Source organism: Methanoculleus oceani (genome assembly GCF_023702065.1).
Taxonomy (GTDB): Archaea; Halobacteriota; Methanomicrobia; order Methanomicrobiales; family Methanoculleaceae; genus Methanoculleus; species Methanoculleus oceani.
The window spans coordinates 56,242-110,635 of the sequence record NZ_QFDM01000003.1 but is presented as its reverse complement, the minus strand read 5'-3'; the positions used below and the strand labels follow the sequence as shown (position 1 = coordinate 110,635).

At 61.4% G+C, this 54,394-nt stretch carries 61 protein-coding genes and 2 tRNA genes (1 of these 63 cut by a window edge); 37 read left to right on the top strand and 26 right to left on the bottom strand.

The window, feature by feature from the left end:
- Window positions 1-236: the 3' portion of a type II toxin-antitoxin system HicB family antitoxin gene (locus tag DIC75_RS10255; RefSeq protein ID WP_250987948.1), read on the top strand. It extends 31 nt beyond the left edge of the window; the window shows 236 of its 267 coding nt (coding positions 32-267); the start codon falls outside the window, past its left edge; the stop codon is at window positions 234-236.
- Window positions 223-453 (top strand): type II toxin-antitoxin system HicA family toxin, encoded by a 231-nt coding sequence (locus tag DIC75_RS10250; RefSeq protein WP_250987947.1) that lies wholly within the window; start codon window positions 223-225, stop codon window positions 451-453. Before DIC75_RS10255 ends, DIC75_RS10250 begins: the two co-directional genes overlap by 14 nt.
- Before the next feature lie 62 nt (window positions 454-515).
- On the opposite strand, the gene DIC75_RS10245 is transcribed toward DIC75_RS10250, so the two are convergent.
- The 5 genes from DIC75_RS10245 to DIC75_RS10225 form a co-directional block, all read right to left on the bottom strand.
- On the bottom strand, window positions 516-740 hold the full coding sequence (locus DIC75_RS10245) for a type II toxin-antitoxin system HicA family toxin (RefSeq protein WP_250987946.1): 225 nt from the start codon (window positions 738-740) through the stop codon (window positions 516-518).
- Window positions 733-996, bottom strand: coding sequence for a type II toxin-antitoxin system HicB family antitoxin (locus DIC75_RS10240; RefSeq protein WP_250987945.1), 264 nt, complete (start codon window positions 994-996; stop codon window positions 733-735). Before DIC75_RS10240 ends, DIC75_RS10245 begins: the two co-directional genes overlap by 8 nt.
- A gap of 103 nt (window positions 997-1,099) precedes the next feature.
- Entirely contained in the window at window positions 1,100-3,016 is a 1,917-nt protein-coding gene (locus tag DIC75_RS10235) for an AAA family ATPase (protein ID WP_250987944.1), read from the bottom strand.
- Window positions 3,017-3,287: 271 nt separating this feature from the next.
- On the bottom strand, window positions 3,288-3,755 hold the full coding sequence (locus DIC75_RS10230; RefSeq protein WP_250987943.1) for a hypothetical protein: 468 nt from the start codon (window positions 3,753-3,755) through the stop codon (window positions 3,288-3,290).
- A complete protein-coding gene (locus tag DIC75_RS10225; RefSeq protein ID WP_250987942.1) occupies window positions 3,752-4,015 on the bottom strand; it encodes a hypothetical protein in 264 nt (87 codons plus the stop codon). The genes DIC75_RS10230 and DIC75_RS10225 overlap by 4 nt, the downstream gene beginning before the upstream one ends.
- A 376-nt stretch (window positions 4,016-4,391) precedes the next feature.
- Here DIC75_RS10225 and DIC75_RS12300 point away from each other — a divergent pair, with 376 nt between their 5' ends.
- The 15 genes from DIC75_RS12300 to DIC75_RS10155 all read left to right on the top strand — a co-directional run bounded on the left by DIC75_RS12300 (window position 4,392) and on the right by DIC75_RS10155 (window position 14,473).
- A complete protein-coding gene (locus DIC75_RS12300; RefSeq protein WP_352151828.1) occupies window positions 4,392-4,619 on the top strand; it encodes a type II toxin-antitoxin system HicA family toxin in 228 nt (75 codons plus the stop codon).
- Window positions 4,619-4,837, top strand: a complete 219-nt coding sequence (locus tag DIC75_RS10220) for a type II toxin-antitoxin system HicB family antitoxin (protein ID WP_250987941.1) — start codon at window positions 4,619-4,621, stop codon at window positions 4,835-4,837. Before DIC75_RS12300 ends, DIC75_RS10220 begins: the two co-directional genes overlap by 1 nt.
- 248 nt (window positions 4,838-5,085) lie before the next feature.
- A complete protein-coding gene (locus DIC75_RS10215) occupies window positions 5,086-5,289 on the top strand; it encodes a hypothetical protein (protein ID WP_250987940.1) in 204 nt (67 codons plus the stop codon).
- A 55-nt stretch (window positions 5,290-5,344) separates the two neighbouring features.
- Window positions 5,345-5,557, top strand: coding sequence for a type II toxin-antitoxin system RelE/ParE family toxin (locus DIC75_RS10210; protein WP_250987939.1), 213 nt, complete (start codon window positions 5,345-5,347; stop codon window positions 5,555-5,557).
- A 249-nt stretch (window positions 5,558-5,806) separates the two neighbouring features.
- Entirely contained in the window at window positions 5,807-6,034 is a 228-nt protein-coding gene (locus DIC75_RS10205; RefSeq protein WP_250987938.1) for a hypothetical protein, read from the top strand.
- Between the two features lie 21 nt (window positions 6,035-6,055).
- On the top strand, window positions 6,056-6,337 hold the full coding sequence (locus DIC75_RS10200) for a type II toxin-antitoxin system RelE family toxin (protein WP_250987937.1): 282 nt from the start codon (window positions 6,056-6,058) through the stop codon (window positions 6,335-6,337).
- 12 nt (window positions 6,338-6,349) lie between these two features.
- On the top strand, window positions 6,350-7,024 hold the full coding sequence (locus DIC75_RS10195; protein ID WP_250987936.1) for a B3/B4 domain-containing protein: 675 nt from the start codon (window positions 6,350-6,352) through the stop codon (window positions 7,022-7,024).
- 73 nt (window positions 7,025-7,097) lie between these two features.
- Window positions 7,098-7,490: a VOC family protein gene (locus DIC75_RS10190; RefSeq protein WP_250987935.1), complete on the top strand. Its 393-nt coding sequence runs from the start codon at window positions 7,098-7,100 to the stop codon at window positions 7,488-7,490.
- 169 nt (window positions 7,491-7,659) lie between these two features.
- The gene (locus DIC75_RS10185; RefSeq protein ID WP_250987934.1) at window positions 7,660-8,847 is read left to right on the top strand and encodes an ATP-binding protein; all 1,188 of its coding nucleotides are present in this window, start codon (window positions 7,660-7,662) and stop codon (window positions 8,845-8,847) included.
- Complete coding sequence (locus DIC75_RS10180) at window positions 8,831-10,489, top strand: AAA family ATPase (RefSeq protein ID WP_250987933.1); 1,659 nt, start codon at window positions 8,831-8,833, stop codon at window positions 10,487-10,489. The genes DIC75_RS10185 and DIC75_RS10180 overlap by 17 nt, the downstream gene beginning before the upstream one ends.
- A gap of 226 nt (window positions 10,490-10,715) precedes the next feature.
- The gene (locus DIC75_RS10175; protein ID WP_250987932.1) at window positions 10,716-12,005 is read left to right on the top strand and encodes an ATP-binding protein; all 1,290 of its coding nucleotides are present in this window, start codon (window positions 10,716-10,718) and stop codon (window positions 12,003-12,005) included.
- A gap of 465 nt (window positions 12,006-12,470) precedes the next feature.
- The gene (locus DIC75_RS10170; protein WP_250987931.1) at window positions 12,471-13,226 is read left to right on the top strand and encodes a 4Fe-4S binding protein; all 756 of its coding nucleotides are present in this window, start codon (window positions 12,471-12,473) and stop codon (window positions 13,224-13,226) included.
- 114 nt (window positions 13,227-13,340) lie between these two features.
- The gene (locus tag DIC75_RS10165) at window positions 13,341-13,928 is read left to right on the top strand and encodes a class I SAM-dependent methyltransferase (protein WP_250987930.1); all 588 of its coding nucleotides are present in this window, start codon (window positions 13,341-13,343) and stop codon (window positions 13,926-13,928) included.
- 60 nt (window positions 13,929-13,988) lie between these two features.
- Complete coding sequence (locus DIC75_RS10160) at window positions 13,989-14,285, top strand: GNAT family N-acetyltransferase (RefSeq protein WP_250987929.1); 297 nt, start codon at window positions 13,989-13,991, stop codon at window positions 14,283-14,285.
- A complete protein-coding gene (locus DIC75_RS10155) occupies window positions 14,285-14,473 on the top strand; it encodes a GNAT family N-acetyltransferase (protein ID WP_250987928.1) in 189 nt (62 codons plus the stop codon). Before DIC75_RS10160 ends, DIC75_RS10155 begins: the two co-directional genes overlap by 1 nt.
- A 26-nt stretch (window positions 14,474-14,499) precedes the next feature.
- Here the strand turns inward: DIC75_RS10155 and DIC75_RS10150 are convergent, their stop codons facing one another.
- Entirely contained in the window at window positions 14,500-14,802 is a 303-nt protein-coding gene (locus DIC75_RS10150) for a DUF4405 domain-containing protein (RefSeq protein WP_250987927.1), read from the bottom strand.
- Between the two features lie 404 nt (window positions 14,803-15,206).
- Between DIC75_RS10150 and DIC75_RS10145 the strand changes: the two genes are divergently transcribed.
- The 4 genes from DIC75_RS10145 (at window position 15,207) to DIC75_RS10130 (ending at window position 19,806) form a co-directional block, all read left to right on the top strand.
- Window positions 15,207-17,390: a BMP family ABC transporter substrate-binding protein gene (locus DIC75_RS10145; RefSeq protein WP_250987926.1), complete on the top strand. Its 2,184-nt coding sequence runs from the start codon at window positions 15,207-15,209 to the stop codon at window positions 17,388-17,390.
- A 119-nt stretch (window positions 17,391-17,509) separates the two neighbouring features.
- On the top strand, window positions 17,510-17,896 hold the full coding sequence (locus tag DIC75_RS10140; RefSeq protein WP_250987925.1) for a hypothetical protein: 387 nt from the start codon (window positions 17,510-17,512) through the stop codon (window positions 17,894-17,896).
- 179 nt (window positions 17,897-18,075) lie between these two features.
- Window positions 18,076-18,318, top strand: a complete 243-nt coding sequence (locus DIC75_RS10135; RefSeq protein WP_250987924.1) for a hypothetical protein — start codon at window positions 18,076-18,078, stop codon at window positions 18,316-18,318.
- 213 nt (window positions 18,319-18,531) lie between these two features.
- Window positions 18,532-19,806 (top strand): PQQ-dependent sugar dehydrogenase, encoded by a 1,275-nt coding sequence (locus DIC75_RS10130; RefSeq protein ID WP_250987923.1) that lies wholly within the window; start codon window positions 18,532-18,534, stop codon window positions 19,804-19,806.
- Window positions 19,807-19,838: 32 nt separating this feature from the next.
- Here DIC75_RS10130 and DIC75_RS10125 read toward each other — a convergent pair whose 3' ends face one another.
- The 9 genes from DIC75_RS10125 to DIC75_RS10090 form a co-directional block, all read right to left on the bottom strand.
- On the bottom strand, window positions 19,839-20,312 hold the full coding sequence (locus tag DIC75_RS10125) for a VOC family protein (protein WP_250987922.1): 474 nt from the start codon (window positions 20,310-20,312) through the stop codon (window positions 19,839-19,841).
- Window positions 20,313-20,369: 57 nt separating this feature from the next.
- A complete protein-coding gene (locus tag DIC75_RS10120; RefSeq protein ID WP_250987921.1) occupies window positions 20,370-21,125 on the bottom strand; it encodes a GNAT family N-acetyltransferase in 756 nt (251 codons plus the stop codon).
- Complete coding sequence (locus DIC75_RS10115) at window positions 21,107-21,523, bottom strand: hypothetical protein (RefSeq protein ID WP_250987920.1); 417 nt, start codon at window positions 21,521-21,523, stop codon at window positions 21,107-21,109. Before DIC75_RS10115 ends, DIC75_RS10120 begins: the two co-directional genes overlap by 19 nt.
- Before the next feature lie 206 nt (window positions 21,524-21,729).
- Window positions 21,730-22,134 carry an excalibur calcium-binding domain-containing protein gene (locus tag DIC75_RS12360; RefSeq protein WP_352151762.1) on the bottom strand — a complete coding sequence of 135 codons (405 nt, stop codon included), beginning with the start codon at window positions 22,132-22,134 and terminating at the stop codon, window positions 21,730-21,732.
- Window positions 22,135-22,421: 287 nt separating this feature from the next.
- Window positions 22,422-23,249 (bottom strand): alpha/beta fold hydrolase, encoded by an 828-nt coding sequence (locus tag DIC75_RS10110; protein WP_250987919.1) that lies wholly within the window; start codon window positions 23,247-23,249, stop codon window positions 22,422-22,424.
- A gap of 2 nt (window positions 23,250-23,251) precedes the next feature.
- Window positions 23,252-24,244 carry an alpha/beta fold hydrolase gene (locus tag DIC75_RS10105; protein ID WP_250987918.1) on the bottom strand — a complete coding sequence of 331 codons (993 nt, stop codon included), beginning with the start codon at window positions 24,242-24,244 and terminating at the stop codon, window positions 23,252-23,254.
- A gap of 81 nt (window positions 24,245-24,325) precedes the next feature.
- Window positions 24,326-25,294 carry an SRPBCC domain-containing protein gene (locus DIC75_RS10100; RefSeq protein WP_250987917.1) on the bottom strand — a complete coding sequence of 323 codons (969 nt, stop codon included), beginning with the start codon at window positions 25,292-25,294 and terminating at the stop codon, window positions 24,326-24,328.
- 171 nt (window positions 25,295-25,465) lie between these two features.
- On the bottom strand, window positions 25,466-25,957 hold the full coding sequence (locus DIC75_RS10095; RefSeq protein WP_250987916.1) for an SRPBCC family protein: 492 nt from the start codon (window positions 25,955-25,957) through the stop codon (window positions 25,466-25,468).
- 227 nt (window positions 25,958-26,184) lie between these two features.
- Complete coding sequence (locus tag DIC75_RS10090; protein ID WP_250987915.1) at window positions 26,185-27,144, bottom strand: nucleoside recognition protein; 960 nt, start codon at window positions 27,142-27,144, stop codon at window positions 26,185-26,187.
- A 383-nt stretch (window positions 27,145-27,527) separates the two neighbouring features.
- Between DIC75_RS10090 and DIC75_RS12355 the strand changes: the two genes are divergently transcribed.
- Window positions 27,528-27,656, top strand: a complete 129-nt coding sequence (locus tag DIC75_RS12355; RefSeq protein ID WP_352151760.1) for a symporter small accessory protein — start codon at window positions 27,528-27,530, stop codon at window positions 27,654-27,656.
- Window positions 27,646-29,223: a sodium:solute symporter family protein gene (locus DIC75_RS10085; RefSeq protein WP_250987914.1), complete on the top strand. Its 1,578-nt coding sequence runs from the start codon at window positions 27,646-27,648 to the stop codon at window positions 29,221-29,223. The genes DIC75_RS12355 and DIC75_RS10085 overlap by 11 nt, the downstream gene beginning before the upstream one ends.
- An 85-nt stretch (window positions 29,224-29,308) precedes the next feature.
- Here DIC75_RS10085 and DIC75_RS10080 read toward each other — a convergent pair whose 3' ends face one another.
- Together DIC75_RS10080 and DIC75_RS10075 are read right to left on the bottom strand one after the other, a co-directional pair.
- Window positions 29,309-29,761: a hypothetical protein gene (locus tag DIC75_RS10080; protein WP_250987913.1), complete on the bottom strand. Its 453-nt coding sequence runs from the start codon at window positions 29,759-29,761 to the stop codon at window positions 29,309-29,311.
- Window positions 29,762-29,913: 152 nt separating this feature from the next.
- Entirely contained in the window at window positions 29,914-30,654 is a 741-nt protein-coding gene (locus DIC75_RS10075) for a helix-turn-helix domain-containing protein (RefSeq protein WP_250987912.1), read from the bottom strand.
- A 269-nt stretch (window positions 30,655-30,923) separates the two neighbouring features.
- Here DIC75_RS10075 and DIC75_RS10070 point away from each other — a divergent pair, with 269 nt between their 5' ends.
- On the top strand, window positions 30,924-31,163 hold the full coding sequence (locus DIC75_RS10070) for an MTH865 family protein (protein ID WP_250987911.1): 240 nt from the start codon (window positions 30,924-30,926) through the stop codon (window positions 31,161-31,163).
- Between the two features lie 76 nt (window positions 31,164-31,239).
- Here DIC75_RS10070 and DIC75_RS10065 read toward each other — a convergent pair whose 3' ends face one another.
- Complete coding sequence (locus tag DIC75_RS10065) at window positions 31,240-32,157, bottom strand: PhzF family phenazine biosynthesis protein (RefSeq protein WP_250987910.1); 918 nt, start codon at window positions 32,155-32,157, stop codon at window positions 31,240-31,242.
- A gap of 377 nt (window positions 32,158-32,534) precedes the next feature.
- Here DIC75_RS10065 and DIC75_RS10060 point away from each other — a divergent pair, with 377 nt between their 5' ends.
- Window positions 32,535-32,750, top strand: coding sequence for a hypothetical protein (locus DIC75_RS10060; RefSeq protein ID WP_250987909.1), 216 nt, complete (start codon window positions 32,535-32,537; stop codon window positions 32,748-32,750).
- A gap of 198 nt (window positions 32,751-32,948) precedes the next feature.
- On the opposite strand, the gene DIC75_RS10055 is transcribed toward DIC75_RS10060, so the two are convergent.
- Window positions 32,949-33,515, bottom strand: a complete 567-nt coding sequence (locus DIC75_RS10055) for a hypothetical protein (RefSeq protein ID WP_250987908.1) — start codon at window positions 33,513-33,515, stop codon at window positions 32,949-32,951.
- Between the two features lie 479 nt (window positions 33,516-33,994).
- Between DIC75_RS10055 and DIC75_RS10050 the strand changes: the two genes are divergently transcribed.
- The 4 genes from DIC75_RS10050 to DIC75_RS10035 all read left to right on the top strand — a co-directional run bounded on the left by DIC75_RS10050 (window position 33,995) and on the right by DIC75_RS10035 (window position 40,091).
- Window positions 33,995-35,779: a PAS domain S-box protein gene (locus tag DIC75_RS10050; protein WP_250987907.1), complete on the top strand. Its 1,785-nt coding sequence runs from the start codon at window positions 33,995-33,997 to the stop codon at window positions 35,777-35,779.
- Window positions 35,780-35,987: 208 nt separating this feature from the next.
- Window positions 35,988-37,502, top strand: a complete 1,515-nt coding sequence (locus DIC75_RS10045) for a transglutaminase-like domain-containing protein (protein WP_250987906.1) — start codon at window positions 35,988-35,990, stop codon at window positions 37,500-37,502.
- A gap of 332 nt (window positions 37,503-37,834) precedes the next feature.
- The gene (ercA, locus tag DIC75_RS10040) at window positions 37,835-38,983 is read left to right on the top strand and encodes an alcohol dehydrogenase-like regulatory protein ErcA (protein WP_250987905.1); all 1,149 of its coding nucleotides are present in this window, start codon (window positions 37,835-37,837) and stop codon (window positions 38,981-38,983) included.
- Window positions 38,973-40,091 (top strand): PAS domain S-box protein, encoded by a 1,119-nt coding sequence (locus tag DIC75_RS10035; RefSeq protein WP_250987904.1) that lies wholly within the window; start codon window positions 38,973-38,975, stop codon window positions 40,089-40,091. Before ercA ends, DIC75_RS10035 begins: the two co-directional genes overlap by 11 nt.
- A 36-nt stretch (window positions 40,092-40,127) precedes the next feature.
- Here the strand turns inward: DIC75_RS10035 and DIC75_RS10030 are convergent.
- Window positions 40,128-40,199: transfer RNA gene (locus tag DIC75_RS10030), tRNA-Arg, on the bottom strand.
- A gap of 52 nt (window positions 40,200-40,251) precedes the next feature.
- The gene (hypD, locus tag DIC75_RS10025) at window positions 40,252-41,283 is read right to left on the bottom strand and encodes a hydrogenase formation protein HypD (protein ID WP_250987903.1); all 1,032 of its coding nucleotides are present in this window, start codon (window positions 41,281-41,283) and stop codon (window positions 40,252-40,254) included.
- Between the two features lie 46 nt (window positions 41,284-41,329).
- Here hypD and DIC75_RS10020 point away from each other — a divergent pair, with 46 nt between their 5' ends.
- Window positions 41,330-42,367, top strand: a complete 1,038-nt coding sequence (locus DIC75_RS10020; RefSeq protein ID WP_250987902.1) for a mechanosensitive ion channel family protein — start codon at window positions 41,330-41,332, stop codon at window positions 42,365-42,367.
- Here DIC75_RS10020 and DIC75_RS10015 read toward each other — a convergent pair whose 3' ends face one another.
- Entirely contained in the window at window positions 42,368-43,300 is a 933-nt protein-coding gene (locus DIC75_RS10015; protein ID WP_250987901.1) for a radical SAM protein, read from the bottom strand.
- Window positions 43,301-43,493: 193 nt separating this feature from the next.
- On the opposite strand from DIC75_RS10015, the gene DIC75_RS10010 reads away from it, so the two are divergent.
- The 5 genes from DIC75_RS10010 to DIC75_RS09990 all read left to right on the top strand — a co-directional run bounded on the left by DIC75_RS10010 (window position 43,494) and on the right by DIC75_RS09990 (window position 47,528).
- Entirely contained in the window at window positions 43,494-44,225 is a 732-nt protein-coding gene (locus DIC75_RS10010) for a sugar phosphate isomerase/epimerase family protein (RefSeq protein WP_250987900.1), read from the top strand.
- An 80-nt stretch (window positions 44,226-44,305) separates the two neighbouring features.
- A tRNA-Thr gene (locus DIC75_RS10005) sits at window positions 44,306-44,378 on the top strand.
- A gap of 452 nt (window positions 44,379-44,830) precedes the next feature.
- Window positions 44,831-45,268, top strand: a complete 438-nt coding sequence (locus DIC75_RS10000) for an FKBP-type peptidyl-prolyl cis-trans isomerase (RefSeq protein WP_250987899.1) — start codon at window positions 44,831-44,833, stop codon at window positions 45,266-45,268.
- A gap of 182 nt (window positions 45,269-45,450) precedes the next feature.
- Window positions 45,451-47,142: a bifunctional metallophosphatase/5'-nucleotidase gene (locus DIC75_RS09995; protein ID WP_250987898.1), complete on the top strand. Its 1,692-nt coding sequence runs from the start codon at window positions 45,451-45,453 to the stop codon at window positions 47,140-47,142.
- A 74-nt stretch (window positions 47,143-47,216) separates the two neighbouring features.
- Window positions 47,217-47,528: a ferritin family protein gene (locus DIC75_RS09990; RefSeq protein ID WP_250987897.1), complete on the top strand. Its 312-nt coding sequence runs from the start codon at window positions 47,217-47,219 to the stop codon at window positions 47,526-47,528.
- Window positions 47,529-47,537: 9 nt separating this feature from the next.
- On the opposite strand, the gene DIC75_RS09985 is transcribed toward DIC75_RS09990, so the two are convergent.
- Together DIC75_RS09985 and DIC75_RS09980 are read right to left on the bottom strand one after the other, a co-directional pair.
- Window positions 47,538-47,714, bottom strand: a complete 177-nt coding sequence (locus tag DIC75_RS09985) for a hypothetical protein (protein ID WP_250987896.1) — start codon at window positions 47,712-47,714, stop codon at window positions 47,538-47,540.
- Window positions 47,715-47,744: 30 nt separating this feature from the next.
- The gene (locus DIC75_RS09980; protein WP_250987895.1) at window positions 47,745-48,587 is read right to left on the bottom strand and encodes an SDR family oxidoreductase; all 843 of its coding nucleotides are present in this window, start codon (window positions 48,585-48,587) and stop codon (window positions 47,745-47,747) included.
- 206 nt (window positions 48,588-48,793) lie between these two features.
- On the opposite strand from DIC75_RS09980, the gene DIC75_RS09975 reads away from it, so the two are divergent.
- Window positions 48,794-50,632, top strand: coding sequence for an AMP-binding protein (locus tag DIC75_RS09975; RefSeq protein ID WP_250987894.1), 1,839 nt, complete (start codon window positions 48,794-48,796; stop codon window positions 50,630-50,632).
- 710 nt (window positions 50,633-51,342) lie between these two features.
- On the opposite strand, the gene hisH is transcribed toward DIC75_RS09975, so the two are convergent.
- Both hisH and DIC75_RS09965 read right to left on the bottom strand, forming a co-directional pair.
- Window positions 51,343-51,951, bottom strand: coding sequence for an imidazole glycerol phosphate synthase subunit HisH (gene hisH, locus DIC75_RS09970; protein WP_250987893.1), 609 nt, complete (start codon window positions 51,949-51,951; stop codon window positions 51,343-51,345).
- Window positions 51,926-53,335 carry a phosphoadenosine phosphosulfate reductase domain-containing protein gene (locus DIC75_RS09965; protein WP_250987892.1) on the bottom strand — a complete coding sequence of 470 codons (1,410 nt, stop codon included), beginning with the start codon at window positions 53,333-53,335 and terminating at the stop codon, window positions 51,926-51,928. The genes hisH and DIC75_RS09965 overlap by 26 nt, the downstream gene beginning before the upstream one ends.
- Window positions 53,336-53,904: 569 nt before the next feature.
- Here DIC75_RS09965 and DIC75_RS09960 point away from each other — a divergent pair.
- Window positions 53,905-54,201: a Na(+)/H(+) antiporter subunit B gene (locus tag DIC75_RS09960; RefSeq protein WP_250987891.1), complete on the top strand. Its 297-nt coding sequence runs from the start codon at window positions 53,905-53,907 to the stop codon at window positions 54,199-54,201.
- The last annotated feature ends 193 nt before the right edge of the window (window positions 54,202-54,394 follow it).

Genomic DNA, 54,394 nt, shown 5'->3' with positions numbered 1-54,394 from the left:
GATGCTATTCTATCGGTGAGATTATGAGGACGTTCACGGCCGTGCTTTACAGGGAAGAGGATATGTATGTCGCGGAGTGCCCGGAGGTCGGCACCGTCAGCCAGGGCAGGACGGTTGAAGAGGCGGTGGCCAACCTCAAAGAGGCTACGGAGCTGTACTTAGAGGAATTCCCGCTGGAAGACGGGAGAAAGCCGATCATCACAACGTTCGAGGTGGCCGAGGGTGCCCGGGCTTAAACCCACCTCGGGCGAGACGGTGATCAAGATACTCTCGAAACAGTACGGATTCGTCGTAAGCGGGCAATCCGGGAGCCATGTTCGCCTTTCGAAGGCGACGCCCGATGGAAAGGTAGGTACGGTCGTTCCGTTGCACAACGAGTTGAAGCTCGGTACACTTCGCAGTGTCCTGAAGCTGGCGAAGATCGATCCTGAGGATTTTGCCCGGTATCTTTGAGAGGGGCCTTCTCGGCTGGCCGCAGGCTGCGCTGAACCTGTCCCGTATACCCGGTTAACGTTTTACAAAAGATCCTCAATCTCCTCCCGCTCAATCCCGGCCTGCTTGAGGATCTCCAGGAGCGTGCCGGTCGGGAGGTCCCGCCCGTGCACCGGGACGACGACCTGGCGCTTCGTCTCCGGGTGATAGAAGAGGTGATGACTTCCCTTCACCCGGTCCAGCACAAATCCCTTCTTTCCTAGAATCTTGATGATCTTCTGGGCCGTGAGTACCGGAAGTTTAGGCATGGGCTTCGACGGTGAGGGTGTATTCCAGCAGTCCTTCCTCGGTGGGGATTTCCTCACCTCTCGCTAGCATGCCCTCAATGTAGAGTTCAATGGCCTCCCGTGCCATCGCAATAGCTTCATCGACGGTCTCTCCGAAGGTGACACAGCCGGGAAGGGTCGGCACAATAACGGTATACCCGCCTTCCGGCTCCTTCCGGAGGAGGATACGGTAATTCAGGCTTCTCATCAGATTGCACCCCTGCTCGTGATAATACATTACCCGATGACGTATAAAGGGTATTCGTGCAGGTGTCACTCTGCTGGCTGAGATATATCGAGAAGCATATCTCTTCTCAAAATACCCCTACGAAAGTTGAGATTCACCTTTCAAGATGCTCAAATTGCCTATACTTCGCTATCTGTGACTTTACTAGCGAAGGTTTGATCTCCTCAACCTTCCACAGGAGTATTTCCATGTCAATCTCATCGCGGTCGAGATCGACAGCAGCCCGAGCAGCCTCTTCGGCAATGAGGGCGATATCTGAACTGGCATAGTTTTCCGTTAGCCGTGCTAATTCATCCAGATCAATATCTGATGCGCACGGTCGGTCAGTTAAACCATTCCTGAAGAGGGCTTTTCTTGCGTCATGGTCAGGCGGAGGGATGTATACGCGTTTATCCATTCGGCCAGAACGCATGATTGCGGAGTCAATCAGATCGGGTTGATTTGTAGCACCAATAACCAGCACGCTATGCTTACTCGCGTTATTCAGCTGTGTTAAGAATTCGTTGATCTCTTCCTGTCGGTGACTGTCCGAAGAAGAAAGGTTCTCCCGTTTTGGAACCATCCCTTCAATTTCATCGAAGAAGAGAATGGTCGGCGCATGATCAATTGCTTCCTGAAACTTGGTTGCGATATTCTGCGCTGTTCCATGCATGTATGAGGAGCCAATGCTTGAGTGGTGTACTTCGATGAAAGTGAAGCCGAGCTCTTCAGCCAGTTTCCGGACGATAAAGGTCTTGCCACAACCAGGAGGGCCGTAGAATAGAATCCCATTTGGAATGGAAACTTTGAATTTCTTGTATTTTTCGGGATTCTTGAGAGGCTGAATGACATCCCGTATTAATCTCTCCTTCAGTTCTTCCATTCCGGCGACACACGCAAAACCTTTGGGAGCTTCACCCATGTTCTCGCCGGAACCTTTCCTGTAGGGGATAGGTTTCTTTGGTTTAGGTGAAATTTTAGATTCTTCAACAGTTAAGTCACTGGTATTTGTTGGTACGGCGGCATCTGAAGACGGATTTATTGATGTGGGAGTTCTTTCTGTATTGCTACTTGATACAGTGGCGTCAGAGAACCCATAACCAGTATCTGTTTGAGGACTGTCCTCACTATTCTCTTCGATCGTATTGATGGCATTATTTAATTCTTCAATAAATGGATCGCTAACAACATTTGGATCGATCTTTAAAGCTTTATTCTGTGCAATAAGCGAACTCTGCTCCTCTCCGAGTAGATCTAAAATAATGTACTTTGTATACCACGCTACAGCGTTATCTTCATTGAATTTTAAGATCTCATTGAGAGATTTCAGTGCATCTTCGTATCTTTCAAGTGCGATCAGACATACAAGTTGCTTAAAATATAGTTCGGCCTCTGTGTCGTTCAGTTCCAATGCCGTGCTATACGCTTCAATCGCTTCATCTGCTCTTTCAAGCGCTAAGAGAGCGTCGCCCTTTCCGGCCCATGCATCGGCAGAATGCCAGTCTGTTCTTAATGCGGCTTCAAATGCGCCAAGTGCCGCTTGGGAGTTCTCCAAAGCGAGTAATGCTTGGCCTTTCCAGACCCAAGCGGTACTGTTACCATCATCAAGTTCAAGAGCATTATCGAACGCTTTTATCGCCACCCGATGCTTCCCCATATCGATTAATAATAAGCCCTTGAGGATCTCGAGATATGCGAATATCAATTGCTTATATTCACGTAAATCGATGGAAAAGTATTCCGCAAGATCATAATAAGTACTGTATGTATCCTGAATATTTACCAGAGAGTCTAATGCGATTTGTAACTCTCCGTCTTCTATTTGATAGTTTATAAGATCGGTGATTAACTCATAGCTTTCACTAAATTTTTCTCCGGCTTTCTTAAATGCAGAAATGGCTGCGGAGGTATTCCCTCTATTGATATAGTATTGTGTATCCTCAATTGCCTGAATTAATTTTGAGTAAGGATCGTTAAACTCGTCAAACGGATTATTACTCTTCTTCCGCCCACCTATGAATCTCTCGAACATTGTACAACCTAAAAATCAGATATCTATGAGAAGGGATAAGATTTACGAATTTTTTCCTATGCGAGAGTCACGGGATTTTAAAAATGGGAGGAGTGATCCATTTACACGCTGTGTCCAGAAATATTTGAAGCAATTCAGTAGAGCAAGCAGTACGAAACGTCTTCCCGTGACACTATCACGGCAATATATTCCGCGAATTTATTAATTAGAGACTGTAAAGGGGGTAGCACCTTGGCATAGTAGAGGCCGCGGGTTCGATTCCTGTGCAGTCTTAGGGAGTTGAATCCCTCAGATAGGTGCTCAAACTCTCACTCAATAATCGGTCACTCTCCGAAACAAGCCCCAAAACCGGCGCCCTCACCTCCTCCCCACACGCCACCCGCTGGAACGAGGCGAGCGGGACGATCCAGGCCCCCGCCCGGGTCCGGATCACCACCGCTCTCCCGGCGGGGTGCACCGCCGCATGCCCCTCGATCGTCAACCCGGTCACACCCTCGCACCGCTCCCGCATGACCGGCGCCGGCCGGCCGGAAAAGATCAGTCCCTTTACATCCCCGGCCTCGATCCGGTAGCGTTCTCCCTCCACATCGACGATGAGCCCGCCGGCCGCCGTACAGGCGAGGGTCCCCTGCGCGATGGTTCTATCGGACCGGAGCGGGAGAAAACCGAAGGTTTTCGGGTTGCGATGCTCCATCAGGAGCGGAGCGGAAGAAGCCGAAGGCTTCGACTCCCGGGTCATCCCCGCCCCCGCTCGACGCTGATCGCGTACTGGTGGTTCCGGGTCCGGCGGACGTTGATCTCCCGCACCGCCCGGCCGTGCCGCCGGATCTCGTCCGCCACCGCTCGCGGGACGAGGAAAAGCGGCACCGGGGGCACGCTTATCTCTTCCGGTGAAGATGTACCAGTGGCGGCCTGGCCGACGGTGCGGTCACACTTCTGGTCCGGGCTGCCGCCGCTGGTTTTCTGTTCGGTCTCTCTATCGTCTGTTCTCTGCTGCATGGTTCTGTACCTCACTCACCGGGATGGTTCCCGGCGCATGCATCATCCTCGGGAACCGGAGGTTAAAAGGGTGAGCCAATGGCCCTGAACGGAACGACAGGCTCCATATATGCGTTGCTTTATCGCGAGGATGTGAAACCGGGGGACTGCCACGGGATTTCCAATCGGGGGCCGGAGCCGGGGTGATCATTAATCCGGAATTGTTCGGCCACCCGCAGGCGACCACAGTGCAAGCCCTGGTACGATAACAACATCTCTCTTCGCGGATCGTTTCACGCCTTTTCTCTCCAGAAAGCCGGTTCTTCCTGCTCGCGGGCTCACCGGCAAGGACGATACCGGGAGCAGCCCTCCGACGTTGAGCCTTGAGGAACCGGATGTGGGTTTCTTCGGCTTTCAGGGGTGGGAGGTCGGAACAGAACGCAAGAAACATGAGCATCCTCATACAGTATTTTTACACGGGGCAACCAGGGGCAGCCACCGGCAGTATAAGCATCCGTCAAAGTCTGGTAGGATTACCCTCGCCGGGCATCCGGCAGACGATCTTGCTCCTGGAACGCTGAACAGCGCTCTCAAACAGGCAGGGCTGAAAGGGAGGAATGAATAATGTATCGATTTCTTGTCATCGTCGAGCAGACCGACGGCAACTACTCGGCGTACTCCCCGGACCTTCCGGGGTGCGTGGCGACCGGAGCGACCCGTGAGGAAGTGGAAGAGCGGATGCACGAGGCGATCGAACTCCACATCGAGGGTCTCAAGGAGGATGGATTCCCTATTCCGCCGTCACGGTCTTCAGCTATCTACGTAGCGGTCGGTAGAGGGTGAGCCCCCTCGATCACCGGCACCTTCTTTTCCAGAATCCAGATGACGTTCTGCGCCGTGAGCGCCGGAAGTTCAGGTCCACCGTGCCCATATCCGCAATGGTAACGCCCCAATCTGCATAACAGGCATACCTGAGGCTCTTCGCTCCTGATAGCGGGCAGACGTCTCCCGAACCGTCAGAACTCACTCATTTTTCCATCGGCTCACTCGCGTGCGACATTGTAAATATGGTAAGCACTTACAATACTATCATGACTGCAACCAAGAGGATTCCCGTCTCGGAAGGGGTATGGGCGGAGATCTCCGAGCTGAAGCACCCCGGCCAGACCTTCGATGACCTCCTCTCCTCCATGGTGGAGCAGGAGAAGAAGCGCCGGTTCATCGAGGATATGGACCGCATCGAGGCCGAAGGGGATTTCGTGGAGCTGGAGTTTGACGTTCCGGATACTGATTAATCGCAAGGCCCTTGAGAGCATCCGGAGCCTCAGCGAAAAGAGTCGGCGGATAGTCATGGAGAACCTGAAAACCCTGCAGGAAGACCCGTATCCCGGCAGCGGAAGCGATAAGGAGCGCCTGCACGTGCACGGGCGCGAAGACACCTATAGACTTCATATCAGCCGGACCTTCACGGCATTCTATCGCATCCATGAACCCGAAAAGGAAGTCCATGTTCTTGCCGTGATGTCGATCGAGCAGGCGCACAAACGGTATGGATGGTTCTGACGTATCTCCACTCTTATTACTGTCACCCAATGCTGCCCCGCTAACGCTGTGCTCCGTCCCTGTCACGATCGGCGGCAACGGGACATTATGCCGCAGGATCAACCCGGAGCTCGACCGGGAACCGAACCGTTATCTGCTCTCCGGTCTCGAAATAGCGGCGCTTTCCGTGGACGGCACCCGGATGATCATATGGCACATTGTGGCAAATGTGCACAATTATAAATATCACGCGGACCCAAACTCAGATACATGTCTTCCAGCACGAGTGGAGCCGGCAATATCAAGCGTATTCCCGTGAAAGAGCCCACCTGGAGGGACCTGCACAACCTCAAGGAAGCCGGGCAGAGTTACGATGAACTGCTTGCCGGGATGATCCGGCGCGAGCAGGATTACCGGGACTGGCAGATGATCGCCGAGATTGATGAGACCGGCGAGTTCGTAGCCTTTGACCCGGACGATATCCTGCAGGACGACTGACGCACCGGGGAGCAGGAGAGCGTGTTTGCTATTGTCATCGAGCGAAGGGCACGAGAGTTCGTAAAAAGGCTCCCTCTAAAAACCCGGCGCATCATCGTCGAAAAGATCCTGGAACTCAAGGAAGACCCGTTTCCGGGAGGAAACAAGGAAAAACTCGAGTACCCTAACCCTCCTGCAGTCTATCGCCTGCATATCGGCAGGTCTTTCACGGTATTTTATATCATCGAGCATGAGGAGAGCATCGTCAAGATCGAGAAGATCATGACGATCGAGAAGGCCCATAAAGAGTACTCCCGCAGGTGAGGAGGGCGGGTCATGGAGATTCATAAGGAGATTCTTGCCACCTTCCCCGGTCTGTCGGTTGCAGAAGGTGATGTCGGACCGCTGTCAATTCAAGAGAAGAGCCCGCCCCTAAAAGCCCTGAAAGACGAGATCGTCCGCTCGGTAAGAGAACAGTATACGCTTGAGCAGGTCAGAGATGAACCTATTTTCAGGGCGTACAGGGACTTCTTCTGGAGGGTGGGCGTCGATCCAACCAAAACACGGCCCGCCTCGGAAGCGCTGGTGAGAAGGATCCTGGCCGGGAAGATGCTCCCGACGATCAACACCGCGGTAGATGCCTATAATCTGGCCTCGGTCCGGACAGGCATACCCATTGCCGCTTTCGATGCCGATACTCTGGGCGGGAGTCTCTCCATGAGGTTTGCAGAAGAGGATGAAGAGTTCCTCGGCATCGGGATGGCAACACCCGTCATTCTCCATAAGAACCAGGTTATCCTGACAGATGAAGACGCGATCGTCGCCATCTATCCGTACCGTGACTCGGATGCAACAAAGATTACCCTCGCCACAAAGATGGTGCACATTGTGGCATGCGGCGTGCCGAAGGTTGAGAGAGAAGGTATATTCGGCATACGAACTGGCTGTCGCATACCTGCAGGAACACGCTTCAGACAGTCGGTGATATGTGCGGGGGATAAGCTGGAGTAGCGGCTCGTTCCGGGGATAATTCGGACTGATTAGTTGCCGAAACAGACATATAGTTCTCCGAATATGGTCGACTATGAAGATCATACTGACCAGTGTATTTGTAGACGATCAGGACAGGGCTCTGAAATTCTACACCGAAGTGCTGGGCTTTGTGAAGAAGAGCGATGTTTCCGCCGGAGAGTACAGGTGGCTTACCGTCGTTTCTCCCGACGACCAGAACGGGACCGAGCTTTTGCTTGAGCCGAACAGCAATCCGGTAGCACAGGCATACCAGAAAGGAATATTTGAACAGGGCATCCCTGCCGCGTCCTTTGGTGTTGAAGACACCCATGCGGAATATGAAAGGCTGAAAGAACGGGGCGTGAAGTTCACGATGGAGCCGACAGAAGTTGTCGGCCGGGTGACCATAGCGGTCTTCGACGACACCTGCGGCAATCTCATTCAGATTCAAACGATGCCGAAATAAGGTATTTCATTGGAGGCAGCCATCTCCAGAACCGGTGGAACTTCTCTATTTTCCACCGGGTTGCCCGCGTGCAGCATTGTATGATCTGATCCCCCACCCCCCGGAACACAAAACATAACAAAATCGTTATATAACAGATATGTTATACAACATCTTCATTAGGTGCTACATGTTGCCTGTAGGTAGTCCCGCAACGGGAGACGACTTCATCGACCGCGAACGCGAGACCGCGTTCATCCTGGATACGATCGAGAAAGACCACGTCATGCTCGTCGCCCCCCGGCGGTTCGGCAAGACCTCGATCATGCGAAAGATCGAGAGAGACCTCGCGAGCAGACATAAGCCGTGCGTCTTCCTCGAGGTCGAGAGCGTGAACTCGCCGGGGGAGTTCATCACCGATCTCGTTACGGCGCTGATCGAGTGCGGGGGAGCAAACCATAAGACCCGGTTCTTCTCCGCTCTCGGGAAGGCGTTCGCCCGGCTGCAGGAGAGCATCGACGAGATCGAGACCCCGGTCTTCAGGGCAAAACTCCGCAGCCGCCTGAGAGCGGAGTTCTCGGACGACTGGCACGAGAAGACGAAGAACCTGGACGCCATCTTTGCAGAGGTCGACGGGCCGGTCTGCATCATCTTAGACGAGTTTCCGGTTGCAATACAGAATATGGAGGCCGACGACGCACGGAAGTTCCTGCACTGGTTCCGGCGGCTGCGGCAGGTCTCGCCCGGGGTGAGGTTCATCGTCGGGGGCTCGGTCAGCATCGACCACGTCGTCTACGACGTCGGCGGAACCCCGGTCATCAACGACTTCCGGAGGGTCAGCATCGACGGGTTCGAAGAGGACGTCGCCCTGTCCGTCGTCGAACAGGTTTTCCGGGGAGAAGGCTGGGAGTATTCTCCGGAGATCGGGCGGGCCGTCCTCGACTGCGTGGGCGACCCCTGCATCCCATACTTCCTCATGATCGTCCTCTCCGGCCTGAAGGAGGAGGTCGACATCTCCGGAGGGGCGCCCTCCCCGGCGCTGGTTGATCAGGTCTACAACAAAAGAATCCTCGGCAGCGAGGGGCGCCACTACTTCGAGCATTATTCGCGCCGTCTCCAGATCACCTACTCTGATGCGGAAGCAAAAGCCGCACGCGCCATCTTAAGCGCGGTGAGTGCCGCAGAATCCCTGCCTGCGGTCATCGCATACGATATCTTCAGGCGGAGCACCGCATCAGAGAGCGAAGATGCGTTCTTAGCGCTGCTGGCGCAGTTGAACCACGATTTTTACGTCACCTCGGATACTCCCGGCGAGTTGCGGTTTTACTCGAAGATGTTAAGAGACTGGTGGAGGATTTACCATGCCGGCACCTGGTAGCTGTTACCGTTACTTCCCCGCGGCCCTGGACCGGGAAACGCTCCGGTACCTCCTCGTCGGCCGGGAGAAGCTCCTGGAGGGCATGCTGGAAGAACTGGATCAGGCATCCCATAGCGGAACGCCGCGGTTCTTCCTCCTGGCCGGCTCCCACGGCGCCGGAAAATCGCACCTGCTGAGCCTGCTCTACCACAGGGTTCGCGACGACCTCTCCGGGCGGATAATCCCCGTGAAACTCGCGGAGGAGGAGTATTCGATATTCAGAGCGTCGGACTTCTTCTTGAGGGTGCTCGAGGAGACGGGGGTCGATACTTCGGAGATCGTCGCGCTCAACGACGACCCCCTGATCCGCGACGCCGCGGTCGATACGCTCGCTAAAGCGGCCGGAGGAAGACGGATCGCGATATTCGCCGATAACGTGCACGAACTCTTCAACCAGATGGATAAGAGTGAGATCCGGGCGCTGCGATCGATATTCCAGCGGAGCGATCTCTTTTCGGTGGTCGCGTCGGCAACGTCGATCTTCCCCGGGATATCGGATCACGACGAGCCCTTCTACAATTTCTTCCGGGTCTTTCACCTCCGGGGACTCGAACTCGCCGAAGCGAAGGAACTCATGAAGAGGGTCGCACGGCTGGACGGCAACACCGCCTTCATCGAGAACTTCTCCGATTCCGAGCCCGGTATCGAGGGACTGCTGCACCTCGTCGGCGGCAGCCCGCGGCTGGCCGTCCAGGTGTACGAGACCGCCTCGAGAGCCGGGACCGATGATATGGGGGCTGTCTTCTTCAGGCTGATGGACGAGCACACGCCCTACTACCGGGAGGTCTTCCGGAGGCTTCCCGGGCAGCGGAGGATCATCTTCGATACCGTTCTCAGCGCGGATACCCCCATTACGCCGAAGGATATCGCGGAGCGCGCCCGGCTGAACCCGGCGACGGTGAACGCGCAGCTCCGGAGGCTGGAGGCGGACGGGTACGTAGTCTCCCGCCCGATGAAGAAGAGGACGTCGTATGAAGTCCGGGATCGCCTCTTCTGGCTCTGGCGGGCGATGCGCAGATCGGCCGGCCGGGACAGGATAGGAACCTTCATCGAGTTTTTAGAAGCCTGGCACGAGCGGCCGGCGGTCCCCGAGGAGTTCCCGGGGGTCATGGAGGGCGAACCCCTGCAGGAGCCGTCGGCCTCGTATACCGCCGGGGAACGAGCCGATGCGCTGGCGGCGATCGGGAAGGCGCAGCCGGGAGACCCGGACGAGGCAGCGCAATTAATGCAGCTCGCGCTCGATCTCGCACGGGAGGCGCTCCTGGACGGAAACGAGACGAACGGCCTCTCCCTGATTGGTGAAGCGTACAGGCACGCGGAGCACCTGGACCCGGACACGGTGCAGCGGATTACAGCGGGTTTCCTGAAAGAGATCGTCGGGAAGGGGCAGGTCTCCGTGATCAAAAGCGCCGTTCGTGAGATCATCGCGTCCGGGGGTGTCGTGCTTGAGGGGTTCTTAAAGCCGGTCACGGATGCCGTAGAGATCGTCGAGGCGAGCGATACGAGGCTGTATTACACGAGACTGCAGCCGGAAGAGAGAGCGGTCGTTGCCGGGATTGTCCGGGCGATCACGAAGTCGGAGGATCTGGTGCCGGGGATTTAGGTTCTACCGGTTTGAGGGCGTATGGGGTCCGGCCCGGGTGCGGGCGAGGTCTTTCGTGCCGGCGCCCTTTCACCGCTCTCCCCGGAGGTGACGCACCCCGGAAGCGCCGGGACGGTGATGGTATCCCGGCATGCCTTTGAGAGAAGGCCCCGGGGATCACCTATTTAGCTCGATTATACCCCAGTGAAAACAAACATTTATGCCGGAGTATAGTCCAACAAACCATATGCCCTCGGTTCTCGACCTCCTGACCGCCCTCAACCCCTGGTGGAGCGGCAGACCCTTCGAAGCGGGTATACGGCGGGAGAAGTACTTCACGAAGATACAGAAATACCTTGAGACCGGGGAGATCGTCGTCCTTACGGGAGTGCGCCGTTCGGGCAAGACGACGCTCCTCTTCCAGATCATCGACGACCTTATCCGCAACCGCCGGGTCGATCCGCGGTCGATACTCTTCGTGAACTGCGACGAGCCGGAGATTGCCCGCCTCGAAAACCCGCTTGAGACCCTGCTTGAGACCTACCGCAGGGACGTGTACGGCGGCGATGCGGTCTACCTCATCCTCGACGAGATCCAGACAATCGAGGGGTGGGAGCGGTGGGTGAAATCACTCTACGACCGGAAGCAGTTCACCCTTGTCATATCCGGCTCGACGTCGTATCTCCTCGATTCAAACCTCTCGACGCTCATTGCCGGGCGGTACCTCCCGGTTCACGTCTACCCGCTCGACTTTGCGGAATACATAATCTTCTCGGGCGAGGACCTGCCGCACGATCCCGTCACGCTCGCGGCGGCGAAGTACCGGCTCCTGCACCTGCTCGGCGAGTATCTCAGGGAAGGGGGCTTTCCGCAGGTCGTCCTCCAGGACGACGAAGCGGTCCGGCGGGACCAGCTGAAGGCATACTACGACAGCATCGTCTATCGCGACATCGTGCGGGTCAACGAGGTGCGGAACCAGAAGGCGCTCGGAGATCTGCTCGTATACTGCATGACGAACGTAACCTCGCCCTACTCCTACCGGAACCTCCGGGAGGTGCTCGGCATCGATTTCGAGACCGTCAGGGAGTACCTCTACTACGCGGAGAAGGCGAAGATCCTCTTTGAGGTCCAGTACTTCAGTTACTCGCTCAAGACCCAGAGCCGGAACAACAAAAAGATCTACTGCATCGACAACGGTCTCAGGAACGCCGTATCGTTCCGGTTCTCGGAAGACGAGGGAAAGCTTGCGGAGAACCTCGTCTTCATCGAGCTTAAGAAACAGGGTCGTGAGGTCTACTACTGGAAGAAACAGGGTGAGGTCGATCTCGTCGTTAAAAATCCCGACCGGTCGCTCTCGGCCATCAACGTCTCGTATACGGACGCTCTCTCCACCCGGGAGGAGAAAGCACTGCTCGAGTTTGCAGACCTCCACGGCTCCGGGGTGCGGGAGTGCACCATTCTCACGAAGGATACGGAGAAGAGAGAGGGGGCGGTCCGGTATGTCCCGCTCTGGAAATGGCTGCTCGGCGCCGGTTGAGATCGACCGTTTGTCTGTCCAGGCGTCCCGGAGCTCTGCCGGTATCTCCTGCCGATCACGGCCGTCGTGCGGCGGTATCAGTCCCCGGCCGCCTGTTCGGCCTGCGGGACGCCGTCCGTACCGGGCCCGCCTCCGAATACCCGGGATACCGCGACGGCGAAGATCGGGGTGCCGAGGACGAGCGCCAGCCCCACCGCCTGTGCGAGGGGCGGATATCCCCCGTACGGCGTGCCGAGCCTGTCGACGAGGTTCGTGGCGACTGCGACGACCAGGACGGCGGGAACGTGCCCGGGTTCCGGACTTCGGGCCGCTGCATTTCCGCGTCGTGCGGGGGGTGCCTCCGGGGAAGAAAAGCAACCTCGCCGCCATCTCCACCCCAGAATATAGCGAGGAAAACAATTCCATGACAGCCTCACCAATACCCTGATGAGGCATTCACACCCATGCATTCCAGGAAGTGCCGGGATGGATCTTGCGACGTTCTTTAGAGATGAGGGAGTCGACGTCTTCGCCCGGGTCGGCATCGAGGATCTCACCGATGCGGACAGGGCATCGGTCCTGGAGTTCTTCCCGGCCGCCCGGTCCGTGATCGTCTTCGGGAAGGAAGTCCCGGTCCCGGTGTACCGGATGCCGCAAAAGGAGAAGACCCGCGAGATGCTCCGGATTGCAGAGAGCCTGGACAACGCTGCCGTACGGCTCGCCGGCTGCCTGGATGCGGAGCATATCCCGTCCCGTCCTATCCCGCTCTACCTGCCCGTGCGGATTGTCGACGGGAGGGTGCAGGGAGTCGTCCGGCTGAAGCATGTTGCAGCGGCCGGGGGGCTTGGGGAGATCGGGAAAAACACCGTTCTCCTCACTCCCCGCTTCGGTCCGCGACTGTTGATGAGCGGTGTCGCGACCGGAGCCCCGGTCCAGGAAGCAGGAATTGGCGGCGTGGCAGGAGAAAACCCTGCGCCGCTCTGTACCGGATGCGGAGCCTGCATCCGGGCATGCCCGGAAGGGGCGATCGGCCCGGACGGTGTCGACGCGTTCCGGTGCCGGACCGTGCGTGCATGGATCCCGCCCCCGGTTGTCCCGGTCGTGAAGTGGCTGCTCCGGCGGCAGTTGCTGCTCAGGAGTGTGGCCCCGCTTGCGCCGTTGATCGCCAGGACGGCAACGATCCGGTGCAGCCTCTGCGTCACCGGGTGCCCGGCGTTTTCGGGAGTTGAGGGGGAGAGATAAAGGCCGGATCTCTCTGCCGTGAGCGTTCGCGAACCCCGCTTCCGATCCGATATCCGGTTCTGCCCGCTTGAATACTGCAGAACCGGTTAAATCGCCCCCGGATCAATATAACCTATGGATATCTTCGATTCGGTCTACCGGGGCACCCCTCCCTGGGACATCGGCCGCCCCCAGCAGGCGTTCGTCGAGCTCGCCCGTGCGGGAGAGGTTACCGGCTCCGTCCTGGACGTAGGGTGCGGAACAGGGGATCACGTTCTCTTTTTTGCGGAAGAAGGGCATGAGGCGTTCGGGATCGACACCGCCTCTCTTGCGATCAGGAAAGCTGAAGAGAAGGCGGCCGGAAGAGGGCTGCAGGCGCACTTCCTTGTCTGGAACGCACTGGACCTCCCCGGACTCAACAGGAAGTTCGATACCGTCATCGATTCCGGCCTCTTCCATACCCTCTCCGACGAAGACCGGCCGGTCTTCGTGGAGAGCCTCGCGGCCGTTCTCGCCCCCGGCGGGAACTACTTCATGCTCTGCTTCAGCGACCAAAATCCCGGCGAATACCCTCTTCCAAGGAGGATCGCGAAGAGTGAGATACGGGATACCTTCCGGGACGGGTGGTCCGTCAATTACATCCGGCCGGCGGTCTTCGAGAATAGCATCCAGGCCGAAGGACACCATGCCTGGCTCGCGTCGATAACCCTGCCCGGGGAATAGCGGGAACGGATTCCCCGGAACGATTATCCCGCAAGAAGCACCATCTCTCTCGCGAGGATCATGGCCGAGCAGGATGTCCCCCTCCGGAGATTCCGCCCCCGGGACTTAGAGGACGTGAGCCGGCTCGTCACCGGGACGATAGAGGCTTCGTATGCGCCGGTATACCCGCGGGAGGCGATTGACTTCTTCCTCGAATACCACACCGTAGAACAGATCATGGAGAACGCAGATCGGGGCTGCACCTTCGTCCTCGAACCCGGCGGCCGGATCGTCGGCACCGGAACCCTGCTCGGCACGACGATCAAACGGGTCTTCGTGCACCCCTCCCGCCAGCGCAGGGATACGGCGCCCTCCTGATGCAGGCCCTGGAGAGGGAGGCACTCGATCGCGGTGTCAGAAGAGTCGATCTCTCCGCTTCGCTTCCGTCGAAACGGTTCTACGACGTGCTGGGCTACACAACGGAATGCGCGGCGTATATTCCCGTCCGGAATGGGAAACGACTGGACTACTACGCGATGACAAAGACCCTGGATGAAGACCGATAGGCCGTATACTCCGGAGCCCCTTCACGTTATTGGTCGCCCGGCGGTTGTGCATTGCTCGTTTTATTTCGGGTAAGGTACCTGTCGATATGCCGGAAGAACTTCCAGTGCAGGAGCAGGTGGACGATTATCAGGGCGGCAAACACGAGACTTGAATTGTCGTGCATGACGACCCACTGGCTGCGGGGGATGTCGAGGAATAATTCCCATCCGCTGCCCGCCCCTCCTCCGGAAGGCAGGACAAGATAGAGCACGAGTCCGGAAATGACCGAGGGAATAAACGTGATCAGGCACCCGATGTCGACGAGCGCGTTGATGGTGATCTGTTTCATGGTCATCCCTGTCATTTTTAAGATATATACCCGGCGCATCCCGATGGTATTGCATCAGCATTCCGGTGGAGTATTCCGCTGCCTGACCGGGCAGGACGCCGGGCCTTCCGGTTTCCGCGGCAGAAGACCCGGAGCACACGGGTGCGCTTGAAGTTCCGCCCCGGACAGACAGGCGTCCACCGGACGTACCGGATTCGCTCACGTTTACCGGGAGACAATAACGCTATTTTGCGGCGGCAGGGATTGGATCTGCCCGCCGGCAGTAGCGGAAGACAGCCCGGCATTACATTACTCAACGTTATTCGGCAGGATCCGATCCCGCTGCATCCGTCGCCGGAAACGAATAAAAAACCATATTTGAACCGCCGGCGAAGTATACCGATCACAGGCGCCCGGACGTTACCATGACTGCACGACCATCGTTCCCTGGAATCGCCCTTATTCTGATCCTCACGTTCTTCTGCATGGTCACGCTAGGAGTCTATTTTGCAGGATGCACCGCCGCGGCCGATCCCGGTCCCGTCCGTATCGGCGTCCTGCTGCCCGGGAGCGGACCGCTTGCCATGCACTCGCCGGACGCACTCGCCTGGGCGGCGGATGCGATGAGCCGGCAGGGCGGCCGCACGATCGAGCTCGTATACCGGGACACGAGCACCGGCAACGCCTCCGCATACGCGGAGGAACTCGCCGGGCGCGACGATATCGATATCATCATCGGCCCCGCGACAAGCGCGGAACTCGTGCAGGCTGCTCCCATCGTCACCGGACGGGGCAAACTCCTCATCTCCTCGAGCGTCACGACGGGACTCGTCACGGCCGAGTTCAAAGATAATGACCTCTTCTGGAGGACCTGTCCCGCCGACGGCCGGCAGGTGGAGGCAGTCTTCCGGCTCCTCCGGGAAGACGGCGTCAAAACCGTCTCGCTCGTGACCGCGAGCACGCCCTACGGGGAGACGTTTGCACGGCTTGCCCCGGCAGCGGCCGCGATGAACGGGGTCCGGATCGCCGGAGCGGTATCCCTCAACGCGTCGGATAATTTCACGGAGATTGCCGCACGGATCGGGGAGGAAGAGCCTGAGGTGGTCGTTGCCGCCGTGTACCCGGAGGAGGCGGTCCGGCTTTCCGATGCGCTCTCCGCCGCAGGCTCCCCCGCCGGCCTCTTCCTGACCGATGCCGGCCGCTCGCCCTACCTGCTCGCGAGCCTCGGGCAGCGGGCGGAGGGCATCCGGGGCACGTCGCTCTCCCCCGACCCCTCGACCGGGTACGCTGTCGCCTACGAGGAGATCTTCGGCGAGGCACCGCCGCCGTTTGCCGCACAGACTTACGACGCTCTTCTCCTTGCCGTCTACACCGCGGCACGGCAGGAGGCGGTCCCGGCAGAACCGCTCGCAAAATCCCTCCGGTGGGTCGTCTCCGGCGACGGCACCGCCAAAGGCTGGGACCCCCAGGAGGCGAGCGAAGCCGCGGCGATGATCCGTACGGGCGCTCACCCCGCCGTCACCGGCGCCTCGGGCCCCCTCCGGTTCTCCGAAACCCCCTCGGCAGGCCCGATCGTCGGATACTACACCCGCTGGGGGGTTGAAGGCGGAGCGTTCTCGGAGGGCACTCCGATACCTTCCGCAGACGTATCGGTGGCCCTCCCCGGCCTCTCCTACGACCCGGCGGCCGGCACCGGCGATGAGCCGGTGATCTGGATGGTCTACCCGCTGGCGAAGGGCGACCGGTCGTTCGCCGACTCGGCGTACCGCGGCCTCTTCCGGGCGCAGGAGTCGTTTGACTTCACCAAGCGGGAGTGTTCGTACGACGATCTGGCGCTCCTCGACGCCGTATTCTCTGCCGGGAACTTCACCGAGAAGCCCGACCTCGTGATCACCGAGGGGTTCCAGTTCACCGACGCCTCCCGGGCGTGGGCGGAGAAGAACCCCGACATCCGGTTCTTCACCCTCGAGCAGGCGGACTTTGCTCTCCCGAACGCGTGCGACGTCGTGATGGTCCCCTACGGGGCGTCCTACCTCGCGGGCGTGATGGCGACGGATATGACGGAGACGGGCCGGATCGGTGCGGTTGCCGGTGCTCCGGTCTCCGTCATCGATCCGTTCGTCGAAGGGTTCCGGGCGGGGGCGAAAGCGCACGACGCATCCGTGAACGTGACGGTGGCTTACGTCGGCGAGAGTTTCGAGGGGTTCGGCATGCCGGAGCGTGCGGGGGAGCTCGCCCGCGGCCTCCGTGCAGAGGGTGTCGACGTCATCCTGATGATCGCAGGCTCCGGAAACACCGGGATCGTTGATGCCGTCCGGGAGACCGGTGACGTCTACCTCATCGGCGAGGATACCGACCAGTCCTACCTCGCCCCGAACCTCGTCGCCGCGTCGGTGGTAAAAAGGATCGACGCGATCGTCCATCACGCGGTGGAGAACGAGATCGACGGCACGTTCACGCCGGGACAGGAGGTCTGGACGCTCGAGAACGGCGGCACCGGGCTTTTTGTCTCGCCGGGGTTCGACGAGAGGTACGCGACGCTCCCCGTCGAGTGGCGGGAGAGGGCGATCGCCGCGGAGAACGACTACCTGAAGACGGCGGTGCTCTGAACGGGACGGCTGGCCGGGGAAACGCCGCGCACCCGGCCGCCCACACGGGCGCGAATATGGTGAACTGATATGTCCACAGGTTGATATCTCTACGTTGCACCGCGCGTGCACGGGCTGAAGTGATCAAAACGAGCTGGCAGGACCTTGCAATAACCGGCATCACGATACTCTTCGCGGTCATGCTCCTGCCGCAGCTCCGCGACGTGCTGTCGCGCGGCGCGGTGCTGAACTTCTTCTCGGCGCTCTTCACGAGCATCCTCGGCTACAGCATGGCGCTGGTCTTCGCCACCCTCGGGCTCTGGATCTCGATGGTCGGCCAGGGGCTCGTTGCAACCGTATGGATGCTGCTCGCGTGCTTTTCGCTCCGGAACGTGCGCAACCGTATGTTCCCTGAAGAGACACTTCTCTCCGTTGCCCTGGATTTCTTTACGGTCTGGGTGCGGGGTGTCGCCTTCATCGTTTCGGGAAGCGTGAAGGAAATCTTTTCGCGGATCAGCCGGGAATGACCGGTGCAGTCTTTGGGGCGCATGCCGGAATCGAGCCGCATTCCTGCCGGTGAAGCGGGTTACCGTCGTTTCGGAAAGGCTAACTTCTCGTGCGGTGAGGGCGTAGTATGGAGCGCATCACTTCCGGGGCAGGCCGGTGCACTGCAGGATCGCCGGAAAAGACGGCAAGAGCGGATCGAATGGCTCTCCTTGAGGAGATCGCTGCGTTCGTCCGTGAGCATGGAGAGATCCTTGCCCGATACCACCTCTATTCGATGGACGACCTCAAACGCATCGAGCAGGAGTGCTGGAGGCTGCACGACGAGGCGTGCAGCAGAGGCGCCTGCGGGACTGCCGGCGAACTGGTCGAACTGGAGTACCTCATCGACCGGGCGAAGGAGATGAAGGCGAAGAGGATGGAAGAGGAAAGAGGCCCGGGTTGACCCGGAACGGAGGCCACATCGGTCCCCCTTGCTGCCGCCTCACCGACGGTCCCCTCTTTCTCGCGAAGAGTGCGGGACCCGGTTCGCCACGGCACTTGCCGTCGCTTTCGCCGGCGGAGACATCGGGGTCCCCGCATGCCGCAGATGAAGCGACGGGTAGACCTCCATAGCCCGGTACCTTTAAGTGCTTCTGCCCGATCCATCCTCCCGGATGTGGAGATCGTGCCGGATGTTGTTCTTCCCCGGGTCGCCCCGGAAAGAGTGGGCCTTGAGGCGGTCGCCGCGGGATTCACCATGCCTGTCGCGCTTGCGTCTCCCGGCGACGGGACCGGGCGGCTCTTCGTCGCGGACCTCCCGGGCGTCATCCGGGTCATCGGCGCCGACGGTCGCCTGCTTGATGAGCCGTTCCTGGATATCACCGACCGGGTCGTCAGGCTGCGGTCCGGCTACGACGAGCGCGGACTGCTCGGTCTTGCGTTTCACCCCCGGTTCGCGGAGAACGGCAGGTTCTTCGTCTACTACAGCGCTCCGCCGAGAGCCGGGGCGCCGGGGGGCTGGGACCACACGAGCCGAATATCGGAGTTTGCCGTCTCGACAGACAACAATCGGGCGGATCCCGGCTCCGAGCGGGTGGTCCTGGAGGTCGACCAGCCGCAGTCGAACCACAACGGCGGCTCGATCGTCTTCGGCCCCGACGGCTACCTTTACATCCCGCTCGGCGACGGCGGCGGCGCACGCGACGTCGGGAGAGGCCACCCGCCGGGAGGAAACGGGCAGGATATCACCACGCTGCTCGGGAGCATTCTGCGGATCGACATCGACGGCCCGAAGCCCTATGGCATCCCGGCAGACAACCCGTTTGTCGGAAGAGAGGGGCGGGACGAGATCTACGCCTACGGCCTCCGCAACCCCTGGCGCACGGCCTTCGACGCCGGGGGGGAGCACCGCCTCTTCGCCGCCGACGCCGGGCAGTACCTCTGGGAGTCGGTGAAGATCATCATCCCGGGCGGCAACCACGGCTGGAACCTCCGGGAAGGCAACCACGCCTTCGACCCCGAGAACCCCCGCGAGTCGCCGGAGGACGTGCCCCGGGTCGGCCGCCGCGGCGAGCCCCTGGTCGACGCGATCATCGAGTACCCGAACGCCGACCAGCCCGGCGGCATCGGGCAGGTCGTGATCGGCGGATACGTCTACCGCGGCAGTGCACTCCCTGCGCTTGCCGGGCGCTACATCTTCGGCGAATGGAACCGGGCGGGCGCCGAGGGCGACGGGATCATTTTTGCAGCCACGCCGCCGGAAGACCCGGAAAAGATGTGGGAGTTTACCGAGGTCGAGGTGGCCGCGGGCGGGACGGAAAACCGGACCGTCGGGGCGTACATCCTCGCGTTCGGGGAGGACGCGGATCACGAACTCTACGTCCTGACCGCGGAGAGCAGGGGACCTACCGGAGAGACGGGCAGGGTCTACCGGCTCGTGCCGGCACCCTGATCCGCTTTGGCCGGAATGCGAGCCTGAGATAGTTACTTCCCGGGTCCCTTCCGGACATCTCGCATCGTCGTCTCGAAATCGCGCATGCGTGCAAAGTCCGGCGTGGTGAAGACCAGACGGTAGCCGTCGGGATCGCGAACCACGACGTCCCGGGTATTCCAGGGCCGGTCCACCGGCCCTTCGATGACGGCCCCGGCATCTGCAACCCGTGCGGCGAAGGCGTCGAGAGCGGGGATCCTGTCGACCGCCTCAGCGGCGAACGCGAGCGTGATGGTGACGCCGGGGCACGGTTCGGCGCGGTCGTCGCGGCGGGGCACGAGCAGGATATCCTGGTGCTTCAGCCGCCGGAGATGGGCAAGGTGCGTCCTCCCCTCAGGGTCCTGCATCCGGTAGACCAGGGCGAAGCCCAGGACCCGGGTGTACCAATCCACGGACGCCTCGACATCCCGGACCTCGAGGGTGGGAAAGAGCATCATCGGGTAGATCTCGTGCTCGATTGGTTCCATGTAAGTCCTCTCTGTTCTCAACAGACATCTCGGTATCGAACCGTTCCCGGCAGGGCTCTACGGACCCGTCTTTCCCGTATCGTAGACCATGGTCAGGACGCTGAGGGTCCGATGCGGCACCCACGCTCTATGGGTGGATACGGTGCGAAACCCCGCCCTCTCGTACAACCGCACCGCTGCCGGGTTGGGGGCGATGACGTTCAGGGCTATTGTTCCGCCCCCGCGGGACCGGACCTTCCGGACGGCACCTTCGAGCAGGGCAGCGCCGACCCCCCGGCCCCTCTCGGCCGGGACGACCGAGAGGCTGGAGATGTAGTATCCGGGTTCCGGCGCTCTCTTCAGGTAGTTCGGTGCAAAGATCAGCCATTCGGCGAGAAGGAACCTGGCGGCGGTGACGGGGCCGGCCGCACGGGCGATGACAAAAAATTCCTCCGCAAGCCCCGGCGAGTGAGGGGTCTGCATGACCAGGATCCCGACGACCCTGCCTGCCCGGACAGCGCAGGTGATGTTCTCGTGCCCGAAGGCGTTGCCGCCCGCCAGGATCAGTTTTTCGATCCTCCGGAGGGCTACTGTGCGGTCCCTGCCAAAGACGAGAGAGAAATACACCTGCTCGGTATCGTAGATGAGGCCGGCAACCTCTCTAACGGGGTGCTTTTCCGGGCTGAACGGTTCGAGGATCATCGACGGCGCATCAGGGCGTGAGTGACGGTGGATCGGGCAAGCACCGGCACGATGACGGTCTACCCGGGTTTTGGGCTCCTCGCCGAGGAGCCTTGAGACGATCACTATGCTCGTTATGGCCGTCCCTTCCACTCCCAGATCCTCGAATGGCTATTGCCTTCGGCATCAACGGTATATTCGACCACGGCCACGATCCCATTGAGGCGGCTCCATTGCGGGGTGGACGAGCGGAAGAGGAGAATCCCGTGGAAGAGAGTCTCAGGGCTCCACAGACTTCCTTTACCCATCCCGGTTCCGGTGTACATGGCTACCTCACCGCTTGTTGATGTTACTACTCCGATACCCTCCGCGTAGAAGGTATCCGGAGAGCGCCACACGCTCCGGGCAGTTGAGATATCCTGCATATCGATATCAAGCAGTTTACCGGTCGACTGGTCTGTCGTCTCGATCTTCGGGCTGGTTTCGAGAAGTTCGACAATTCTCGTGCCGATGATCTTCCCCCGGGACTCACCTAACAGTTCACCTGACATCCTCAATTCCTCCTGTTGCTGCAACTCCCCGCATCTCGACGCCGATAGGGTTCGGGACCGTGTCCGGTTCTGTGGGGAGCGCCGGGCCATCCTATCTTTAACGAGATAAAAATATATATGCCGGATTACAGGCGCCCCCGCCGGCGCGAGACTCCCCATCAAGACGCCCGAAGACCTCCTTGTCGCATTCCTGCTCGCCTCACCGTCTACTTCAGGCTCTCGCAGGCGATACCGTCCTCGTCAGCGTCAAGTTTGTGAACATCGCCAATTCCTTTCGACCGGCAGTAGTCATAGCATGCTTGCGCTTCACTCTGAGTCTTGAAGTCGCCACAGTTGTAGCGGTCACCCGAGCAACTGCATACTTCGCAGGACGTCGGCGCCGGTTTCTGGGTTGTCGGTTTCGTGGTCGGCACGGTGGTCGGTGTATCCGTAGGTGCCGTTGCGGGGAGAGAAGTCGGCGGCGGTTGTGTCTCTTCCGCGATCGTTGTCGATGCTGCCGGTTGACTCTTGGTAGCGGCCCGTGAAGTGCAGCCCGATACAAAGATCGCCAGGCAGAAGATGAAAATGATCCCGACGATTACGCTCCTCTTCGACAAACGCAGGTCTACCATGGGAGGCCAATGGACGATTGACCTCTTTAAATTTTCGCGGGTCTCTTATGGCAGCTGAGAAGGGCCTGCCGGACTGCCCCGGGCCCGTGCCGTCGAGGTCTGGATGTCAGAACCGGCGGGCATACGAATCGGGCCAGCGTCTCCGGCCCCCAGAGGAGCGTCACGACTACGGCGATCACCGCTGTGATCGCCCCCGGTGACGGCCGGGTCGTAGTATTGTAGAGCCAGACGATGAGGACCCGCAACGTGACCGTGGAGAGGGACTGCCCCGCTGCTCAGACCGCCGGTCACACTCCCCCACCCTCCGGCACGGGCGCATCGAGGAACTCTCCAATCATCGAGAGCAGCCAGTCGGTGCGATCGATGAGCGTGATATGAGTCGTGCCGGGGAGGACCGCGAGCCGGGAGCGGGGAAGCCCGACGAGATCCCCCGGGACGCCGCCGCCGAGCAGCCGGAAGAACTCCACCGCATGCTCGGGGCGAACGACGTCGGAGTCGCCGATGATGACGAGCGTGGGCGCCCGGATCGACCGGATCTCCCCAGGCGTCCAGCCCTGAAACTCCCGGTCCAGCTGCTTCACCTTCTCGATAAGCCCGGGCCAGTCATCCGGATTCGGGGCTGTCCGGGCGTACTCTTCCGCGAACGGGGTTCCGGCCAGATCCTCGGGCTTCAGGTTCTCTTCCCCCTCGTACATCTCGGGGTAGGCCCCTTCTCTCGTGTAACTCGGCGAGACGAGGACGAGTTTGTGCACGAGTTCGGGGTGCCGGACGGTGATCTCGAGGGCGATGGCGGCCCCCATGCTGTAGCCGAAGATGTCGGCTTCTTTGACCCCGATCTGCCGGAGGAGTTCGGCGGTATCCTTTCCCATCCCCTCGTAGGTCAGCGGGCGGTCGATATCGGCGGTACGGCCGTGAGCCTGCTGCTCGACGGCGATGACCTGCCGGTTCGCGGCGAGCGTCGGCAGCATCCTCTGAAACGAGCCCTCGATCGTCGTGAGCGCCCCGTGAAGGAGCACCAGCGGTCGGCCGGTGCCGTGAATCTCGTAATACATCGAAAGCCCGTTTATGGCCGCGTAGCGGCCCGGGGCCGCGGGTGCAATCTCATTTGTTACCATGATCATTTCTCCTTCTGGTTTGTAGAGGGACCGGGAATGCCGTTGTCGTACAGGAACTCCGTGATCCCCTGCCTGACTTCTTCGTCATGCCCGAGGAGCATGTGACCGCCCCCCGGTACGGCAAGGAGACGAGCGCCCGGGATCTTCCGCACAAGGGCACGTGCATTCTCGTGGAGCGCCAGCGGATCGTCCACGGCGCTGACCACCAGCGTGGGGGCCCTGATGGTGCCGAACGGATAATCGTTGCCCTCCTGGTCGTTGAGCAGTCCGGGGGTTGATACGTAGATGTCAAAAGAACTTCCGTCTATCCGGGCGCTGACCGGCAGGAGGCTTGAAAGCAGCATCCTGACCTCGGCCTTATCTTTTGGGGTGAGCCGCTTTCCCCGGGGCACGCCGGCCCATGCTCCTCCCACGATCGGCTGGAAATAGGTGACCGTTGCCCAGTAGATGAAGTTGTTCGTGAAGAAGATGGTGAAGATGGACTTCGGCATGACCGGCCCCTTTCCCGGGGCGACGGGCTCGACAAGGACGAGGGCCGAGACACGCTCCGGGTAGCGCAGGGCAAACTGGATCGCCGATGCGGATCCCGCCGAGTAGCCGACGACGGCGGCCTGCTCGATCGCAAGGGCATCCAGCAGGCAGGCAAAAGCATCCGCCTGCATGGCGACGCTCGCTGCCGGCGGCATGGGCGAGCCGGGGTAGCCGAACCTTGAGGGCGCGATGACCTGGAACCGCGGGTCGATGGTCCGGCCGGCGAGCATCAGTCCCTGGTCGAACCCGCCCGCGTTGCCGTGGACGACCAGCACCGGATACCCGGATCCCACCCGGGCGTATTCGATGCTCCCATAGTCCGTCCGGGCCACCCGGCTCCCCGACCTCTCGATACGCTCCCGGGCGGCACGCATATCGCTCCGGTAGCGCACCGCGACCGCCACCCCCGCGACGGCGATACCGAGCAGGATGAGAACGATCGGGAGGTCAGCCAATGAGTTCACGCTCCTCTCGGTCGTGCCGGTTGGCGACCTCGCCGTTCCACGCCGGCATCCCGGGCCTTGCACCCGGTTGAACCCGGGTCTTCAAGCGCCTCGCTGCGTCTCTTCGAGGAGCCTGGCGAACCGGTCCATGCTCTCGACCGCCCCCTCCCTCATGCCCGAGGCGAGCGCCGCGTCGCGATCCTCGACCGTCGAAAAGACCGTCCGGTCCGTCACCCTCGTCCTGCTGCCCAGGTCTTCGAATGTCACCGTCTCGAGCGTGACGCGGCCCGGCTCGCCCTCGAACTCGGAGGTGCCGACGAGCCGCTCAGGCGGGGTAATGTCGTGATACACCCCGTGGAACGCGTATTCGTTCCCATCGGCGTCGCGCTGGACATACCGCCAGGTGCCGCCCGGCCGCACCTCCATCTCCTCGACCGTCGTCGTGAGGTTCGCCGGCCCCCACCACCGGGGTATGAGGTCCGGGTTCGCGAAGATCCCGAAGACGGCATCCCGCGGCGCGTCGAAGACCCTCGTTATGACGACGTCCTGTTTGCCCGGCTCGGCGGTAAGATGCGTCTTCGCGGCTCCTTTCAGGACGTCTGCGAGTTTGTCGAGGGACTCGTTCCAGCCGACTACGGCCATATCGCGGTCCTCGTCCGCCGGGACGCCGGGCTCCCGTATGGTCACCTTTGTCCCGCCGTCGGCGTCCTCGAACGTCACCGTCGCCACCAGTTCCAGCGGCCAGTCCCCGGTCATCCCGTAGTACGAGGCCGGGACGACGTTGCCTTCTGCGTCCGAGAACGAGTCGGTGAAGACGAGCCGTTCCGCGGGGGCGATCTCGCGGTACTCACCCGTGCTCCAGAAATCCTGGCCTTCGGGCGATCGCATGCCAAACAGGTACCTGCCTTCCTCGCGGAGGTCGATCCTGATGACCGGCTCAGTGAAGCCCTTCGCCCCCCACCAGCGTTTGACATACCCGGGCTCTGTCCACGCCTTCCAGACGAGTTCGCGCGGTGCGTCGAAGACGCGTTCGATGAGAATTTCCGACCTGATCTGCTGTGCCTCTTCCATGGAGTGCTCACCTTAGAGCGCTCCTATAACGGCCGGGTGGTTATTAACCCATCGGCAAATACTCCTGACGAGGTTGCCGCAGGTCCCCTTCCCGGGCGGCTGCCCGGCACCGGAGGGCCGCGGCAGGATCCCTGCATGAAAAAAGTCGGGTTGAGGCCGGCTGCTCCACGTTCATCGTGCCGGCGCCGCCTGTTTCAGCGACTGCAGGAGTTCCGCGAGGCGCTCCATGGGGCCGGTCATCTCTTCCTCCATGCCCGACTGGAGCATCCCGTCGCGGTCCTCGACCGACTGGAAGATCAGGTGGTCGGTCATCTTTGTCCTGCCGCCGCCGAGGTCTTCGATCGTCTCCGTCTCGAGCAGAACATGGCCCGGCATGGCCTCGTACTCGAAGGTGTCGACGATCCGCTCGGGCGTAACCTCGTGGTATACGCCGTGGAACGCGTACTCGTTGCCCTCGGCATCGCGCTGGGTGACGCGCCACATCCCGCCGGGCCTCGTGTCCATCTTCTCGACCGTGGTCGTGATGCTCTCCGGCGCCCACCACCGCGATATCAGCTCCGGGTCCGTGCACGCCTTGAACACGAGGTCCGGCGGCGCGTCGAAGACCCGCGAGATGACGATCTCCTGCTTGCCCGGTTCAGCGGTGATACTTGTTTCTTCCATCATATCTCCCTCCGATTTTCCCGGGCTTCATCGTTTCTCCATGAAAAACTTTCCCGTTGCGGGTGCACCGGTGAAAACAGATATGATGACGGCAAACCGGAGAAATACCTCACTAAATACAGTGTTTTCGCCGTATGCCCCTTGTGCAGGCTCACGTTCTCCGATAAGGGCCTCAATCGTGCAGGGCACTACGACGGGCGAACGCCCGGAGATCTCCTTTGCCTTCCTTACCAGAACCGGGCCAGCAGGAAGATGGCTATCAGGAGAAGGCCGTCCTGGAGAATGACGGAGATGACCATGATCTCGGTGCCCCGCCTTGGCCCGAAGATCGCGATGTAGAACGACCCGAGCCATCGCAGGTAGGTGGTGAGGCTGGTGAGCAGGTTCGCCACGAGCAGCGTGATGACGATATCCCTGCCGGAGATATCGCCCGCCGCGAGCAGTCCGGACGCAAGGCTTGCCGCGGCGACGTACGACCCGAACTTCGCGGCGATGATCGCGAGCCCCTCGGGCGGTATGGGGAAGAGCCTGCTCGCGCCCTCCAGGTAGGCGGCAACGGCATCGAAGAAGCCCGCTTCGATGAGAAACGCCACGGCGACGATCGTCGGGATCATGATCCCGAGGATCCGGCGGAGGGTTTTTGCGGTCGGTCCGGTTGCGGCAGAGAGCGCTTCCCGCAGCGACAGAGTCTTCCCCGGGGGTCTCTCCGGCGGCCCGGACGCCGGAACCCCGGGAAGAAGCATCCTCCCGGCCACCATGACGATGCCGGTCTTGAGAAACCCGATCCCCATCAGTATGGCGAAGTAGATCATCCCGAAGACCCCGAGCAGCGGCACGTAGACGGGAATGAGGTAGCGCCAGTGCATGACGACGGACGGGAAGGAGTTGATGAGCGCTGCGACGACGAGTTCGACTCTCCCGATCATCCCCTTGTTGTAGTAATCGACGAGCATCGCGTCCGCCGCCTGCGGCGAGATGAACGCCAGGAGAAAACTCGTCCCGCACTCGCGGGGCAGGTGGGAGAACGTCGTGACCGGGTAGGCAACACTCGCGATCCTGTCGGTGATCCGGAGAGCAATCAGGACCTCGGCGAGCAGCACGCCGATGACGACGATCGGAACCGTCCGGAGCAGGAGCTCGAACGAGAGGCCCAGTGTCGCTGAAACGATCTCTACCGTGCTGTCCATGATCCATCACCTTACGGCCCGGCGGGCCGCTCTCCGGGACTTCGCCCCGAAACAACATCCGGTACGCCGTCCGTGCATATCACCGTTCTGGATGCCCGGGAGCACGATCGGCTGCCGTTACCCGGGCCAGTACTGCAAACGGGGCTTTAATATGGGAAGAATCCGGCAGCGATGCAATCTCCCTTCGCTTGAGTGGCAAAAAGATCGTATGGTTTAAATACAATGGATCTAGAAGGTGTTTAGGTACTCGATGATTGGCAACGATTTAGAGTCCTACCACTGCACGCAGGTGCAGAGCGCATTCTTCTTTAGGTAGGGAACCGGCCCTTTGCTGAGTTCCCGTGTAATGTAACGGTTTTCCCGTTACCGCCAGGTGGTTTGTTATGTTTGGCATTACTGATCCCTCGATCTGGGTTGGATATCTGCTTGCGCTCGTCTTTACGCTCGCATGCTTAGTGTACGGCCTGTGGAACTGGAATAACGGCGCGGAGGAGCAACGGGATGGCAGTTGATACAGGGCTCTTCGTCGCGATAACGCTGGCGTATCTCGTCATCATCATCGGTCTCGGCTATCTCGGCTACCGCCAGACAAAAGAGAGCGACGACTACATGGTCGCCGGCAGGAAGATCCATCCCGTGATCCTTGCCCTCTCCTACGGAGCGACGTTCATCAGCACGTCCGCCATCGTCGGGTTCGGGGGCGTTGCGGCGCAGCTCGGCATGGGGCTGATCTGGCTGACCGTCCTCAATATCGGGCTCGGGATTCTCATCGCATTTGTCGTCTTCGGAAAACGGACCCGCAGCATAGGGAATAAACTCCGTGCCGTGACCTTCCCCGACCTGATGGGGAAGTGCTACGGGTCGCCGTTCATGCAGTATGCCGCGGGGCTCGTCATCGTCATCGCCATGCCGCTGTATACGGCGGCGATCCTGATCGGCGGCGCCCAGTTCATCACGAGCACGCTGCAGATCCCGTATACCACCGCGCTCATCGCGTTTGCCGCGATCGTCGCCCTCTACGTGGTACTCGGCGGGCTCATCGCCGTCATGTACACCGACGCGCTGCAGGGCGGGATCATGCTCGTCGGCATGACCATCCTTCTCGCGCTCACCTACATCCAGCTCGGGGGCGTTATCGAGGCGCACACCGCTCTTGCCGCGATGTCGGACCTCGTCCCGCAGGCGCTTGCCGCCGGAGGGATGACCGGGTGGGCTTCCATGCCGGCACTCGGCTCGTCCATCTGGCTCACGCTGGTGACGACGCTCGTTCTCGGGGTGGGCATCGGGGTGCTGGCGCAGCCTCAACTCGTGGTCCGGTTCATGACCGTCAAGGACAGCCGGTCGCTGAACCGGGCGGTCCTCGTCGGCGGACCATTCATCCTGATGATGACCGGCGTCGCCTTCACGGTCGGCGCGCTCACGAACGTCTACTTCTACCAGACCCAGGGAGTGATCGCCCTGCAGGCGGCCACCGAAGGGAACGTCGACACGATCATACCGAACTTCATCAACGCATCGATGCCGGACCTCTTCGTCGTCATCTTCATGCTGGCGCTCCTTGCCGCCGCAATGTCCACGCTCAGTTCCCTCTTTCACGTCATGGGAACGTCGCTCGGGTTCGACGTCGTGCGGCGCACCGGTCACGAGAAAGCGGCGATGCGGCCGATCCGGGTGGCAACTGTCGTCATGATCGTCGTAAGCGTCGTCCTGGCCTTCATCCTGCCCGGCAGCATCATCGCCCGGGCGACGGCGATGTTCATGGGCCTCTGTGCTTCAGCGTTCCTGCCCGCCTACGCCCACGCCATGTACAGCAGCAGGCCGTCGCTCCGAGCGGCGAAGATGAGCCTCGTCGCCGGAGCTGCCGCCTGGTTCGCGTGGACCGCCTTCGTCCACGTCAAGGAGTCGGCGGCGCTCGGGCTCTCCAACCTCCTCTTCGGGGTTCCGGCGGTCCTTTCCGCGCCGTGGCAGGTCGTGGATCCGCTCGTCATCGCCCTTCCCCTCTCGACGGCCGCACTGCTGATCGGGTGGGTGCTCGACCGGCATGAGGTGCCCGCGGAGAAAGGGGCCGAGGCTGCCTGACGGCCGCTCCTCCCCGGAAACTTTTTTTGACGAGTCGGCCGGAAGCCGGCACCCTCGACAGGGGCGATACGGACCCCCAACCCCCTCATCCCTTCCGCTTTCTCCCCACGGAGTCCATGGCAGGCCCGGGCTTTCCCCCTGAGGTCGACTCCGAGCGGATGCGAACGGTATCGGCGGACTCCCAGGTCGCCGTGATCGTCTCTTCGGCCTCCCCCGGACCGCTCCAGTGCATCTCCAGGGTGTCGGCATCCTTCCACCTGCCGGTGTGGTCGTGTACGCTTCCGTCTGACCCCACCCCGAACATATGCATCGTCTCGCTCCAGCGGTCGTAGCTCCAGAGATCGGTCTCTTCGTAAGGCATATCGCCGAGGGTGTACGCGAGAACGCTCTCGATGCCGTAACCCGCGGAGACCTCCCGGACGATGGCCGTACCCCGGCCCGCCAGGGCGTTGCCGTCCGGCATACGTATGGTTATATCCAGGTCCCAATCTCCCACGAACCGGTCCTTGAGCCTGTTCAGTTCCTCAGGCTGTTCCATACCTCCTCCCCAGGAGGCTCCTGACTGGTGCCATGCATCAAATATGTTTCTGTTCATGCCGTATGAGAGGAGAGCAGCGGCTCACCGATCGCGTGATTCGCCGTTGTACGGAACCGTAAATGCGGCAGCGGTTGCTGGGACGGGAAGGCACTCTACGGCTGCAGGGCACCGATGCCCTTGAGCGTCTTATAGCCCTTCTCGGTGATGATATAATCCCCCCGCTCGTGCCGCTGCAGGATCATCCCGGCATCCTGGAGTTTCTTGAGGTGAAAGAGCAGGTTGCCCCCCCTTAGACCGGTCAGGTTCGAGAGAGCCGAGAACGTCTGTGTCCCGGCGGCAAGCGACTGCACGATCCGGAAACGGTGCCGGTTTGCAAGCGGTTCGAGTATGTCCCTGACCAGGATCTCGTCCGAGAGATCCGCGATGGACGAAGATGCCTCTTGATCACACCGGTAGATCCCGAGCGAGCGCATCAGCTCGATCTGTTTCTCAAAGAGGCGGTTCGTCTCGGCAAAACAGGTGGAGCAGCTCTCGAACTTCCCGCCCTTCCGCATCGCCGCGAGCCGGTCGCGGTATGACCGGACGACCGCTTCGCTTACTTCGCCGTCCCGGATATGCTCTGCAGAACTCTTGAGAAACTCGTAGAATGCGGCATAACACCGATCCCGCATCGGGCAATCCCGGATCATCCGCTCCCGGAGCCTCTGGTCCGCGTCGGAGAGGTGCTGCTCAACGAAGACCCCCGCGTACTCCCTGCGGAGCCCGTCGATGGCCGTATCGACGTGCTGCCTGTTCGCGTACTCGATGAACCGCCGGAGTTCGCTCCTGAGTGCCGCAATCTCGGACTGGACTTCTTTAATCTCCCGGCCGTAGCGTTCTGTCCCGTCAGTCATTGGATCCTCCATCGTCGATCAATACCGTACTGTTACGGTTATGAGAGTGTAGCACGAGATTCTTGTATAGTTTAATGACGAGCATCTATATTATTATAACCGTCCAACGGGAGGATCGGCGAAACACGTTCCCGAACGGCGTCGCGCCGGAGCGTTCGTACCGGATGAGAACGCAGAGCAGGCAAGCGGCCTGTAAGGGCGCACGTTTCGGTTATGCCGATCACGGCAAAGGCCGCCGGGGACATCGCCGAGATGCTGGAGGCAAAGAAATGAACGTTAAAGAAGAGATCCGTGCCCAGATTGCCGGCGCCCTCGTCGGCGCGAAGTTCCCGATCAGGACGCCCGAAGAGCTCCTTGCCGCATTCCCGGCGGGAGCGGCGACCAGGTGCAAAGCAGGCGATGTGGAGATGACCGCCGGTGAAGCCGGCACCCTTCTAAAGCCTGAGGACTTCCCCTTCACAAGCCCCGGACAGGTGGCCGACACCATCCTCTCCCGGGCGGGAATGTAACCTTTTTTCATTGTTGCCGGGTGGACAGCGCCCCGTCTACGATAACCTGCTCACGGTGTACAGGTCGGCGGCAGGGTCATTCCGGTTGTCCCGGGGGAGCTTCTGTAGAGAGGACGTAGTCCCCGTCGATCCGCACCTGCCCCCGGCCGCCGAACATGAGCCCCCCATCTTCGGGGCGGAGCAGGCGGACGATGTTCGGGTTCTCCCGGTCGGGCCCCTGCTCGATGACGAGCGTCCGGCTGGTCCAGAGGTTCTCCCGGACGAGGAAGTTTCCGAGGGCGGCGTTCCCCGAGCCGGTCGCCGGGTCCTCCAGGTACCCGAACGTCGGGGCGAAGACCCGGGCATGCAGGTCGTTCTCCGGAAACGCCGTCTCGCGGGTATAGATGACGACCACGTCGACGGAATGGGCGAGGGCGAACGCACGGAGCGTCATGTAGTCGGGAGAGCACCGGATGCAGGCGTCGAGCGAGGCCAGGGGGACGAGCAGGGTTTCGAGGCCGGCGTTCACGACGCCGGGGGGTATCGCGGGATCGATATCCCGGATGCCGAGACCGAGGGCGGCGGCGGTCTCTGCAGCGTCCGGGCGTGCGCCGGAGAACTCCGGTTCGGGAGCCCGGATATACACCATGCCGTCCTCGCCCGTCCGGTTCAGCACCGTGACAACACCTTTGTTCGTCCGGAGGAGCAGGCTCTCCCGGTCACGGAACCGGTCGTCGTTTCGCACCACGTCGTCCATGACGGCTATCGTCGCGTGGCCGCAGAAGTCGACCTCCCGCTCGCAGGAGAAGTAGCGTATCGAGAGGTCGCACTCGCCCGGCGTGCCCTCGCGGAGAAAGCCGACTTCCGAGACGAAACCCTTCAGTTCGCGGGCGATCCGCTGCATATCGGCGTCGGGGATCTCCTCCCCGGGAGAGAGGCGGACGTATCCCGCGGGATTCCCTGACGATCCGGCGGCTGCAAAGGCATCGATCTTCTTGAACCGATAACGTTTCATGAGTCCACCCGCGCTGCTCGCCGTGAGCCTGAATGCCGGTTCTGCCTGTTCATCCAGCAGTTGTCCTCCTCCGGAAGGGAAAGAATTTGCCATCTGCTCTGGCAGGATAACGGCGGCAGAATGCTTTGCTGTGAGGACGACCGACAGGGTGTTCTGCCGCGGGAGAAGGACGGACTGTTCCGCCGGGTGTCGGCAGGAACACCGGCCACGGCCTCTCTCTCGCGCAGGTTCCTCGCCCTCCGGGGAACCGGCCTCGCCCGGCAGCCGTGCGCGGTCCGGTATGCGGATCCCCGACGGTGAAATCAGGTACGGCGAGGCAGAAGTCCGGGCGGTCTTCCGCCAATCCGCGGGTGCGCCCGCATTCCGGGAAGGTTATTATGGACGTCCGTCCTCTCCACGAAGGGATAACGATGAAGGCATGGAATGCAGCAATCCTCGGAACGGCGATCATCTGGGCGGGAGTCATCATCGCCACGGGGATCGTGCTTGCGGGAACGGGTTATTTCGGTCTGCTCATCCCCATTCTCGGCGGCGGGGCGGCCGGTAATCTCATTGTTGTTGCAGGAGCGACGGGCCGAAGGGCCGGAGCTTGAGAAAACGCGAAGCGTTTTCGAACTGCGACGTTCCAACGGAATGCGACGGGCCGAAGGGTGCGACTGCCGGAACGGCAGGGAGCTTGAGAAAACGCGAAGCGTTTTCGAACTGCGACGTTCCAACGGTTCATTAGAACTGGAGCTTGCGAGGGTAAGACCGCTGCTGCCGGACAGGATTCACGAAAAAGAATAAGGGGGTTAGTTCTGCTTTCTCCCCGCAACCAGCAGCAGCCCGACAATCAGCAGGGCACCGCCGGCCAGGGCCGGAGAGAGGGGCGCCTGCTGCGTGGGAACCGGCACGGGGTTCAGCGTCACGTAGAGGTCGACCGTCTCACCCTTGGCGGGGTACCGGTCGATAGAGCCCGTGTAGGTCTGGTAGCCTTCCTTCGTCACGGTGTAGGTCTGGTAGGGTGTTCCGGTCGTGTAGACCTGCACGGAGAGGACTCCCTGGCTGGTGACCCCTTTGACCTCGTTGTCGAACTGGACGGTTGCGCCGTCAACGTTGCAGTGGACGGTATACCAGCCGATGTCTCCCCCGATCAGCGGTGCCTGGGTGGGCTGGACCGGGTTGATGGTCGCGTAGAGATCGAACACCTCTCCCTTGCCGGGAACGGAGGTTACGTCCCCGTAGTAGGTGGTGTACCCGTCTTTCTCGACGCGGAACGACTGGTAAGGCGTTCCGGTGGTGTAGACCGGGACGTACAGCACGCCGGCCTCGATCTCTCCCTTATACTCGTTGTCGAAGTATACCTGTGCTCCATCCACGTTACAGTTGACTGCATACCATCCGTTGTCTCCGCCCAGGGGTGGCTGAGCACTCGAAGGAAGGACGATAAGACAACAGGCAACAAGAGAAAATACCAGAATATTGCGTACAACGCTCTGCATAAAAGCCTCCGCTTTAATTAATAAATTGTCTTCTGACGTATATATCTTACTCTATTATAACGGCTGAAATTCAAGATCAAACGTTATTTCCAGGAGAAATTCGGAATCTCCTGATTTATTCACGCAGTTTTGCGCTGCTTCCGGGTGGTCCCGGCGGGAACGCGCTCACGCACGATCTCCCCGTATACCGTTATCCACACGGTGGTGCCTGACGGCAGGTCCGGGGAGGCCGGGGGCGATGAGCAGGTGTCCGCAAACAGACAACCATCCCGGGAAACAGCAGCCCGGAACATCTTCCGGTGACATTTATTGCATGGAAAATATAAAAATAAGGCCTGCATGGGGAGGGTCCTATTGTGGCACCACTGACCGAGACCACCCGTATACTCATCATCGGCATCCTGCTCGGGATATCAGTCTTCCTGACCTACTACTTTCATGCAGTCCTCTCCGTAGGGGCGGTCTTCTCCCACTTCTTCTACATACCCATCATCCTCGCCGCGCTCTGGTGGGGGAGAAGGGGCATCAGCGTGGCGTTCTTCCTCGGCGGGCTGGTCCTGATCAGCCACTTCCTCCTCAGGATCGACGTCGGGACCTTCAACGACTACGGGCGTGCGTTGATGTTCGTCGTGGTCGCCTTCGTCATCGCCTGGCTCTCCGAGCGGCTGAAGAGGCAGCAGAAGGACACCGAGAAAGAACGTGACCGGGCGCAGGGCTACCTGGACGTGGCTGCCGTCCTGCTCGTCGTCATCAACGCGGACCAGACCGTCGCCCTCATCAACCGCCGCGGCTGCGAGCTTCTGGGGTACCGGGAGGACGAACTCGTCGGGAAGAACTGGTTCGACGTAGCGATCCCGGAGCGCAACAGGGAGGATGCCCGGCGGGAATTCTTACACGCGGTATCCGGGGTCTCCACGATACCCGATATGGACGAGAACGTCATCGTGACGAAGGACGGCGATGAGCGCACGCTCATCTGGAAAGAGGCCATCCTGAGGGACAACGGCGGCCGCATCACCGGGGTCATCGGGTCGGGGAAGGACATCACCGACCGGATCCGGGCGGAGGGGGCGCTCCGGAGCAGCGAGGCCCAGCTCCGCACGATCGTCGAGAACCTGAACGAAGGGCTGGGTGTCTTCGACCTCGAAGGCAACCCGCTCCACTGGAACCGTGCCGCCGCCGAGATCTTCGGACTGCTGGGCCTTGAGACGGTCCCCGCGAACGTGAGCGAGCTCGGCGATATCTTCGAACTTGCAACGATGGACGGGACCGTCCTTCCGGTGGAGGAGTGGCCCCTGTCCCGCATCCTGCGCGGGGAGCAGGTCCAGGATGTGGAGGTGCGTACCCGGCGCATCGGGGCCGAGCGGCAGCGTGTATTCAACTACGGCGGCACCCTGGTCCGCGACGCGGGCGGCAACCCGTTCATGGCGGTGGTCACGTTCACGGACATCACCGGACGCAAACAGGCGGAAGAGGCTATCCTGGCGGCGAACGAAGAGGCGAACCTGTATCTCGACATCATGGTCCACGACATCAACAACGCCAACACCATAGCGCTCGGTTACAGCGACATCCTCGGTGAAGACCTCGAAGGGAAGAACCGGGATATGATGCAGAAGATCCGGTCGGCCGTCAGCCAGAGCATCGAGATCATCCAGAACGTCTCCACGATCCGGCGTCTCCGCCCGCCGACCCCCCCGCTGAAACCCGTCGACCTCGACGCGGCGATCCGGGCCGAGATCCGGCAGCACCCGGAGACCGATATCAGGTACGCCGGGAGATCGGTTGCAGTCCTCGCCGACGACCTCCTCCCCGAAGTCTTCACCAACCTCGTCGGCAACAGCATCAAGTTCGGGGAGCCCGACGTCACGATCGAGATCCGGGTCGAGGAGCGAGACGGCGAGGTGCTGGTCTCGATCGAAGACACGGGCCCGGGAATACCCGACGCGACAAAGGCCATTCTCTTCTCCCGGTTCCGGAAGGGGAAGAGTTCGAAGAGCGGCAAGGGTCTCGGCCTTTACATCGTACGTATGCTTGTTACGCGCTATGGCGGCCGGATCTGGGTCGAAGACCGGGTACCCGGCGCCACGGATGCGGGGGCGGCGTTCCGGTTCACGCTCAAAAAGGCCCGAGAGGGGTAATCAGCGGCACCAGGTGTGCCCGAAGCCCCGCCGCAGATGTAGAAGGGCCGGACGGCCCTGCCGGCCTCCGCGGTTCCCGGATGCACGGGCCGCAACCGACGAATGCCGGGGATATTCCCTGCAAAAAGAGTGTAAATCCCTGATACTCGCCGGAGAAAGACCCCTCAAAACAAAAAGATTTTTCACTGTTCCGCATGTTCTCTCTATTATGAGATACCGTGCGATCATCGCTCTCCTGGCTGTATCCGCCCTCCTCCTTGTCTTTGCGGCCGGATGCACCGCCGCAACAGAAGAAAAGATCCCCTCGCCGGCCGACGAGGCCTATGCCCGGGGACTGGCCGAGTACGCGAACGCCAACTACCGCATCGCCGAAGAACGCTTTGCGGAAGCCTTCGCCCTCTACACGGACGTCGGCGATCCGGATAAGGCTAAGGCCGCGAGGAACGCTATGTTCCGGGCGAACAGGACATACATGGAGTATCCCCTCGACGCTGCGGCCGCAGAGGCGGCGCTGCGGGAGAAGGTCCCCGGCATCACCGACGAGGACATAACTGACTGGCTGGAGAACCGCGCCCAGAAGATCGTCTCGGAGAACGAGACGCTCTACTTCTACGACGTCTCCAGCGACTACCTCTACGCCCACTTCGACGAGATGCGGAAGGTGACCGCGACGACGCTCGACTTCGACTACATCGCCCGGTATGCCTGGTCGGAGAACCGGTCCGGAGAGACCGGGCCGTACGTGAACCCGGTGCGCTACGAGGGCGTCGAGCGGCTCGAGATCCCGTTCGAGGCGCTTCCCTCGTCGGGAGTCTTGAAGATCTGGCTCCCGCTTCCGGTCGAGACGGAATCGCAGAGGAACGTCACCGTCACGAACCTCTCGTGCCCCGAGTTCATCGTCGCCGGCCCGGTCACCACCGGCGCTATCGGCTATGTCTACTACGAGGTCCCGGCCGGGGCGGTCAACGGGAACCTGGTCATCTCGGCGGATATCGGGTTCACCTCCTACGAGCAGATCTTTGAGGATATCGACCCGGCAAAGGTCGGGGAGTACGACACGAGCGATCCCGAGTACCTGCTCTACACGGCATCGGAGAGGAACATCGAAGTAACGGATGCGATCCGGGAGAAGGCGCTCGAGATCGTCGGGAACGAGACGAACCCGCACCTCCGGGCACAGATGATCTACTACCACATCATCAAGACCTACCCCTACAGCCACGTCCCGCACGGTTCGCTCGATACCCGGGACCCGAAGGTCGCCGAGTCCACCTACATGTTCGAGACCGGTCACGGCGACTGCGGCACCCAGAGCATGCTCTTTGCCGCATTCTGCCGGTCGCTCGGGATTCCCGCCCGGGCCATCGGGGGCTACCAGATGCTTCTTTCCGAGACGCCCGGCACCCACTTCTGGGCGGAGTACTACCTGCCCGGCTACGGCTGGGTCCCGAACGACGTAACGGTCGCCGAGATGGCCGACTGGGTCACCATCCCTGAGGAGAAGCGGACGGCATTCAAGGACTACTACGCCGCGAACCTCGATCCCACACGCCTCGTGATCCAGAAGAACGTCGACGCCCCGATGGACCCGGCCATCCCCGACGATGCCGTCGTCTTCAGGGCGGTCAGACAGACCCCGGCAATCGTTTCCGATACGGCAGAGGACGATATGGATCTCTTCACCTCGGAGTTCTTCAGTATCAGCCTTGCGGCCGTCGACTGACACCAATCACTCATTTTTTCGGACGGTTCAAAAACCGTCCCGGTTCCCTTCAGGTCTGCCTGAGACGGCAACGCCGACGATGAAACTGTCCTGCATGCGATCCGGCACGGAGGGGCGGGAAGTATGATGCGGTAACGGCAGGGATGACGCAGGGATTTCCACGCGACATGTCCATTTTTTGTGCAGAATTTAGTTAACGGCGTGAATTCGCCGGATGTAATACCAGAATGTATATTAGTCAATTGTGACGGTTCGCCAGGTATATATGGATTCGGCTCCGTATAGTTGAGTAGAGCCGCGCTTCAATCGCCAGAATACCGTCGGGTTGAATCATGATCCAGAGAAGCCAGCTTGACCTGAGAAAATTCGTAGCTCCCGAGTTTGTCTGCGGGCACGGGGCACTGCAGCTTGCAGGCAGGTATGCACGCAATTTAGGGATGAAGCAGGTACTCCTCGTCACCGACCCGGGTGTCCGGGCCGCAGGCTGGGCCGAGGCCGTAGGGGAGAGCCTGACTGAAGCAGGAATATCGTTCACCGTTTTCGACTCTATCTCTGTAAATCCCCGTTCCCGGCAGGTGATGTCGGGTAAGGAGGTTTACCTGTCCGAAGAATGCACCGGCATCGTCGCCGTCGGTGGAGGAAGCCCGATGGACTGCGCCAAGGGAATCGGGATAGCAAGCTCCAACATGCAGGATATCCTCGCGTTCGAGGGCGTCGACCGGGTGCCGGTGCCTGCGCCGCCTCTCATCTGCATCCCGACGACCGCCGGGAGTTCCGCCGATGTCTCCCAGTTCGCCATCATCACGGACGAGGAGAGAAAACGAAAAATCGCCATCGTCAGTAAAGCACTCGTTCCCGACATCTCTCTGCTCGATCCCGAACCGCTGACGACGATGCCCCGGGACCTGACCGTAGATACCGGCATGGACACCTTGAGCCACGCGATCGAGGCCTACGTCTCGAACGCCAGTTCCCCGATGACCGACGTGCATGCCCTCGAGGCGATACGGCTCGTCAGAAGCGCACTGCCTGCGGCCCTGGAAGAGCCGGAAGACCTGAACCTGCGGTTCTCGACCCTCCTTGCCAGCCTTCACGCAGGACTCGCGTTCTCCAACGCAAGCCTCGGGGCCGTGCATGCGATGGCGCACAGTCTCGGAGGGGCCTACGACCTTGCGCACGGGCGGTGCAACGCGCTGCTCCTCGAGCACGTGATCGCGGCCAACTACGAGGCGGCGGCGGACCGGTACGACCGGATAGGAGCGATCCTCGGGAATGGACCGGACGAACGAACACCCCCGGCGGAGGGGGTGGCGGCGTTCAGGAAAACGCTTGGCATTACCGAGACCCTCGCCGAAATCGGCGTCCGGGAGGATGCGATCCCCGCCCTTGCCCATGGGGCGTACGCCGACCCCTGCATGGTAACGAACCCGCGCAACCTCGCCTGCGAAGATATCGAACGGATCTATGAGCATGCACTCTGAACCTCCCAACGGCCGGGATACGCTCCGGGAGAAGATCATCGGTCTTGGGGAGACGTCCCTGCACAAGAGTTACTACCCGGAACTGCAGAGCCGGCTTGCGGAACTCGAGCGGTTCCGGGCGCTGCTTGATCAGACCTACGATGCGATCTTTCTCATCCGTGCAAAGACCGGGATGCTTGCGGACGTCAACGCGGCCGTGAGGGCGTACCTGGGCTACTCGAAGAAGGAGCTGCTTGCAACATCATTTGCCGACCTGATCTCCCCGCAGCAGAGGGCCTGGTTTGTCGATTTCGTCCGGAAAAACGACGATCTCCCCTCCGAATCCCGGCAGACCTGCACCGCGTCGCTCGTATCAAGGGCCGGATCGGAGATCCCGATGGAGATCACCGTCCGGTCGGTCACCTTCGGCGGCGAGCAGTATATCGTAGCGATTGCACGGGACATTACCGACCGGATTCGCACCGAGCGGGATCTGAAGATAAAGGAGAGTGCTCTCGAATCGTCGACAAACGGCATCCTCATCGCCGATCTCACCGGGGCCGTCATGTATGCCAACCGGAGTTTTGCCTCGATGTTCGGGTACGGAGAGGGGGGTGCAATCACGGGGCGAAACCTGGAGGCATTCTTTGCGGACCCCACCGTCGGGGAGAAGGTTACGGCCCATCTCCTCGACAACCCTGCGATCGTGCAGGAGACGATCGGGCTGCGAAACAACGGGTCTCCGTTTCATATCCAGGTCTCGGGCAGCGTCGTGCAGAACGATGCCGGGCAGCCGCTCTGTATCATGCTGATTGTTATGGATATCACCTGGCGGATCCACACCGATCAGATGAAACAGGAGACATACGCGCAGCTCGGGAGAAACATCGAGCAGTTTGCCATTCTCGGGGACCATATCCGGAACCCGCTGCAGGTGATCGTCGGGTATGCGGAGATGCTTGACGACCCGTTTGCCGGGAAGATCCTCGAGCAGTCACGCCGGATTGACGAGATCATCACCGAGCTCGACCGGGGATGGGTCGAGTCGGCGAACGTCAGGCAGTTTCTGCGGAGGCATGGAGATGGTGCGGAGCCCCCTGAGGAGGCGTTTTTATGCTTATGGAAATAGGATCTGCCCTGACGGACATTCGACCAAAATAAGAAACGCCCCGGCCGGGATTCGAACCCGGGTCGAAAGCTCCGGAGGCTTTCAGGATATCCACTACCCTACCGAGACTGCGATATGATGTTGTTCTGTATGGTATAAAAGGCCAGCGGAGAGGAGGGTTTCAGGCCCTCCTTGACTCATAGAGCTGCCAGATCTTGCACGCTCCTTCGTGGCTGACCATGCAGGGGCCGACGGGAGTGCGCGGGGTGCAGGCCTTTCCGAAGAGTTTGCAGTCGGAGGGCCGTGCGATGCCGCGCAGCACTTTGTCGCAGATGCAGGCTGAGTGCTTGTCCACGTGCCGGATCTCGATATCGAACTTCTTCTGCGCGTCGTAGCCCTCGAACTCCGGTTTCAGGCGGAGGCCCGATGCCGGGATCACGGGAAAGCCGCGCCACTCGACGTCGAACGGCTCGAAGACCTCATACATCAGGCGCTTTGCCTTGACGTTCCCCTCCCGGGTGACCACGCGCGGGTAGGCGTTGTCCACCCGGTGCACGCCCTCGCGGACCTGCCGCACCGCCATCAGGAGGCCGAGGAGGATGTCCTCCGGCTCGAACCCCGCGACGACCTGGGGGACGGGGAACCGTTCGTACTCCTCGTAGCCCATCACCGCGCAGACGTGCCCGGGGAGGAGGAACCCGTCGAGCGACGCCTCCCCCTGGGCGAGGAGCCACGCCATCGCGGGCGGGACGAGCCGGTGGCACGAGAGGATGGAGAAGTTTTCGGGCGGGCGGGAGAGGATCGTGGCGGCGACCGTCGGCGCGGTGGTCTCGAAGCCGACCGATATGAAGACGACCTCCCGTTCGGGCTCCCTCCGTGCGATCTCCACCGCCTTGTGAACGCCCTGCACCACCCGGATGTCCCCGCCGCTCGACTCGAGCGACCCCTTCGACCCCGGGACGCGCAGCAGGTCGCCGTAGGTGGCTATGGTGCAGCCCTGCTCCACCAGGTCGAGCGCGGCGTCGATCTCGCCCTGCGGCGTGATGCAGACAGGACAGCCCGGCCCCATCACGATCTTGAGCTTTCGGGGGAGGATGCTCCGGAGCCCGGCGCGCGCGATCGCCGCCTCGTGGGTGCCGCAGATGTGCATGAGCGTGATATCCCGGTCTACAAGGGCGTGGAGCGCATCGAGGATTTCCTTACCAACCGCCATGAATTCTCATATTTATATTTCACTAAAAGCACATATTAGTACCGGAATGAACAGCATCCTGTATGGAAGCGCGATCGTCCTCTGTGGGATCGTCGCCGCATTCGTCTTGCACGAGGTGTTCCGGTGGCTGCAGAAGAAGGCCGACCTCACCGAATCCAGACTGGACGACATTGTACTCTACTCGCTCGATAAACCCCTCTGTATCGCCATAATCCTGGGTTCCGTCTGGCTCGCCGTAACGCTCTTCGTCGACCTTGAGGCCCTCCTCGGGGAGTACGCGTGGCTCTTCTCCGGGCAGTACTTCACCGCGGTGGCAATCCTCATCGCGGCATGGGCGATTTCCTCATTTGCCTACAGCTTCGTCAACCTCTACGGCAGGTGGATGGCGTCGAAGACCGAGACCGACCTCGACGACCGGATCATCCGGGTGTTCGAGGTCTCGGCACGCTACGTGGTCTGGTTCGTCGCCATCCTCATGGTCCTCCAGACGCTCGAGGTGAACATCACGCCGCTCATCGCCGGTGCCGGGATCGCCGGCCTGGCGGTGGCGCTCGCGGCCCAGGATATCATCTCCAACTTCTTCGGGGGTGCGGTGATCCTCATGGACAGGCCGTTTGCGGTCAACGACCGCATCAAGATCGACACCTACCTAGGGGACGTGATCAGCATCGGCCCCCGCAGCACCCGGATCAAGACAATGGACTACCAGATGGTCACCATCCCGAACTCGAAGGTCGCGAGCAGCGTCATCGTCAACTACGCCATGCCGGACGTCAAGTTAAAGATCAAGGTTCCGATCTCGGTCGCATACGGCAGCGACGTCAAGCGCGTAAAAGAGATCCTCCTCGAGATCGCAGACGAGGCGGCGGCCCGGTCGAAATATGTCCTCTCCGACCCTGCGCCGACCGTCTACTTCCTCGAGTTCGGGGCGTCGAGCATGGACTTCATGCTCGTCATCTGGGCGCAGGCCTTCAACATGGCCTGGGACGTCCAGGACTACGTGAACACGCGCGTCTGCGAGCGATTTACAGAAGAGGGGATAGAGATCCCGTTCCCACAGATGGACGTTCATATGCGGGACTGATTAGATCGCCCGGTAAAACACTCCTCTTTTTTCCCGGACCCGTTCGACCAGGCCCCCTGCTTCGAGGACACGGAGGTGCTTCGCGACCTCGGTTGGACGGATGCGGAGAAGTGCGGTGAGATCGCCGGGCGTGCAGGGCCGCCGCCGGATGGTCGCGAGGATGATCTCTCCGGCCTCCCCGATCTCCGGCGGCATCACCTGGCCTGTACGCGCCGCCCCGATCACCTCCGCATTCCCACCCAGCATCGACGCGATCCGCTCGAGAGCCGGACGCGATGCAGGTCTTACCCGGATATCGGTGCCGGGCCGATCGAGGGTGTTTACCTGGACGCGGTCGGGGCTGATTGCCGCGACGGCGTCTTTCAGGCGGAGGAGTTCCTCCTCCGCGTCGTTTATGCCCGGGACGATGAAGACCTCGAGCCAGATCTCGCCGGGAAACTCCCGGGCAAAGGTCACTATCCCTTCAAGCACCCGGCCGGCGGTGAGGCCCGGGCAGGGGCGGTTGAGCTCCAGAAAGACCTCTTCGGAGACCGCATCGAGCGACGGCACCACGAGGTCTGCCGGCATGAGGGCGGCCCGGACCTCCGGGTTGGTAAGGAGCGCGCTCCCCGTCAGCACCGCGACCCGGTAGCGGGGATACCGACCCTTGAGGAAGGCGATGACCTCGCCGATTCCCGAGTGCAGCGTCGGTTCCCCGGAGCCTGCGAACGTGACGTAGTCGAGGTCCGGCGCTCGTGCGAGGAAGTCGTCGAGTTCCGCGATGACCCGCTCCGTCGGGACGTACTCGCGCCGCTCGCAGGTGTGGTCGGTCGTCCGGCCGCACTCGCAGTAGACGCAGTTGAAGGCGCAGGTCTTCTGCGGCACCAGGTCGATACCGAGCGAGGTGCCCAGGCGCCGGGAGGGGACCGGGCCGAAGAGGTGACGGTATGCCATAGGGTCTGTCCTGAGTACTATCCGCACGAGAAGTCATCAGGGTTGACCTGTCTGCAACGACCTTCCGGAGGAGGGCTGAGCCGGAGGCCCCTCCGCGTCCCGGGCGTCTTTCGACCGGCAGGCCCGGCGAGGCACGATGTGCCGGGGGGTGCCTATTCCGAACCTATTTATCGTCCCGGCCGGAACATTCTGTATGTTCGGCGTCTCCACCTACTGCCTTCACCGTGAGCCGCTCTCTCGCGCGCTCGAGAACCTCGCTCCCATAACCGATTGCGTGGAGGTGATGGACGAAGGGCTGCACTTCCTGGAAAGCGCGGAGCCGCTGGAGAGTTACTCGTATCTCTACTTCATCCACGCGCCGTCCCGGGGGGTCAACATCGCAAGCATCCTCGAGCCCATCCGGCGGGCGAGCGTCGAGGTCCTGACGCAGACCTTCGCCGTCGCCGCCGAGGTAGGGGCGGACGTGGTCATCCACCCGGGCTACTACGCGTGGCGCGAGGAGCGGGACCGGGCGGTGGAGAAGTTCCGGCAGTCGCTTTCCGAACTGACGGCGGCGGCCGAAGACCTCTCGGTCGCGTTCTTCGTGGAGAACATGGGGAACTGGGAGTACTTCTTCCTGCGCTCCTGCGAGGACCTGCCGCTCATCGACGGGATCGGGCTTGCGCTCGACGTCGGCCACGCGAACCTGAACGGGTGCCTCGACTGCTTCCTCGCCCACCCGGCGGCGCACTTCCACCTGCACGACAACAACGGTGACGAGGACACGCACTCCCCGGTCGGGGCCGGGACGATCGATTTCTCAGCCGTGATGGAGGCCGTGCGCCGGAGCAACGTCATCCCCATCGTCGAGGTGGAGACCTTCGACGGGGTGACCGCCAGCATCGGCGCGCTGGAGGCGATCGATGCCGCCGCGCGGGGCGAATAAGGGCGGTCCTGCCCGGTTCCCCGCCCGGTTTCGGCCGTAACCTTTTATAGGGAAAAACTCTAACATAATTGGTGCGTCACGCCTCAGTGGCTCAGCCGGTAGAGCGCGTCCTTGGTAAGGACGAGGTCGCGAGTTCGAATCTCGCCTGAGGCTTGCTTTCTTCTGGTTCGAACCTTTGGGTAAACGTTTATATCCCTGTTCTCCTGTTCCTCGATTGTGAGATCTGCTCCCGGAGTTGCGCATAACCGCCTCTTGGCTGGAGTACAATAGGGCATGGCTCCTCTGCGGGCAAGATCTCATATCCTGTGGTGGTAAAGAATTATCATCGGTGAAGCCCGGAGGCGATTGGCAGTGGAAGAATATTGATCCATTAAGCCCAGAGTTCTGCCCTTCTTGAATTTGAAATATATCTGGACTCTTGCGACTGTGGAAATACTTATTCTGCACCGACAGATTGGAGATATTCTCACTGATTTGGAATAAAATCCTTCTTCGCCAATACCGGTCATTTCTGGTAATTTTTAATTTTTTAAAGAGGAGCATTTCCGAATTTCACTGCATTCCCAATGAATTAAACCCCTGCCCGACAAACCGATCAGGTACCTATGGCACCCGTGACAGAAGGAGATACCCTGCTCCTGCACTTCACCAGCACCCGCCCCGACGGCGAGGTCTTCGAGGATACCCGGACGGGAGAACCGGTCCGGGTAACTCTCGGCAAGAACCAGATCAATCCCCTTTTTGAGAGAGCGCTGATCGGCAGAAACCGGGGCGAGACGGTGACCGTGGTGCTGCCCCCGGAGAAGGCCTACGGGAGTTATCGCAAACAACTCGTGGTCACGATAAAACGCAAGAAGCTGGAACTCGACCACGAACCGGTCCCCGGAGAGTTCATCAGGGTCGAGGTGATGGGAAAACCCTGCCTGGTGACCGTCGTCGACAAAACCGATAAGACCGTTACGGTCGATGCAAACCACCCGCTTGCAGGCGAGACGGTCACCTATGCGATCACGGTCGCAGCAATACTTCCCCGGGACGGCTGAGCGCCCCACCTGCCCGGAACCGCGAGGGAGCCGTTCGGCCCGCTGCCCGGTGAACACGAACGGGAAATCCGCAGCGCCCGACCCGGGCTTATGCAGTATCGGCCGGATATCCGCCCCATCCTCCCGTTTCCCCTGCGGATCTATTCCGGCTGGTATTTAGCCGTCCGATGAGAGTTCTTTTAATGACAGCCGGTTCACCACCGAACGGCAGATCGCCCCGGCGGCAGGCGGTCGTCGGCTTTTTCGTACTCCTGATCGTCGTTCTCGCCCCCGTCGCACTCGCGGGGCACCTCTCCCCGGACCCCGAACCGGTACACGTGAAGATCCTCGCGGTCAACGACTTCCACGGGCAATTGCCTGCTGGACAGAACCTCGACGGCGAACCGGCCGGGAGCGCACCGGTGCTTGCGTCGTACCTCGAATGCGCGATGGCGGATGCCGGCGAGGCAACCACGTTCATCGCGCTCCCCGGGGACGTCGTCGGCGCGTCGCCGCCGGAATCCGGGCTGTTGCTGGACGAACCCACCCTGCTCTTCTTCAACAGTCTCGCGGACGACTGCCCGGAGATGATCGCAACCTTCGGCAACCACGAGTTCGACCGTGGCACGGACGAACTGTTGCGGATGGTCCGCGGGGGAAACGGTGCGACGACCATCACCCACCTGGCGGACCCCTACCCGGGTGCGGAAGCGGAATACATCTCCTCGAACGTGGCCTGGAAGACAAACGGCACCCTTCTTTCCGCCCCCTACACGATCCGCGACGTCAACGGTGTAGGAATCGCGTTCATCGGTGCCGACACGACCGAAACGCCCTCGATCCAGAAGCCGGCCAACATCGAACTTGTTGCCTTTGAGAACGAGACCGAATCGATCAACCGGTACGTCCCGGAGATCCAGCAGCAGGGGGTGCATGCGATCGTCGTCCTCCTCCACGAGGGCGGCTCGCAGGACCCCTACGACGGTCCGACCCGGGAAGGGGGCAACGTGACGGGCAGGGTCGCCGTGATCGTCGCCGGCCTTGATGCGGACGTGGATGTCGTCCTCTCGGGCCATACCCATGCATTCACCAACGCTTACCTGGAGAACGCCGGCGGAAAGCCGGTGCTGGTGACGCAGGCATACAGTTACAGCAGGGCTTTTGCCGACGTCGATCTCGTCATCGATCCCGTCACCGGCGAGGTCACTCATAAATCGGCACGGATCGTCCCGGCATACAGTGACCGGCCGCCCGGCACCAGCCCCGACCCGGAAGCCTCTCTCTTGCTTGAACTGAGCGAAGAGGCGGTCGGGCCGCTGACGAACCGGCTCGTCGCGGTTGCATCGGCGGATATCACGCGCGAGGAGACCGGTGCTGGCGAATCCGCACTCGGGAACCTTGTCGCCGACGGCCAGCGGGCGGCGATGAATACCGATATCGCGTTCATCACCACCGGCTCGCTCCGGGCGGACATAGCAGGGGGCAACGTCACGTGGGGCGACCTCTACTCCGTGCAGCCGTTCTCTGCGACCGTGCTCTCGATGACCATAACGGGAGACGGGATCAGGGATGTGCTGGAACAGCAGTGGGAGACCCCGTTGCCGCCCCACAACCTCGCCGTCTCCGGGCTAGTCTACACGTTCGACGACGAAAGACCCGCGGGCAGCAAAATTACCGAGATCCGGGTGAAAGGCGTCCCGCTGGACCCGAACGCGGAATACAGGGCGGCAATGGTCGATTTCCTCGCAACCGGCGGCGACGGGTATACCGCGTTCACGAAAGGGACGAATGCGGTCAACGGCCCGTTCGACGTCGATGCACTGGTCGCATACATGGGATCTCTTCCGGAGCCGGTGGACGCGAAGACGGAGACGAGGATCACGATGATCGCGTGAAGGGGTTCCCCGTTCACAGCGGGCCCAACCTATAAATAACGCCCCGCCGCATGAGCCCCCGGAGGTCATCCGACATGCCCGATTTTACAAACCCCTTTGCCGGGAACCACATGGAACGCAAACTGGACCGGGGAGAACTCATCCGGACGATCCGGTTCTCGATTGCCGCCGAGTACGAGGCGATCCAGTTCTACGACCAGATCGCCGAATCGACCGACGATCCGCTGGTCCAGAAGGTGATGCGCGACATCGCGAACGAGGAGAAGGAGCATGCAGGGGAATTCCTGCGCCTCCTGCGGGAACTCGACCCCGTCGAAGAGGGATTCTACCAGCACGGCTACGAGGAGGTCGAGGAGATGATCGAGGAGTTGAAGGCCGGGAAGTGATCCCTCCCGTCACCTGATCCTGCAGGACTCGTCGTAGGACTTCTTGCAGTCGGGGCAGAGCGTCCGGGCCTTCTCGAGGTCCGGGAAGTTCTCTTCGGTGATCTCGTCGCAGGCCGCTCCGCAGATCTCGCACCAGTACTCCTTCGTCTCCGCTTTCTCTTCGCCTTTTATGCTGCGTTTTGTCATGTGATCCTTCCTCCGGGTGTCCGCTCTCCCTCATCGGGGATATGCTTTCGGGTCGGCCCACCGCACCGCCCCGGTGAGACTGCTTCCCATCTCCCAGAACCGCTCCTGCACCCCTGCATCGAGGGCGAGTGACGACGGACGGGTCCACCGGCTCTCCTCGAAGTAGCCGCCGTTCATCGCCCCGGTTTCCGGCGAGACGGCGAGGTGCACCTCCACCTCCGCTCCCTGCTCCGGCGGGGCGCCGCCCCGACCGCCCATGTAGGCCCGGAGGAGTTTGGTATCGATCACCCCCGGGTGGAGGCAGTTTGCCGTCACCCCCGTCCCTTCGAGGGTCCGGGCGAGCCGTGCGGTGAAGGCGACGACCCCGAGTTTCGATACGGCGTAGGCATCGTAGGCGTCGTAGTCCGGAAAGTCCGGGAGGTTCTCCCAGTCGATCGACCGCACGCTCCGGTGGGCGATCGACGCGACGTTGACGATCCTTGCCCCTGTGCTTCGCTCGAAGAGCGGGAGAAGTTCGTGGGTGAGCAGGAACTGCGCGAGGTAGTTCACGGCGAACGTCGTCTCGATCCCGCCGGGTAGAATCTCCTGCTCCGGCATGAAGACGCCGGCGTTGTTGACGAGGACGTCGAGCCGGTCGCACGCCTCGCCGATCTCCCTCGCGAGACCCCTGACCCGATCCTGCACCGCGAGATCGGCGACGAAGAGGCTCAATCGGTCGGAACCGGTGGCCGCCTCCAGTTCCGCGAGGACTCTCTGGCCCTTCTGCCGGTCCCTGCCGTGGAGCAGCACCCGGTGGCCCTGTCCGGCCAGGGTGCGTGCGGTCGCCTTCCCGATCCCGTCCGTCGAACCCGTAACGAGGATAGTCCGCTCCATACGCGACCCGGATGCATGCCGACTCTATTTGAATGTGGTGATGACGGGCCCGGTTCAGACCCGGTGCGCTCCCCCCTCCCTGACCGACAGGCCGGATCGGTTCCCGGACGATAGACGGGCCGAACGCACCAGGAGTATGCCATTTCCCGGAATTGTGGTGCGCGATAAATCAAAAAGGTGATATGGTGCACCACAGACCTGTATGTATGGTGCGATACTCGGTCACGATGGATGACGACCTCGTGAAGACAATCGACAGGATGCGTGAATTCCGGGGGATGTCCCGGTCGGAATGGCTCAACGAACTCTGCACGAAGCACCTCGACGGTGCAGCCGGGAGCGGGGTGCAGGCCGCGGTCCCCGCGGGAGTGCCGCCCGAAGGCGTTCCGGAGCCGAACATGACCGACTACGAGGCCGCCTGCGCCAACTTCACGATCGACGTCCCCGAACAGTTCAACTTCGGGTATGACGTGATCGACCGGTGGGCAGAGACCGAGCGGAACAAGCTCGCCATGATCTGGGTGGACCAGGAGGGGAACGAGAAGAAATACACCTTCCGCGATCTGCGGTATCTCTCCAACGGTGCCGCGAACATCCTCCTGAAGTACGGCATCAAGAAGGGCGACCGGGTCATGCTGATGCTCCCGAGGATCCCGGAATGGTGGATCTTCGTCATCGCGCTCATCAAGCTCGGGGCGGTCTTCTGCCCCTGCCCGACGATGCTGACTCCTAAAGACATCAAATACCGCGTGCAGGCCGGGAAGTTCAGGATGATCATCACCAACTGCGAGAACGCCGAGAAGGTCGACGAGGTCGCCAACGCCTGCCCGCTGCTCGATACCCTCTTCCTCGCGGACGGGGAGCGGGAGGGCTGGGCGAGTTACCCGCACGAGCTCAATTACCCTGCACCGGTATCGCACCACAAGGTCAGCATGCCGGTCGCGAAGAAGCCGAAGTCGACCGACCCGATGATGATCTACTTCACCTCGGGCACCACCGGCGAGGCCAAGATGGTGCTGCACGACCACTCCTACCCGCTCGGGCATATCATCACCGCCTCGCTCTGGCAGGACGTCACGGAAAACGACCTTCACCTGACCTTCTCCGATACCGGGTGGGCGAAGTGCGCCTGGGGCAAGATCTTCGGCCAGTGGATCGCCGGAGCCTGCATCTTCGTCTACGACATCCGGGGGAAGTTCGGCGCGACCGAGCTCCTCCCGCTGATCGAGAAGTACGAGGTGACCACGTTCTGCGCACCGCCGACGGTCTACCGGATGCTGATCCTCGCCGACCTCGACAAGTTCGACTTCCGGGACCTCCGGCACTGCTGCAGCGCCGGCGAACCGCTCAACCCCGAGGTGATCCGCGTCTGGCAGGACGGTACCGGGCAGCCCATCTACGAGGGATACGGCCAGACGGAGACCGTCTGCTGCATCGCCACGTTCCCCTGCATGAAGCATAAGCCCGGCTCCATGGGAAGACCCGCTCCGGGCTGGCGTATCGAGCTCCACGACGACGACGGGAAGCCGGTCGGCGCCGGCGAGGAAGGACGTATCGCGGTCAAACTCGATCCCCGGCCGGTCGGGCTCTTCGTGGAGTACCTGGACAACCCCGAGGCGAACCGGGAATCGTTCCAGAACGGGTTCTACTACACCGGCGACAAGGCGCGTATGGACGAGGACGGCTACTTCTGGTTCATCGGCCGCGACGACGACGTCATCAAGTCGTCCGGCTACCGGATCGGGCCGTTCGAGGTGGAGAGTGCGCTCATGGAGCACCCGGCCGTCCAGGAGTCGGCGGTCGTCGGGTCGCCGGACCTCATCCGGGGGATGGTCGTCAAGGCGTTCATCGTCTTGAAGCCGGGCAACCAGCCGTCCGAATCGCTGGTCAAGGAACTCCAGGCCCATGTCCGGAACACCACCGCCCCGTACAAGTACCCGAGGCTGATCGAGTTCGTCCAGGAGCTCCCGAAGACCATCTCCGGCAAGATCCAGAGGAACATCCTCCGGGACCAGGAGATGCGCAAGCACATGAACGGGAACTGAACCGCCCGTTCCTTTTTTATAGTGACGCCACCGGCGCGCTGCGGGGGCCGTGCTCTGTTTTCCGTGGGACGTTGTCTGGTGAAGTCCTTTTGCTTTCACAAAATCCCGACATCACGTTTTTCGTCACCCTGGATGAACTTCCATCGCTCACAAAAATTGAGGCACGGCTTTTCCTTGGATATCGCCATGACTGCCCCCGCCCCGAGGTGTGGGGTGCGACGGGCCGTAGGGCCGGAGCATGAGCACCGCAGGTGCGGGTGAGGAAGCCGGAGGCCGGGCGGGGTGGGTGGTGAGGTATGCGGATCTTTGCGCGAGACAGGGGAGGGGGAGACCCCCTCGAAACTCTTCGAGTTTCTCATGCTCACTCCGTTCGCACCTCGCACCTAACGGTGCTCAAGCTCGCTGCACTCGCACCTCCAAGGCCTTCGGCCTTCTCGTGCTCCGTTCCTGTCGGAACATCGCACTCCCCGTCAGCCCCACCCCGCGTGGCGATAGCCACCACGGTTCACTGCACGGTGTTTGCTCCTCGTTCGGGCCGTTCCGTCCGTTGCACTCCAGAAACTCGTATCGCACCTCGCGGCGCCCGAACTCTCTTGAGGCGATCCTAGCAGTAAATCCGATGACCGTCAACCCCGCGGCACCCGTGCAGCCAAAAAAGCACCGCCCCCATCAGGGAGATAAAAACAGGGTGCCTGTCTGCAGGCCCCCGGTCAGCAGACCCGTTCTATGAAGTTCTCAAGGATCTTCAGCCCGACCGCGCCGCTCTTCTCGGGGTGGAACTGGACCCCGTAGGTGAGATTGTTGTTGACGGCGGAGGCGAAGGGGCTGATATAGGCGGTGCTTGCGAGGGTATGGGCCGGTGCGGCCGCTGCGTAGTAGGAGTGGACGAAGTAGACGTACTCCTCCTCGCGGAGCCCGTCGAAGAGGGGTGTCTCCCGGTCGATGCAGATGGTGTTCCACCCCATGTGGGGGACCTTCTCCCCGGCGGCCGGGGCGAACCGTTTCACGTCTCCCGGCACGAGGCCGAGCCCCCGGTGGACGCCGTGCTCTTCGCTCGAGTCCATGAGCATCTGCATCCCGAGGCAGATCCCGAGGAGCGGCGTATCGACGGCGGCGGTAAGGACGGCCTGCTTCAGGTCGCCGAGCATCTCCATCCCCTCACGGAATGCTCCCACACCGGGGAGGACGATGCCGTCGGCCGACGCGATCGCCTCCGGGTCCGCCGTGATCGTCGCCGCCGCTCCCGCCCGCTCGAGGCCCCGGAGGACGCTCCGCAGGTTGCCGAGGCCATAATCAATTATAACTATCTTCTTCTTCATCCGCATCTCCCCGCTTCCGCCACAGCCCGCGCTCGATCCAGTCGTCGGGAAGCCCCTGCTTCTCCTGCCACCTGGCGAGTTTGCCGTGCCACATCTCCAGGAGTTCAGGGTGGGACTCCCCGATGATCTCAAACGTCGCAAGGTCGCTTGAGGGGCACATGAAACACCCGATGCGGTCGAGCCCCCGCTCGTAGAGGCGGTTGTGGGGGGCCTTCTCGCGGAAGATGTAGAGCCAGACGTGCATCGCCGTCCACTGCTGGATGGGAGCCGCCGAGAGTTGCTGCGGGACGTGGGAGTTTTTCCAGACCCGCCTGCTCTGCATCCGCCGCACCGATTCGTACTTCCGCTGCCCGATGAACGAGAGGCATTCTCCCCAGTGCTCGCCGATCAGGCGGCCGACGGGGTGGAGCTTGCAGACCTTGCAGCACCAGCGGTTGTCGACGGCCGGCGGACCGTTCTCCTCGAACGTCTTCCAGAATGTCTCCTCGTCGCAGACCTGGAAGACGTCGAGCCCGTAACGTTCTGCCACCTCGTCCACGTTCTCGCAGGTCTCCGGGAACTCGAGCCCCGTGTCGGCGAAGAGGAGCGGCACCGGGCCGAGCGCCTTTAAGACGACGAGCAGGGTTGCGAGGCTGTCCTTCCCGCCGGAGTAGGAGACCGTGGGCTTCTGTGGGTTCTGCTCCGCGACCTCTCTGACGAACCGGATGCTCGCGGCCTCGTAGTCCGCGAGGACCTGTTCGTTTGCTCGGACGGCATCCTCCCACGTCGCCTCGCCGGGTACACAGATCGAGGGCACGTTTTTGCGGGTCCGGACGACGAGCCCCCGCTCCATCGTCGCGGCGGTAGCGGCGTCGGCCTTTGCCCTGCCGACGCCGATGCACTCGCCGGCTCTCGTCAGGATGAAGACCTCGTCGCCTTCTGCGACGGCGGGGTCGATCGCGACGAGCCCCGGCGCGAGGACGCTCGCCCCCGAATCACGGATGGACGGGATCGCGCCGTCGTCGACGACGACGAAGCGCTTCGTCGGCCGCAGGTAGGCAGCGGCGGCCGGGCGCGGGAGGGGCTCCCAGCGCCGCTCCTCCGGGAAGTAGCGGATCGCGCCCACGACCGCGCCGCCGAGGACGATCTCGTCCATGCGGTCATCGGCGGGGACCTTGTTCAGGAGCGCGATATGACCCTCAGGTATCAGCGGCGCTCCGAAATGCTCGCTGAATATGCGGTTGACCCGCTCGACGTCGTCGGGAAACGCAGGGCGTGCGTCTCCCGGCGGCGTGACGGCTACCGGGCGGGTCGGGGCCCCGCAGGCGCAGACCCCGGAGAGCACGGGAGCGTGACAGGAGTCGCACCAGCGGAGCAGGATCTTTCCGAGGTAGATGCGAGGCATTCTTATATCCGTTGGGGGGAAACGGATAAAAATCTTGGTGTATTCCGGATCTTCCCCGCAGTATTTCCCTGAAACGGAAGTTTTACCCGGTGAGAGGTCGCCCCCATCCTGCGGCGGTATCGGCGGATGAAACGCCGGGTGCGCATTGCATCCCCCGGGAACGCGGCTCTCCGGGTGCAGCGGACGGCGTGATGCGTACCATTAAATACATCCTCTGTCTCATAGTATTGTCATGTTCAATCATGTAGAATTGTGCCCGCGGCTTCGGCATCGGTGCGTCAACGATTCTACACTGGTGAACGGAGAGATACCGAATGTATCGGGTGATTCCGTGACCTCCCGTCTGCTGGCTGCAAGGACCGCAGATACAGCATCAGCCCTCCCTGTTATGGCGATCGACTTCAGAACCCCGGCCGGAACCGTAACTGCCGGCCGGCGGGTCCCGTGCGCCGGACTCACTCCACGGCGTACGCTTGAGGCACGTCCTGCGGAGACGACTACATTCGGGAAACGCCGGGTGACCGGGCGAGGCGGGGGTGAACGACATGCATGAGAGCAGGGGTGCAAAGATGGCATCAGTGCGCATTGCGGGAAAACCGCTACGAAAGATCGAGGTCATGGGGCTGCTCATCTTCATCCTCATGGCGGTTGTCATGTTTGCGGTCGGTACAGCGCTCTTCTGCGACTGGCTTGCCGAGCCGGGATCGGCGCCTGCAGGAACACCGGCCGAACTCGGGCCGATATCCGGGGGCCTCGCGGTTGCCGGCGCGATCCCGGTCGTGGCCCTCGTGATAGGCGTCGAGGTGATCGGGGGACTCTCCCTGATCGTGCTCTACATGCTCTCCGGGGTCAGGCGCGGGGTGTAGGTGCCCCCCGCCGGCACCTGATTTTCCGATCTCGCGTTGTAGCGCCCCGGTGGTGCGACCCCCGTTCTCCCCATGTCCCGACGGCGATTAAAATCGCCCGATTTCGCCTAATTTTGAGAAAAAATGGCAGATCAAGCGTAAAATATATATCCGGAACAGTTGACATCAGATATATCCCACCTCGGGAAGGAGG

What these genes read in the sequence shown, in the direction of transcription:
- DIC75_RS10245 (WP_250987946.1), bottom strand. Translation starts at nt 740, where the DNA reads ATGCCTAAACTTCCGGTACTCACGGCCCAGAAGATCATCAAGATTCTA.
- DIC75_RS10240 (WP_250987945.1), bottom strand. Translation starts at nt 996, where the DNA reads ATGTATTATCACGAGCAGGGGTGCAATCTGATGAGAAGCCTGAATTAC.
- DIC75_RS10235 (WP_250987944.1), bottom strand. Translation starts at nt 3,016, where the DNA reads ATGTTCGAGAGATTCATAGGTGGGCGGAAGAAGAGTAATAATCCGTTT.
- DIC75_RS10230 (WP_250987943.1), bottom strand. Translation starts at nt 3,755, where the DNA reads ATGACCCGGGAGTCGAAGCCTTCGGCTTCTTCCGCTCCGCTCCTGATG.
- DIC75_RS10225 (WP_250987942.1), bottom strand. Translation starts at nt 4,015, where the DNA reads ATGCAGCAGAGAACAGACGATAGAGAGACCGAACAGAAAACCAGCGGC.
- DIC75_RS10220 (WP_250987941.1), top strand. Translation starts at nt 4,619, where the DNA reads ATGTATCGATTTCTTGTCATCGTCGAGCAGACCGACGGCAACTACTCG.
- DIC75_RS10215 (WP_250987940.1), top strand. Translation starts at nt 5,086, where the DNA reads ATGACTGCAACCAAGAGGATTCCCGTCTCGGAAGGGGTATGGGCGGAG.
- DIC75_RS10210 (WP_250987939.1), top strand. Translation starts at nt 5,345, where the DNA reads ATGGAGAACCTGAAAACCCTGCAGGAAGACCCGTATCCCGGCAGCGGA.
- DIC75_RS10205 (WP_250987938.1), top strand. Translation starts at nt 5,807, where the DNA reads ATGTCTTCCAGCACGAGTGGAGCCGGCAATATCAAGCGTATTCCCGTG.
- DIC75_RS10195 (WP_250987936.1), top strand. Translation starts at nt 6,350, where the DNA reads ATGGAGATTCATAAGGAGATTCTTGCCACCTTCCCCGGTCTGTCGGTT.
- DIC75_RS10190 (WP_250987935.1), top strand. Translation starts at nt 7,098, where the DNA reads ATGAAGATCATACTGACCAGTGTATTTGTAGACGATCAGGACAGGGCT.
- DIC75_RS10185 (WP_250987934.1), top strand. Translation starts at nt 7,660, where the DNA reads ATGTTGCCTGTAGGTAGTCCCGCAACGGGAGACGACTTCATCGACCGC.
- DIC75_RS10180 (WP_250987933.1), top strand. Translation starts at nt 8,831, where the DNA reads ATGCCGGCACCTGGTAGCTGTTACCGTTACTTCCCCGCGGCCCTGGAC.
- DIC75_RS10175 (WP_250987932.1), top strand. Translation starts at nt 10,716, where the DNA reads ATGCCCTCGGTTCTCGACCTCCTGACCGCCCTCAACCCCTGGTGGAGC.
- DIC75_RS10170 (WP_250987931.1), top strand. Translation starts at nt 12,471, where the DNA reads ATGGATCTTGCGACGTTCTTTAGAGATGAGGGAGTCGACGTCTTCGCC.
- DIC75_RS10165 (WP_250987930.1), top strand. Translation starts at nt 13,341, where the DNA reads ATGGATATCTTCGATTCGGTCTACCGGGGCACCCCTCCCTGGGACATC.
- DIC75_RS10160 (WP_250987929.1), top strand. Translation starts at nt 13,989, where the DNA reads ATGGCCGAGCAGGATGTCCCCCTCCGGAGATTCCGCCCCCGGGACTTA.
- DIC75_RS10155 (WP_250987928.1), top strand. Translation starts at nt 14,285, where the DNA reads ATGCAGGCCCTGGAGAGGGAGGCACTCGATCGCGGTGTCAGAAGAGTC.
- DIC75_RS10150 (WP_250987927.1), bottom strand. Translation starts at nt 14,802, where the DNA reads ATGAAACAGATCACCATCAACGCGCTCGTCGACATCGGGTGCCTGATC.
- DIC75_RS10145 (WP_250987926.1), top strand. Translation starts at nt 15,207, where the DNA reads ATGACTGCACGACCATCGTTCCCTGGAATCGCCCTTATTCTGATCCTC.
- DIC75_RS10135 (WP_250987924.1), top strand. Translation starts at nt 18,076, where the DNA reads ATGGCTCTCCTTGAGGAGATCGCTGCGTTCGTCCGTGAGCATGGAGAG.
- DIC75_RS10125 (WP_250987922.1), bottom strand. Translation starts at nt 20,312, where the DNA reads ATGGAACCAATCGAGCACGAGATCTACCCGATGATGCTCTTTCCCACC.
- DIC75_RS10115 (WP_250987920.1), bottom strand. Translation starts at nt 21,523, where the DNA reads ATGTCAGGTGAACTGTTAGGTGAGTCCCGGGGGAAGATCATCGGCACG.
- DIC75_RS12360 (WP_352151762.1), bottom strand. Translation starts at nt 22,134, where the DNA reads ATGGTAGACCTGCGTTTGTCGAAGAGGAGCGTAATCGTCGGGATCATT.
- DIC75_RS10110 (WP_250987919.1), bottom strand. Translation starts at nt 23,249, where the DNA reads ATGGTAACAAATGAGATTGCACCCGCGGCCCCGGGCCGCTACGCGGCC.
- DIC75_RS10100 (WP_250987917.1), bottom strand. Translation starts at nt 25,294, where the DNA reads ATGGAAGAGGCACAGCAGATCAGGTCGGAAATTCTCATCGAACGCGTC.
- DIC75_RS10095 (WP_250987916.1), bottom strand. Translation starts at nt 25,957, where the DNA reads ATGGAAGAAACAAGTATCACCGCTGAACCGGGCAAGCAGGAGATCGTC.
- DIC75_RS10090 (WP_250987915.1), bottom strand. Translation starts at nt 27,144, where the DNA reads ATGGACAGCACGGTAGAGATCGTTTCAGCGACACTGGGCCTCTCGTTC.
- DIC75_RS12355 (WP_352151760.1), top strand. Translation starts at nt 27,528, where the DNA reads ATGTTTGGCATTACTGATCCCTCGATCTGGGTTGGATATCTGCTTGCG.
- DIC75_RS10085 (WP_250987914.1), top strand. Translation starts at nt 27,646, where the DNA reads ATGGCAGTTGATACAGGGCTCTTCGTCGCGATAACGCTGGCGTATCTC.
- DIC75_RS10080 (WP_250987913.1), bottom strand. Translation starts at nt 29,761, where the DNA reads ATGGAACAGCCTGAGGAACTGAACAGGCTCAAGGACCGGTTCGTGGGA.
- DIC75_RS10075 (WP_250987912.1), bottom strand. Translation starts at nt 30,654, where the DNA reads ATGACTGACGGGACAGAACGCTACGGCCGGGAGATTAAAGAAGTCCAG.
- DIC75_RS10070 (WP_250987911.1), top strand. Translation starts at nt 30,924, where the DNA reads ATGAACGTTAAAGAAGAGATCCGTGCCCAGATTGCCGGCGCCCTCGTC.
- DIC75_RS10065 (WP_250987910.1), bottom strand. Translation starts at nt 32,157, where the DNA reads ATGAAACGTTATCGGTTCAAGAAGATCGATGCCTTTGCAGCCGCCGGA.
- DIC75_RS10060 (WP_250987909.1), top strand. Translation starts at nt 32,535, where the DNA reads ATGGACGTCCGTCCTCTCCACGAAGGGATAACGATGAAGGCATGGAAT.
- DIC75_RS10045 (WP_250987906.1), top strand. Translation starts at nt 35,988, where the DNA reads ATGAGATACCGTGCGATCATCGCTCTCCTGGCTGTATCCGCCCTCCTC.
- ercA (WP_250987905.1), top strand. Translation starts at nt 37,835, where the DNA reads ATGATCCAGAGAAGCCAGCTTGACCTGAGAAAATTCGTAGCTCCCGAG.
- DIC75_RS10035 (WP_250987904.1), top strand. Translation starts at nt 38,973, where the DNA reads ATGCACTCTGAACCTCCCAACGGCCGGGATACGCTCCGGGAGAAGATC.
- hypD (WP_250987903.1), bottom strand. Translation starts at nt 41,283, where the DNA reads ATGGCGGTTGGTAAGGAAATCCTCGATGCGCTCCACGCCCTTGTAGAC.
- DIC75_RS10020 (WP_250987902.1), top strand. Translation starts at nt 41,330, where the DNA reads ATGAACAGCATCCTGTATGGAAGCGCGATCGTCCTCTGTGGGATCGTC.
- DIC75_RS10015 (WP_250987901.1), bottom strand. Translation starts at nt 43,300, where the DNA reads ATGGCATACCGTCACCTCTTCGGCCCGGTCCCCTCCCGGCGCCTGGGC.
- DIC75_RS10010 (WP_250987900.1), top strand. Translation starts at nt 43,494, where the DNA reads ATGTTCGGCGTCTCCACCTACTGCCTTCACCGTGAGCCGCTCTCTCGC.
- DIC75_RS10000 (WP_250987899.1), top strand. Translation starts at nt 44,831, where the DNA reads ATGGCACCCGTGACAGAAGGAGATACCCTGCTCCTGCACTTCACCAGC.
- DIC75_RS09995 (WP_250987898.1), top strand. Translation starts at nt 45,451, where the DNA reads ATGACAGCCGGTTCACCACCGAACGGCAGATCGCCCCGGCGGCAGGCG.
- DIC75_RS09990 (WP_250987897.1), top strand. Translation starts at nt 47,217, where the DNA reads ATGCCCGATTTTACAAACCCCTTTGCCGGGAACCACATGGAACGCAAA.
- DIC75_RS09985 (WP_250987896.1), bottom strand. Translation starts at nt 47,714, where the DNA reads ATGACAAAACGCAGCATAAAAGGCGAAGAGAAAGCGGAGACGAAGGAG.
- DIC75_RS09980 (WP_250987895.1), bottom strand. Translation starts at nt 48,587, where the DNA reads ATGGAGCGGACTATCCTCGTTACGGGTTCGACGGACGGGATCGGGAAG.
- DIC75_RS09975 (WP_250987894.1), top strand. Translation starts at nt 48,794, where the DNA reads ATGGTGCGATACTCGGTCACGATGGATGACGACCTCGTGAAGACAATC.
- hisH (WP_250987893.1), bottom strand. Translation starts at nt 51,951, where the DNA reads ATGAAGAAGAAGATAGTTATAATTGATTATGGCCTCGGCAACCTGCGG.
- DIC75_RS09965 (WP_250987892.1), bottom strand. Translation starts at nt 53,335, where the DNA reads ATGCCTCGCATCTACCTCGGAAAGATCCTGCTCCGCTGGTGCGACTCC.
- DIC75_RS09960 (WP_250987891.1), top strand. Translation starts at nt 53,905, where the DNA reads ATGGCATCAGTGCGCATTGCGGGAAAACCGCTACGAAAGATCGAGGTC.